This is a genomic window from Chthonobacter rhizosphaerae (assembly GCF_013839525.1).
Classification (GTDB): Bacteria; Pseudomonadota; Alphaproteobacteria; order Rhizobiales; family Pleomorphomonadaceae; genus Chthonobacter; species Chthonobacter rhizosphaerae.
Window position 1 is genome coordinate 1 of the sequence record NZ_JACDIS010000004.1, and the last position, 56553, is coordinate 56553.

Consider the following 56553-nt stretch of genomic DNA (forward strand, 5'->3'; position numbering starts at 1 on the left):
CAGCCGCATCAGGCTCGTCTTGCCCGACAGCGTCGGTCCGAGGAGGACGTTGATCGACCCCTTCGACAGCGTCATCGAGACGCTGTCGATATGGGTCTCCGCGCCCACCACCTTGGTGACGTCACTCAACTGAAGCATCGAATGCTCCTCAGTTTTGGGCAAAGCTCCGCCGACCCCGTCGAAGGACGCGTGGCACCAGAGCTCCGCTCCGACAAGTTCAGGCGGTGAATCGATTTAGACGCTTAGTTGTGGACGAATTTCCCCAGGCGTCTGCGAGCGCATGCGTCGTCGCGGTGTACCGGGCGAACTTCTCCGCATGGTATTCGCGCGTAGCTTCCCGAGGCTCGAAGTGGCTGCCGACGTGCGACATGGCTTTCACAGCGTCGATCAGGCTCGGATACGCGCCAACTCCGGTCGCTGCCAGCATAGCGACCCCGAGCGCGCCCAGCTCGCCGCCGGCCGGGACTTCGACGGGCAGACCGATCGCGTCGGCGAAGAATTGTGCCCAGATCGGGCTTCGCGAGGCGCCACCGGCAAGGCGAATGACGGTTGGACGGGCGGCGTCCGGTCCGGACAGCAGCCGATCCACATCCTCCCGGTGCGCGTAAACAATGCCTTCGTAGATCGCACGCAGCACATCGCCGAGTTCGTGCGTCGCCCGCAGCCCGAGCAGGCCCGCGGGTGCAGACCTTGGCCCGCCGAACAGGAAGGGGAAGAAAAGTATCCCATTCTCTCGGTCGACCCCACGCCCGACGAGTTCGTTGCAGACGTCATAGATGGTGCGGCCGTCCAGGGCAGCGCGCGCACCCTCTCCGTCGAGGACTTTCCGCAGGAACCACTCGAGGTTGCTGGCGGACGTAGCGGCGCCTTCCGTGGCAATGAATCCGCCAAGTGGATAAGGGCTCTGTATGAAGGGGAGTGTGCTAAGTCGCGGCGAGACGTGGAGCGTCGAATTGATACTGAAGGTCCCGGCCACGATGCTGAGCTGGCTCTGGTCAACGACGCCGGACGCCATAGCAGCCGCGCTCACGTCCACACAGCCACGGACGACAGGCGTGCCCTCCAGGAGCCCAGTGGCTGCCGCCGCCCCGGCGGTGACCCCGCCCACGACCGCCTCGGACGGCCCGATCGACGGCATCTTGTCGAGCCAGGGTAGGATGCCCGCCAAGTCGAAGAACGGGCGCGACCAGTCCTGCTTTTCCACGTCGATGAGCCCGGCAATTCCAGCATCTGACGGGTCGGTCGAATAATCACCGGTCAGGCGGCCTCGCAGAAAGTCCTTGCAGAACGTCACCGACGCACTCTTGCCGAGGAGACCCGGCTCGAAGCGGTGAAGCCAGCCGAGGAGGACGCCCGAATGACCGTTGAAAAGCCGTTGCTGGATTTCGGCGGCCGCGCGGTCGTGAATGCCCGACCGCCGCCACTCGTCCACGAGTTGGGCCGCGCGGCTGTCGGTGGAGACGATGCCATTGCGGACCGGGCGGCCATCACGGTCGACGACGTATAGGCCGCTACCATATCCGGCGACGCTGATCGCGGCGATGCGAGACGGTAGAATCCCGGAAATTTCCAGGACCTCACGGACCGCCTCCGCTGCGGACCGCCACATGCGGTCCGGATCCCGTTCCGTGAACCCCGGCCCCGGGAAAAGCATCTCATTCGGCCGCCTGGCGCAGGCGAGCTCGTTGCCTGCCAGATCAAAAAGAGCAGCCTTGGTCATCGTGCCACCGGCATCGATGCCGATCACGCAGTCCCTCATGGATGTATCCTCCCGGACCCCGCCCGCTCCGCCCCGGAGCTCTTCGGCTCCTTTGTGTGCCGCCTTCGCATCATCGACTCGGATGGCGGGCCGCGTTGGGTGCAGGTCCAACTTATAATAACAAGTTTAGGCTACGCGATCTTCGGCGCCTGTCAATCAGGGAAACGACGTTTCTGCACAAATCGACATTGCAACGCAGCAAGCGGTCATACTCACATTTAATGAGAAGGAGCCTCACAGGATCACTTGTCATTACATGTTGCCGAGCGTTACTGTAGATTGGCAGCCCGCGCTTCGGCGAAGAAGAGCTGCCAAGGAGGAGCGACCATGCGGGATCGTAGGCAACTTCTGGATCGGCTTAGGACTGGAATCGAGCCGATGGTGCTGATTGTCGGCGGAGGCATCAATGGTGCTGGTGTCTATCGAGATCTAGCCGCCCAGTCCGTTCCGGCACTTCTTGTCGAGCGGGGAGACTTTGCGTCGGGCACAAGCGCTGCCCCGTCCCGGCTCATCCACGGCGGATTGCGTTACCTGGAAACGGGCGAGGTCGCGCTCGTCCGCGAGTCGGTCGAGGAGCGCAACCTTTTGCTACTCAACGCTCCTCATGTGGTTCGCCCGATCCCGTGCTGGATCCCGCTTCAGAGTTGGTTCGGAGGTGCGGGTGGCGCAATCCTGCGCTTCCTGAAGCTCACCAAGGACCCCGGTCGCAAGGGCGCCATTCCGGTCAAGCTCGGGCTGGCTCTCTATGATCTGTTCGGCAATCAGAACCGCACCATGCCGCGACATCGGTTGTTCTCCAGGCAGGCCGCCCGTGCGACAATTCCCGGGCTGTCACCGGCGACCCGCGCTGTAGCGGAATACTTCGATGCGCGGATTACCCACCCGGAGCGGTTGACCATGGAGGTGATCGCGGACGCGGAGGCGGACTGCGCGGCATCCATGGCCCTGCCGTACGTTTCCGTTGCCGGCAGGGATGGTGCCGTCGTGGTACTCGAAGACCAGATCTCTGGGGAGCGGTTCACGATACGGCCCAAGCTCCTCGTCAATACCTCCGGGGCTTGGCTGGATCAGGTGCAGGATCGGCTCGGGGTGGGCGAACGCCTTGTGGGGGGTACCAAAGGCTCGCATCTCGTCCTGCGCAATTCCGCGCTCGCCGGTGAGCTCGGCGACCGCATGCTGTACTTTGAAACCGCGGACCACCGAGCCTGCCTAGCCTATGCACTCGGCGACGACCGGGTCTTGCTCGGAACGACGGACCTGAGGACCGACGATCCGGACGAGAAGACCTGCTCTGACGCCGAAATTGACTATCTCTTCACCGTGCTCACCGCCGTGATGCCGACGACCGAGCTCGACCGCAACCAAATCCTGTTCGCATTTGCCGGGGTCCGGCCGCTGCCAAGGACGCAGGCCGGTGCGGCAGGGGCAATCAGTCGAGACCATACGGTCAAGAGCTACGGACCGACCCTTGACCGTCCGTTCCCCATCCTCGCCCTGGTCGGCGGTAAGTGGACGACCTATCGGGCCTGCGCTGAGCAAATTACGGACGCTGCTCTGGGCCGGCTCGGACTGCCTCGGACGCGGTCCACGAAATCTTTAAAAATTGGCGGCGGCGTAGGTTTTCCGGCCAATCCGGACGATCAGACTGCCTGGATTGAGGCAGCTGCGCGCGACACCAAATGCGCCGTGGCCCGGATGCAGGTCCTGGCGTATCGCTATGGGGTCCGGGCCAGGGCCATCGCGGAGATCGAAGTACGACCGGGCCAGCAAACGTCATGGCTCGCTCCGAACTATTCGGAGGCGGAGGTACGCTGGGTAGCACGCGAGGAGCGCGTCAGTCGCCTTGAGGACGTGGTGCTCCGCCGAACCTTGATGGCCTTTGAGGGGGCGACCGACCGCCACACCCTTGAGCGAGTCGCGTCGGCTGTTGGAGCGGAATTGGGCTGGGCTACTGAACGGCAGCAGGCCGAGGTCGAGGCCCTAGCGACCTTGCTTCGGGACCGTCACCGCGTAAAGGTGGGTCCGACTCCGTCCGGCCACGCGCGGCCCGGCATCGAGCCCGCCAATGCCGTGGGAAATGGTTAAGCCAGAATGACTGACGCAGCTGAGGCAAGGCACGTGGACGCGACGAACACCCTAATACGAGGGTCCCAGGACAACGCCGTGCCGTTGTGGTCTCAGTTGAAGGCCGCCCTGGTGGACCAGATTATTGGGCAGAACCTTCCAGAACATACCCGTTTGCCATCGGAGTCCGAATTGTGCGGGCGATATGGCGTTTCCCGGACGGTTGTGCGGGAAGCGCTCAACCAGCTCGTCCATGAAAGGCTGATCTATAAGCTCCAGGGCAAGGGTGCCTTTGTGGCCGGGCGGCGGGACGACCAGGACTTTGTGGGCACGCGTGTGGGCTTCAGCGGCGAACTAGCCGACAAGCACAGGATCATTGGCCGCGAAATTCTTCGCCAGGACGTCGAGCCGGCGACCGACCGGGTGCAGAAAATGCTGCGCCTTGAACCGGGTACACCCATCGTCGCCATCGACAGGGTTCTGTCCGTGGACGGAATACCGCGGCTCTTGGTCCGATGGCGGATGCCGGAGCATCTTGTCCCGGGACTCGACCAAGTGCCCCTCCATTCTCGCTCACTCTACGACACGCTGAGCCGCCGATACGGGATCGCCTTCGAGCGAGCCGAACGATGGATTGAAGCCGTCTGTCCTGATTCCGACGAGGCGAAACGGCTCGACGTCACGACGGCGACGCCCCTGCTCGGCCTGGAATCGGTGGCTTACTCGAGCCAAGGACTGCCGATTGAGTATTATGCGGCTCTCTACCGGACTGATCGGGCACGCCTCCACCTCCAAATCGGCAATACCCGGTAGAACCGGATGAGCACCGGGTTGCATTCCATGGGGGGCTAACCCGGGAGCACGCGAAGTTTCCAGTGAGATTTGCCCCAGAGACCCAGCCCCGATCGCGGCGAGCGAGGGTTAACCAAGTGTTCCACATGGGACTTTCAAACGTCGCGGAACACGATCAGGAAATATTCTGAGGGCTGATATCATTGAGCCGAAGTTCGCGGTCCCGGAGCGACCGAGCAAGCTCGACCCGTTTGAAGACAAGCTCGCGGCGTGGCTGCGTTTTGAGACGGCGAAGTCGCGCAAGCAGCGGCGGTCGGTAAAGCAGTTGCACGCCGACCTGGATGCGCTGGACAGAAAGCGGCGGCCCATCTGTCTTAAAGACGGAGCGCCGTAATTTTTGGTCCGCGTCTCTAACTCCGAAAGCTCCAGTTTTGTGGGTCCAGGCCAATCTGCTACCGGTGCTTGACCTCCTCCTTGCGACACTCCCGCGAAATGCTACACTGAGGCTACATCGCCGTCCGGAAAAGCCGAATTAAAACAACGCCTGTAGGGTTCTGTCGCCGTTTCCTTTCGGGCGCGCCATTTCTCCGAGCGAAATTAGGTGCTTAGCGATTCACTACGGCCGGGGCCGGCGTGGTCAGGCCCGACGCGCTCGGGCCACAGGCTCCACCCCTGCTGTTGCCGGACGGCCGCCGCCCTCTCTCCGCAGGCGAGATCGGAGGCGCGAGACCGACACTTTCGTCCTGCCTGCCTATGGCGGCCAGCAGAACGCGCGCCTCCCGAGCTAGCGGAGAGCCGTTCGCTCGCTTCGGCTCGTCACTGGGCTTCCTCGTGCTCCAGCGCGTATTGCTGCAGCGACTTCCGACGATCTTCCCTTGCAGTCAACAAAGCCAGTTCGAGTTTTCCCGCGGTATTGCGGCCTGTGCGCCAAGCTCGTCTGGTCCAGTAGGTTCCCGCGGCATGGCGATAGTCGTCCGCCATCAATTCCAAATCAGCGGCACCGAAATGGACCTCCTCATCCGTTATCGCAAAGTTTGGCGTCACTGCCGGTAAACGTAGGAGAGGTGTATACGCCCGTTGTGCTGCTCCCTCCAAGGCTTCGCTGCGATCGAAAAGGATTCACCGGTAGTGGAGCTCAGACTCGCCTGAACTCGTAGTTTGAACAGCGAGTTGGTGAACCTCACGGCTATTGCGTCTCGCTGTTCGGGAAGGTCATAGAGCTCCTGCTCCGTGGTCCCTCCATTGGATTTCGCCGCTTCGGCGAGCTTCTTGATGGTGGGCCTGCCGCTGGGCGTCCTACTGGTTCTTGGGTGCCTTCTTCGGGCCGACAGGGTACTGGGCCCCCTGGCACGCCCTTTGGCGTTGGATCCCGTATCTGAACAACTGGTTCCCAGATCTGAACGGCGCGTGGGTCGGATCCACGAACTCCAACTGGGGTCTCCAGGGGGAAGGGCCAGGATGCAGCCTTCGCCGCGTCTTTATGTTTTCTTCTGATAGAGCCGCAGCGCCTTGGCGGCCGCGTCGGCTCGGATCGTCGTGGCAATGTCGAGCGCGGTTCGGCCGTCCGGCGTCGCGATCGAAAGATCGGCACCCGCTTCGGCGAGAAAGCCGACCATGGCCGCGTTGTTGTGCCCCGCGGCGATCATCGCCGCCGTCACCCCGTGCGCCGATCGGACGTCGAGGCCGGCTCCCGCCGCCCGCAGCGCCTCGGCCAGTTCGATGATCGAGGGCCCCTGCGCGATCTGCACGTCCCGGTTGTTCGCCTCGTACTGGGTCGCCGCGACCATGAGGGCCGTCAGCCGTTCGGCGCCGAAGGTTTCGTCGACGGGAGCGCCCGCCTGGATCAACGCTTCGGCCGCCCAGTACTTGCCTTCGCTGATCGCGAGCGCCAGCGGCGTCACGTCGCCGGGTGTGCGGGCCGAGAGATCGGCCCCTCGGGCGGCGAGCAGCCGGACGGTCGGTTGGTGGTTCCGCAGGATCGCATGGTGCAGGAGAGTCCATCCGGCGAGGTCGGTGGCCTCCAGGTCGGCACCCCGATCCAGCAGGAAGCCCACCAGGTCGGTGTCGCGGCTCTGCGCCGCGGTGATCACGGGCGGCGTGCCCTGTTTGGACCGGCGGCCGATCGAGCCGCCTCTGGCGAGCAGGGCCTCGATCCGCGCCTCGTCGGAGGCGATCACCGCGCGCTGCAGCAGGTCGTCCACGTCCGCGCCTCCGGCGAGGTCCGCCTCCACCTCCTCAAGGGTGACGACCTGGCCCGGATCGGCCAGCGCGACGTCGATCCGCCGTCCCTCCTCCGCCGCGACCGTCGTGAAACGCTTGTCGGCCTCGTCGACGATGCGGTCGAAATAGGTGCCGTGCGCCGGCAGGTCCCCGTCCACCACGCAGGTCGAGCACTGGACGAGCGGGACGCCGAACTCGACGAGGATCGCCCTGATCTCCTCCCGGCTCGCCTCCAGGGCGAAGTCCAGGGCGTATTTGAGGATGGGATCGTTGGTCCGGACGCCGAAGGCGAGATCGAACTCCAGCACCACCTGGTCCTCGAGGAGGTTGACCGGCTGGAGCGTCAGCGGCGCGCCGTTCTTCTTCACCCAGCCCGCGAAGGGGCCCCAGACGCCGGCGGCGTCGATCTCGCCGTCCACCACCTTCTGCACCTGTCGCCATGGCTGGCGCCAGGGTTCGAGATCGGCGTTCTGGCTGATGACGTGGATGTCGAGGCCTTCTAATCGAGCTCGGGCAGTAGAACTGCCCGAGCCTTTACTTTCACTTTGGTGGTGTCGTTACTCGTAGACGCGGAAGGTGTAGAGCTCGCCGCCCTGCGGGATCTTGTCGAGACCGGTGGCCTTGGCCATGGCGGTCGCGCCGATCGCGCCGAACTTGTCTTCGAGATCCAGGCCCGCGGTGATCGGCAGGCCGATCCAGCCACCGATGCCGGCGAAGACCGAGATGTACTGCTTGCCGTCGATCTTGTAGACGATCGGATTGCCGATGATGCCGGAGCCCAGCTTCTTCGACCAGACGACCTTGCCGGTGGCACGGTCGACCGCGCGGAAGTCGCCGCCGAGCGAGCCGTAGAAGACCAGGCCGCCGGCCGTCGTCAGGGTGCCCGACCAGTTCGGGAACGGATCGGGGATCTCCCACACCGTTTCGCCGGTCAGCACGTTGAACTTCTTCAGCTTGCCGGTCACGCCCGGCACTTCCGGGTACATGTAGACGTTGGCGAAGACGTAGACGGTGCCCTGCTGGGTGTGCGTGCGCTGCTGGGGCTCGTCTTCCATGCACCAGTTTTTGGTGGGCACGTAGAACATCCACGGCTCGTTCGGATCGACCGACGCCGGCTGCTGGTCCTTGCCGCCCATGGCCGAGGGGCAGGCCTGCACGTTCTTGCCGACCTCGAAGGGCGAGTGCTCCTTGACCTTGACCGGACGGCCGGTCTTCAGGTCCACGCTCTCGGCCCAGTTCACGGTGACGAACTTGTGGGCGCGCAGCAGCGTCCCGTCGGTCCGATCGAGCACGTAGGCGAAGCCGTTGCGGTCGAAGTTGACGAGCGCCTTGCGCATCGTCCCGTCGATTTCCATGTCGACCAGGATTTTCTCGTTGACGCCGTCATAGTCCCACTGGTCGAACGGCGTCTTCTGGTAGGCCCAGACGACTTCGCCGGTGTCCACCTTGCGGGCGAAGATGGTCATCGACCACTTGTTGTCCCACTCGCCGGTGTTGCACTCCTCGTGGGTGTCGGCGCCGCAACGGTAGGACGGCGACCAGTGGCCGGGGTTGCCGGTTCCCGCATAGACCAGCTTGAGCTCCGGATCGTAGGTGAACCAGGCCCAGGGGGCGCCGCCGCCGATCAGGTGCTCGCCCTCGGGATAGGTGGTGAGGCCGAGATCCTTGCCGGAGATGCCGTAGTGCGGGTTGGCCTTGTTGGTCTCCGGTGTCAGGCAGACGTCGGCGTCCGAGCCTGTGGAGTGGCACTTCCACACTTCCTTGCCGGTCTCCAGGTCGTAGGCGACCATGCGGCCGCGGGCGGCGAACTCGTCGCCGCCGAAGCCGGCGATCACCAGGTTCTCGGCGACCAGCGCCGGTCCGGTGTGGGTCTCGCCATTCTCCGGATAGGCGTGCTTGACGACCCAGATCTCCTTGCCGGTGCGGGCGTCGAGCGCGATGATGAAGCCGTCGAGCGTGTGGATGACCACCTTGCCGGCGGCGTAGTTGACGCCGCGGTGCACGACGTCGCAGCAGGCGCGCGGCACGGCGGATTCATCGCGATCGGTCTTCTTGACGTAGTTCCAGACCTGCTTCGGATTGTCCGGGTCGGACAGGTCGAGGGCCTGGATGATGTTCGGCCAGGCCGACGAGAAGAACATCATCGGCTTGCCGTCGATCTCCACGACCACCGGCTGACCTTCGTGACCACGCAGGGCGCCGGTCGACTGGGACCAGGCCAACTGCAGCTTGGCCACGTTGTCCGTGTTGATGTCGCCCAGCTCGGAATAGCGGGTCATCGCCATGTCCTTGCCAGGCGCTGCCCAGAGGTTGGGGTTCTTCGACCTTGAGATGATCTCGTCGTTGGCATAGGCGGTACCGCTCAAACCGGACAGTCCGAGTGCGATGCACAGGGTGCCGGCCAGTCATTGGGCTCGACGTGCCATATTGGTTTCTCTCCCGTCTCGTGTTGCTTCCCGACTCTGGCACCCCCCGTCCGGATCCCTCGGGCCCTGTTGGTTCCGGAGAACCCGGCTCGCGGTCGCGCCGCTCAAAGGACAGGGGGACGGCCATCCGAGGGAAGATGGCCGCCGGTTTAGTCCTGTCAGGCAGAGCTCTCTGTAGTTCGCCTCGCAGATTCCCGACATCGGATACGCTAGGGACGTTCCGAACCCAGATCGACTTGGCTTCTCATGTATAGGCTGTCGGGTAATACATATGAATGGGATCGTTTCCCGATTTTTCCCGGGACAGGTCCCAGTCAGCGAACGTGGACAGAAATTAGTACTGCGCCAGACGGCCTCATCTAGCGCGCTTTCCGACCTGACGGAATCGTCAGGTCGCCGCTCCAGATTCAATGAGCTGGAGCATTCTCCCGGCGATCACGTCGTGCAACTTGGTCGGAGAATGCTCCAGCGCGCCCTACGAGTTGACGGAATCGCCAGGTCTCCAAGACATCGCTCCAGACCGGAAAGCGGGTTCACGGACGCGTCGCGAAGCCGGCATTCGGCGGGTGAGGACCGTCGGGCTTCGTGTGGCCATCGGTGACTTGCCATTCGCGCCATGTGACGGCAAGGTCGGCGCGGCGAGGACGCTCGGCGTGTTCGCGCCGGAGCCGTTCCGGGTGGATCTCGATGAAGAGGACTGTTGCAGATCATGGTCATGGACGGTGCGGGCGGCAACGCCGACGAGAGGGGCCACGCGGGTCTGCCGGGGCTTCAGGCTGAACGTCTCACCCGCCGATCCTTTCTGATCGGATCCGCCGCCAGTGTGGGCGCGCTGGGGCTTTCCGGCTGCATGTCGACCGACGCCAGGCTGCGCCGGGAGGCGGCGGCGTTCTACGGGCCGGTGCCGGACGACAAGTTCCCGATCCCGGCGATGGACATCAGCAAGGTCAATCCGAAATACTTCCGTCAGACCGTGCGCTACGACAGCGACGAGCCGCCCGGCACGATCATCATCGATCCCTCGAATTATTACGTCTATCGCATCGAAGGCGGCGGAAAGGCCACCCGCTACGGCGCCAACGTGGGCCGTCAGGGCTTCCTGTGGAGCGGGAACGCCTATGTGGGCCGCAAGGCGGAATGGCCGACCTGGACCCCGCCGAAGGAGATGATCCAGCGCGAGCCGCGGGCGGCCAAATATGCCGGCGGCATGCCGGGAGGTCCGGACAACCCGCTCGGCGCCCGCACGCTCTATCTCTATCAGGACGGCGTCTACACCCTCTATACGATCTACGCTTCCCGCTACCCCGAAACGATCGGCACCAACCTGACGAGCGGCTGCACCGGCCTCCTCACGCAGGACATGATCCACCTCTACGACCGGACGACGGTCGACACCAAGGTGATCGTCCTGCCGGCCTAAGGCGGCGTTCCGTGCCGGCCTCATGGCCGGGGTGGCCATCAGAAAAGGTGGTCAGGGTTGCCCGCGCCGGCGCGGGAAAGAGGAAGACCGCGACCATGCCGTCCATCGACATCCTGCTGACCTTCCTCCTGACCGCCGCGCTGTTCGCCCTCGTCCCCGGGCCCGCCATGCTCTACGCGGCGGCCCGCACGATGGCCGGCGGCCGCCGCTCCGGTCTGATGGCGGTCCTCGGCATCCACCTGGGATGCTACGTGCACATCGCGGCCGCCGCGGCGGGCCTGTCGGTGCTCTTCCACGCCGTTCCGACGCTCTATCTGGCGGTGAAGCTCGCGGGGGCCGCCTACCTGGTCTGGCTCGGCGTCTCCCTCATCCGGACGCGGTCCTTCACGGAGACGGACCTGCCCGCGGCGCGACCGAAGTCGGGGGGCCGCGCCTTTGCGGAGAGCGTCACGGTCGAGGTGCTGAACCCGAAGACGGCGATCTTCTTCCTGGCCTTCCTGCCCCAGTTCGTCGACGCGTCGGCCGCCTTTCCCCTGTGGCTGCAGCTGACCATCCTGGGCGTCGTCGTCAACCTGATGTTCTCCCTGGCCGACATCGTCTCCGTCGCGCTCGCCAGCCTCGTGCTCGACCGGTTCAAGCGGTCGAGCCGGGCGCAGCGGTGGATCCAGAGGGCGGGCGGCACCATCCTCGTCGGGCTGGGCGGCCATCTGGCGCTCCAGAGGGGCTGAAGGCCGCCATGGCCCCGCCGCGCCGTTCCCGCCGGCGGCGGCGCAGGCACCACGCCGGGCGAGGCGGCGACCCACCGAACGCGGCGCGACGCCGCTACGGGCGCGGCGTCGCGGCGATCGTCACTGCATGCGGGGCGTGATCGTGCCGGACGCCTGGCGGCAGGCCTCCTCGCAGCGGCGGCACGCCTCGGCGCAGATGCGGCAGTGCTCGTGCATCTGGGCGTGACGGGCGCATTCCTCGCCGCAGAGACGGCAGGCCTCGGCGCAGGCCTCGATCATCATCTTGATGACGGACTCGTTCGAACCGGTCCGGCGGGAAGCCACCGCGCCCGTCGCCGCGCACACGTCGGCGCAGTCGAGGTTCAGGCGGATGCACTGGGTGAGGTCCTTCACCATGTCCTCGCCGAGGCAGGCGTCGGCGCAGGAGGTGCAGGTCTGGGCGCAGTCGTAGCATTCCTCGATGCAGCGGATGAGCGCGTCGTTGGTGTTGCCCTTCACGTGCGGGTGGGTGCTGATCATGGATTGGACGTGCATCGGATCGGCTCCTTCGTGCTGGAAACTCCTCCACCGGGTCGCGGCGGTCCCGGATGTGCGATCCGCCCGTCTCTTCGGGCGAACCGGGCAGGCGGTACGCCCCTCGGGGCGCCGGCGCCGGCATGCTCGGGCCGCGGACGTGCGCGGGTCCGGCGAGACCGGGCCGGAACGGGCCGCGGCGGATCGCGCCGGCCTTCCGGCCGGGGCGCTGCAGGTCGAACCGGAGCGGCCCGCGATGGTTCCGCTTCGCGACGCCGCAATCCAGAGCGGGATGCCGGAGCCGTGTGTCCGGGCCGGCCACCTCAGCCGGATGGCGCGTCCGCCGCGGGTGTGGACGGGACGCCGACAGCGGACGGAGGCGGTTCTTAAGTTTTATGTGGCATGCATTCCGGGTGGAGTGACACCCGATGCCGACCAGCCCAGCCGACCTCAATCCCAAGCTTCAGCGCCGTATCCTGCTGCCCGTCCTCGGCGTGCTGGCGGTCTCCTTCTGCCTCGCGGTGGCGCTCCTCCTGCGGATCGCCAGCGAGCAGGACCGGCGCGAACTGTCGCGCGGCACCGATCTCGCGCGCGCTGCGCTGGCCGAACGCGACGAGCAGCTGCAGAAGACGCTCGCCGACTATTCCGCCTGGGGCGCGGCCTACCAGCACCTTCACCTGACGTTCGACTTCGACTGGGCCTACATCCAGGAGAACGTGGGGCCGACCCTGTTCCCGAGCTACGGGGTCGACTACGTGATCCTCTACGGCCCGCACGGCCGCGAGATCTACGGCGTGAAAGAGGGTGAACTCTCCGACCGACTCCTTTCCGGCGAGATCGGCGGCGGGCTCGCCGCCGTGGTGGCGGAGGCCCGCGCCGCACCGGAGAACGAGAGCCCGGTGGCGACCGGCCTCGGCGTGGTGGACGGCGATCCGGTTCTGGTGGTCGCGACGGCGATCTCGACCGGCGGCGACCAGTCGGTGACCTATGTGCCCGGCCCGCCGACGGTGCTGGTGTTCGCGGACCGGCTGACGCCGGGGGACCTCGCCGACATGGGCCGGCAGCTCCATGTGGCGGGGCTCGGCGTGCGCCCGGCCGGCGTGGAGGCCGGCGGCGGACCGACCGAGACCCTGGTGACCAAGGACGGCGCGACGCGCCTCGCCCTCACCTGGCGGCCGGAGCAGCCAGGCCGGGAGATGGTCGGCGCCGTGCTGCCAGGCCTCGCGGTCGCGGCGATCGCCCTCACGGTGGCGCTGCTCGGCCTCCTGCGGCACGGGCTCGCAGCGGCCGCGGCCGTGACGCGGGCGAGCGCGGACCTGCACCAGGCGCACAGGATGGCCGAGCACCAGGCGCTGCACGACGCCACGACCGGCCTGCCGAACCGGCTGAAGCTGATGGCGCACCTGGAGACGCGGCTCGCCGCCGGCGAGCCGACGGCCGTGTTCTTCCTGGACCTCGACCGGTTCAAGCCCATCAACGACACGCTCGGCCACGCGGCCGGCGACGAGGTGCTGCGGACGGTGGCGCTGCGGCTGGAACAGGCGGCGCGCGGGGGGCTGGTCGCCCGTGTGGGCGGCGACGAGTTCGTGCTCGTGCTGCCCTCCCGCGGCCAGCCGGGGTTGGAGACCACCTGCGCGGAGCTGATCGCCGCCGTCGCCGCCCCGATCCGCCTGGAGGCGGGCGAGGTGGACGTGGGCGTGTCGGTGGGCGTCGCGCTCGCGCCGGACGACGCGGGCGGCGCCTCCGAACTGCTGCGCATGGCCGACATTGCCCTCTACGAGGCCAAGAACGGCGGACGCGGCACCTTCCGCTTCTTCTCCGCCGAGATGAACGACCGGATCCTGGAGCGGCGCACCCTGGAGGCGGAGCTGCGGCAGGCGCTGCGCAACGGGGAGTTCGTGCTCCACTACCAGCCCCGGCTCGACACGCAGACCCTGGAGGTCCGGTCCGTCGAGGCGCTGATCCGGTGGAACCACCCGCGGGACGGCCTGGTGCCGCCGAGCCGCTTCGTCGGTCTCGCCGAGGAGACCGGCCTGATCGTGCCGATCGGCGCGTGGGTGCTGACGACCGCCTGCCGGACCGCGGCGCGGCTGTCGGTGGCCGTGTCGGTGAACGTGTCGCCGGTCCAGTTCCGGGCGGAAGGCCTGATCGACATGGTCAAGGAGGCGCTGCGGTCCGCCGGGCTGCCGCCCGGCATGCTGGAGCTGGAGATCACCGAGGGCGTGCTCCTGGAGGACGCCGATCGGGCCACGGCCACGCTGAACGCCCTGAAGGACCTCGGCGTGCGGCTTTCCATGGACGACTTCGGCACGGGCTATTCGTCGCTCGGCTACCTGCGCACCTTCCCGTTCGACGCCATCAAGATCGACCGGCAGTTCGTCTCCGACCTGAAGGGCAGCGGCGACGCCCGGGCGATCGTGCAGGCGGTGGTCGGACTCGGCCGGGCGCTGGGCATGAGCGTGACGGCGGAAGGCGTGGAGACGCCGGAGCAGCTGATGCTGCTCCGGGCCGATCGGTGCGAGGAGGTGCAGGGCTTCCACACGGGCCGCCCCTGCCCGGTGGAAGACCTGGCCGCGATGCTGTCGCGACCGGCCGACGGCGCGGCGAACGCGGCCGCTTCCCGCGTGTCGGCGGCAAGCTGACCGGGCGCCGGAGGCGAGGCCGCGCCGGACCGGCCCGCGCGGTCACGCTGCCACGGGCGTCCGCGGCCGGGTGAGGAGGTAGAGGAGCGGGCCGAACGAGCCGACCGCCAGGGTGACGACCACGAAGGGCCAGACGGTGCGGCCGGTCGCGCGCGCGTCGTGGACCATCCAGACGATCGCGAGCCCGAGGGCGATGACGATGTCGGCGAGCACTTGGGCTCCGGCGGACGAGCGGAACAGGGGCTCGAAGATGCCCCAGTAGCCGTGCTGCCAGAGCGCCACCGCGCTGAGCGCGGAAAAGACGGCGAGGACGGAGAGGAGAAGAGCGCGTTCCATGGCTTGGACCTTTCTGAGGGCTTGCGTCCCCTGGCGGGACGTCCGGCAGGGTTCCGCCGCCGCGCCGTCGCGGCAACTACCTCGGAGGTAATTGCGGGGCCGCGCCGGCTGCGGCAGGCTCGCCTCATGGACGACGCCACCCACACGCTCCCGATCACCCTGCAGCGGGCCCGCAAGGCGCGCCGGATCAGCCAGTTGGAGCTGGCGCTCCGGCTCGGCGTGTCGCAACGACACGTGAGCTTCGTGGAAAGCGGGCGATCCCGGCCGAGCCGGGCGCTGTTGATGGCGTGGCTCGACGAGGTGGAGACGCCGCTCGCCTTACGGAACGCCGCCATGCTGCAGGCGGGATACGCGCCCGCCTACGGGGACGGCGGCGCCGACGATCCGGCGCTCGGCCATGCCCGGGCGGCGCTGACGCAGCTTCTGGAGGCGCACGACCCCATGCCGGCGCTGGTGCTCGACGCGGACTGGACGGTGGTGCACGCCAACCGCGGCGGCCTGTGGCTCGCCGCCACGCTGATGCCCTGGCTGGCGGACATGCCGGCGGGGGCGCGGCTGAACATGGTCGACGCGCTCGTCCGGCCCGACGGACCGATCCGGTTCATGACCAACCTCGCCGAGGTCGGGCCGGCGCTCCTCTCGCACTTGAGGCACGAGGCCGCCACCCACCCGGCGCTCACCCCGAGGGTGGAAGCCTTCGCGGGCGCCCTGAAAGCCCGGCTCGGCCGGCAGCGCCGCCCGGACCCGCCCGGCGGCTGCCGACCGCTCTCCCCCGTGCTGACGACCCGGTTCGCCACGGCCCATGGCGACCTCGCCTTCTTCAGCATGTTCACCACCTTCGGGACGCCCCAGGACATCGGGCTCGCGTCGCTGAGGGTGGAGCACATCTTTCCGGCGGACGAGGCCACCGCCCGGATCGTGCGGGCGGCTGTGGCCGGCGTCACGGCCGGTGCGCAAAGGGAGTGACCGGAAAGGGCCTGGCCGGCTTCGGGCGGCGTGAGGGCAACCGGTGGTCGCCCGACGGTTCACCGCCGGAGGGAGCCGCTCGTCGGATCCATCGTGCGGCAAGGTTGAAACCGGCGATGAACCTTCACTTCAGATCGAATTTCCTTTATCCTTCCTGATGTTTTCAAGCTCTGGAGGGCGAAATGCTTTCCGAGGAGAAGTTGCTTGCGCTCGTAGACGATTTCTACACTGTCTCCCTCGACCCGCGGCACTGGATCCAGGCGCTGCACAATTTCAGCCGGTATTTCGACGGCGCGGGCGCCGTCATGCACGTGTACGGAAACGGGCGACCCGACGTCTTCGTGTCGCCGGATCTTCAGGACGCCGCGACCGCCTACACGCAGTATTGGTGGCAGGAGGACCCGCTGGTCTCCTATGCGCAGCGCGTGAATCTTCAGGAACGGGTGTGGGTGGACCGGCAGATCCTGTCCGAAGACACGATCCGGACCAGCGCCTTCTACAACGACTTCCTCGCCAAACAGGGTCTCGGGTCGATCGCGGGCGTGCTGACGAAGCCGTTCAGCGATACGTTCGTGAACATCTCCCTGCAAAGCGCGCCCGGTTTCGAGCTGGAGCCGGACATGCAGCGGATCTTCGGCCTTCTCATCACCCACGTGCGCCGGGCTGCCGCCTTGAGCGCGCAGATCCGGGCTCTCAGGGCGGAACGCGACACGCTGGTGGCGGCCTTCGACCGATACCGGTGCGCGGTGGCGCTGGTGCGGCCGGACGGCAGCGTGCTGTCGTCGAACGATCAGGCGCGCGCCCTGGCGGGGCGCGGCCTTTCGCTGGCGCGCGGGCGGCTCGTGGTGGAGGGGCCGGCCCAGCAGCGCGCCCTGGAGGCGATGATCGCCGGAATCGCCAATCCGGCGGTCCGGGCCGGCACCGGCGACGTGCTGTTCCTGAAGCGGCAGGCGAGCCCGCTGCCCCTGATGGTGCGGGGCGTGCCGGTGGGGCCGCGGCAGGTGGAGCGCCACCTCGCCGGCGTGGAGGCGACCCACGCGGTCCTGCTGCTGATCGTGGACGGGGAGCTTGCGGGCGACGGCCGGCAGCACCAGGCGCTGCGCGGCCTTGGGCTGACGCCGGCCCAGGCCCGGATGGCGAGCCTGATCGGCCAGGGCCTCTCGCCGGCGGAGATCGCCGCCAGCCTGGGGGTGTCGGAGAACACCGTGCGGACGACCCTCAAGGCCATCTACGCGAAGCTCGGCGTCAAGCGGCAGGCCGAACTGGTGCGGCTGGTTGACGCCTACCTGCCGCTCGGCTGATACCCTTCCGCCGGAGCGGCGGGCCGGAAGGCCGCCCCGACCGGGGCGGCCTCCGGAGCGCGCCGGCGGCCGGTGCGGCCGCCCGGGATCCGGTCAGGGCCGGCAGACGGTGGACGGGGACGACAGCCCGCGCATGGGCGCCGTGGCCATGTCGAGGCCGAGCTCCGTGCAGTCGCGCATGGTCTCCTGGACGAGGCGCTGCTGCAGCGCGACCATGTCCATGGGGGTGCGGCAGCGCGCGGCCTCGGCGAAGCCTTCCATGGTGCGGGTCATTTGGCGCCGGGCGAAGTCGCCCCAGAGGCGCGACACCTCGCCGAAGACGCGCGGCGCGCCGGCCATGGTGTCCAGCCCGAACGAGAACGCGTCCGAGGACGCCGCGTCGCCGGCGGCCTGATCGGCTGCCCGACCTGCCGCGTCCCGGGCGGCCGACGCGGCCGCGCCCATGGCGTCGGACGCGGCGTGGGCGGCTTCGCCGAGGCCCGCGGCCATTGGGTTCGGGCCGGCGGACGCCTGGTTGAGGAGGGTCACCACGGAGCCGGCGGCGTCGCCGGCCGCGCCCTCGGCATCGCCGGCGGACGGCGGCGCGCCGGCTTCGGATCCGAACAGAATCTTGGGAGGCTTGGACGTCGGCATGATCGATCTCCGGTTGGGTCGCCGTCCAGGACGGGCGGCGGGATCGGCGTGCTGCTCTGCAGCATGACGGAAACCGCGCCGGGCCGCGACCGGTTCCGGCGGGGACCCTGGGGCCGCCTCCCCTGCCCCCACCCGACGTCGGAACCGGAACGCCGCCCCGGCGATTCGCCCGGTGCGGCACGGTGGACCGACCGGCCGCGATGCCCCATCTGTAAGGCTTCCGCTCGAGCCTTGCCGGAGACCTCGACCCGCCATGTGCGCCTGCAACCGTCCCCATTCCGCCCTGACCCCGTGCCTCGCTTCGCGCGGCCCCTCGCGCCGGGCCGTGCTCGGCTTTCTCGCGGCCGGCGCGGCCTCGCCCATGCTGGCGGGCTGCGAACAGGTCGCCTCGCTGGTGGTGTCGGACGAGGCGGTGGCCGAACTCGGCGCCGAGACCTGGGCGCGGCTGAAGGCCGCCAAGCCGCCGACCCGCAGCGCCGCCGCCCAGCGGACCGCCGAGGAGGTGGCGCTCCGCCTCCTGAGGGCCACCGGCGAGGATCCGCGCGGCTGGGAGGTGCAGGTGTTCGCCGAGCCGACGGTGAACGCCTTCGCGCTGCCGGGCCGCAAGATCGGAATCTTCGAGGGCATGTTGGAGGTGTCCGGCGGCGGCGGCGGCCTCGCGGCCGTGGTGGGGCACGAGATCGGGCACGTGGTGGCGGCCCATCCGGCGGAGCGGATCACCGCCGAGATGGCCCGCCAGTGGGGGCTGCAGCTGATCGCCTTCCTGCTGGAGATCAACGACGTGGCCTTCGCCCGGGAGATCGCCGGCCTGCTCGGCGTGGGGGCGGAGTTCGGGTTCGTGCGGCCCTACGGGCGCCGGCAGGAGCGGGAGGCGGACCGGCTTGGCGTGTTCATGATGGCGCGGGCCGGCTATGACCCGCGCGAGGCCGTGGCCCTGTGGCGCCGGATGGACGCCATGGGCGGAGCCGGCCTGCCTGCCTTCCTGTCCACCCACCCGGCGCCCGCGGCCCGGGCCGAGGAGATCGAGGGCCTGATCCCGGAGGCGATCGAGGCCGCGCGCGGCTGATCGTCGTCGCGTCGGACTTGAGCGGCCCGTGCGACCTCGGCCCGCTTGCGGCGGAACCTGGAGCCCGGCAGGGTCATTTCCCCGCGAGCGGCGAGTCGGCCGCACGGGACGACAGCCCGCATGCCGAAGGATTGACTATGGACGGATGGATGGAACTCGCCTCGGACCCGACGGTCTGGGCGGCTCTCGCGACGCTGATCGCCATGGAGGTGGTGCTCGGCATCGACAACCTCGTCTTCATCTCCATCCTGACCAACAAGCTGCCGGCGGAGAACAGGACCAAGGCGCGGCGGATCGGCATCAGCCTCGCCCTCATCATGCGCCTGGGGCTTCTCAGCACGATCGCATTCATCGTGCAGTTGACGGAGCCGATCTTCACCGCCTTCGACCACGATTTCTCGTGGAAGGACATGATCCTGATCGCCGGCGGCCTGTTCCTGGTCTGGAAGGCGACACGGGAGATCCACCACAACGTGGACCCGGAGACGGGCGAGGACGAAGCGCCGGTGGGGGGCGTCGCCAGCATCAGCTATGGCGCCGCCATCTTCCAGATCCTGCTCCTCGACCTCGTCTTCTCGGTGGACAGCATCATCACGGCCGTCGGCATGACCGAACACCTGCCCGTGATGGTGATCGCCGTGGTCGTGGCGGTGACGGTGATGCTGGTGGCGGCCGATCCGCTGGCCCGTTTCATCGAGAAGAATCCGACGATCGTGATGCTCGCCCTCGGTTTCCTGCTGATGATCGGCATGACGCTGATCGCCGACGGCTTCGGCTTCCATGTGCCGAAGGGCTACATCTACAGCGCCATGGCGTTCTCGGCCCTGGTGGAATTCCTCAACATGCTGTCGCGCCGGCGGAAGGCGCGGCTGAAGGCGAAGGCGCACTGACGGCGCATTCCCGAAGGGCCGGTCGCCGATCGGCCCTTCGGGGGCTCACGAGCGCTTACGATTGCGCGCCGGGATCCTCCATGCCGGCCACGTCCGGCAGGGTGGCGTCAAAGCCCCTGGCGGCGCGGAGCCGGTCGTCGGTGAAGATGTTGCGCGCCGCGTCCACGGCGTCCGGGTCGTCCAGGGTGCCGAGGGAGACGGCGCTCTCGCCGGCATCCTCGTAGGTCATCGCGAGGGTGGAGCCGCAGGCGGGGCAGAAGGCGCGGGTGACGGTCTCGCTCGACCGGTGGACGGCCGGTTCGGCCGTGAAGGCGAGATCCTCCGTCCTCAGGCAGACCCACGTGAGGAAGAGCGCGCCGGAGACCCGCCGGCACATGCCGCAGTGGCAATGGACCGCGTGGGTCCAGGACGCGGCCCGATAGCGGATCCGGCCGCAGAGGCAGCCGCCGGTGAGCGCGGGCTTCGCCATGGTCCGCTCCGGCTCAGACGCGGGCCTGGAGGACGGCGAGGCCGGCGGGCGTCGCCCGCCACTCCCCATCCACCTGCTCGACGAGGCCGCTCCGGACGAGACTGTCGAGGACCGCGCCGTCGTGGACGAGCTCGGCCTCGGACGCAATGGCGGTCAGGGTGGTCCATTCCGCGTCGGTCAAGGTGTCGTCGGACATGGGGTGCGGTCTCCGGTTCGAACCGGAAAGACCGCACGCCCGTCCGTTGTTCCCGGCGCGGGCGGCCGTCAGCCGGCCGGATCGTCCAGGAAGGGCCGCAGCAGCGCCAGATCCGCCGGGCCCAGCCGGTCGGCGGCGGTGTTGCGCTGGTGCCAGTAGGGATAGAGGAGCGGTGGCCGGCTGACGTCGTCGAGCCGCTTGCGCTCCTCTTCGGTGAGCTTCAGGTCGGCGGCGGCCAGATTGTCGGCGAACTGCTGCTCGGTGCGCCCGCCGATGACGAGGGACGTCACTCCTGGCCGCCCGAGCAGCCAGGCGAGCGCCACCTGGGCGGCGGAGACGCCGCGCCCGTCGGCGATGGACACCAGCACGTCGACGATGTCCCAGAGCCGCGCCTCGTCGCGGATCGGCGGCTCGGTCCAGCCGGCGAGCTGGCGGGTGCCGGCCGGCCCTTCCTGGTCGCGGCGGTGCTTGCCGGACAGGAGGCCGCCGGCGAGCGGGCTCCAGACCAGGATGCCGAGTCCCTGGTCGAGGCTGATGGGGACGAGCTCGTACTCCGCCTCGCGGGCCTGGAGCGTGTAGTGGATCTGCTGGGACACGAACGGCACGCGGCCGTCCCGCCGGGCGATCTCCATCGCCTTCATGACGTGCCAGCCGGAATAGTTGGAACAGCCGACGTAGCGGATCTTGCCCTGGCGGACGAGGGTGTCGAGCGCCTCCATGGTCTCGTCGAGCGGCGTCTGGCCGTCCCACTCGTGGACCTGGTAGAGATCGATCACGTCGGTGCGCAGGCGTTTCAGGCTGGCCTCGCAGGCGCGGACGAGGTGATGGCGCGACAGGCCGCGGTCGTTCGGCCCCTCCCCCATCGGGAAGCGGGCCTTGGAGGCGATCAGCACGCCCTTCGGGCGCTTGCCGCCGAGCACCTCGCCGATGATCTCCTCCGACGCGCCGGTGGAGTAGATGTCGGCGGTGTCGAGGAGGTTGACGCCGGCGTCGAGCACCTGGTCGATCTGGCGGCGCGCCTCGTCCACGCCCACGTTGCCGACCTTGGCGAACGGGCCCTTCCCGCCCATGGTCATGGTGCCCATGGTGAGCACCGACACCTTCAGGCCGGACCGGCCGAGCAAGCGATACTCCATCTGACGAACCTCCATCTTCCAATGCGCGCCGCGCCCGTCGCCCGGCCCGGGAGACTCTAGGCCGCGCGGCGACGGAGGTCAGCGATGGCAGTTCTGTCAGACAACCCGGCAGATCCGAGGGGCTCCCGTGCGGTGCGCATCTTTTGTGCCGGCGCGACCTCAAGCGCCGCGTTGACTCGAGGCACGGATCGATGGACGTTGTCTGACGTCATATGTTGTGAGGACGCCATGCCGAGCCAAACCCACCCGATCGACCCCGTCCGCTACGGGACCGAGCCCGCCGCTCCCGCCCGTCCGATCGCCGCCGCGCCGTCCGCCGTCCTCTCGGCGGTGGACGCCCACGCGGAGGCGGCGATCGCGCTCCTGTCCGACCTCGTCGCCATCAACAGCATCAACCCGCTCTTTCCGGGCATCGACCGGGCGGCGGTGATCGGCGGCGAGACCCGGTGCACGGACCTGCTCGGCGAGCGGCTGGCGGCGCTCGGGGCGGAGATCCACCGGGTGGCGCCGGACCCGGAGCGCACCAACGTGGTGGCGGTCCTCAAGGGCGCGGGCGGCGGCCGGTCGCTCATCCTCAACGGGCATCTGGACACGGTGGCGCCGTTCACCCCGGAGCGCTGGATCTCCGGCGATCCGTGGAAGCCGACCCTGAAGGACGGCAGGCTCTACGGCCTCGGCTCCACGGACATGAAGGGCGGGCTGGTCTCCGTCGTTCTCGCCCTCCAGGCGATCCGGGCCGCCGGCGTCCGCCTGAAGGGCGACGTGCAGGTGCACGCGGTGGTCGGCGAGGAGACCATGAGCCACGAACTCGGCACCTCCGCGGTGCTGGAGGCGGGCTTTACGGCGGACGCCGCGATCGTGGTGGAGCCGTCCTCGCAGCCCTTCCCGCTGTCGGTGGCGCCGGTGTCGGCGGGCAACTTCAACCTGGAGATCACCGTGAGGGGCCGAGCGACCCACGCGGGCAACCGCGGCGCGGCGATCCGGCCGGGCGGCGAAGGGGCGAGCGCCGGCGTCAACGCGGTCGAGAAGGCCATCCTGGTGGTGCAGGCGCTGCAGACGCTGGAAGAGGAATGGGGCCAGACCAAGAGCCACCCGGCCTTCCCGACCGGCTTCTTCTCCCTGGTGCCGGGCGTCTTCCACGGCGACGCGGGCGTGCCGAGCGTCGGCTACATGGCCGACAAGGCGACCGTCGGCTACCTGGTCTGGTACCCGCCGGGCGACACGGCGGACGCCGTGAAGGCGGAGATCGAGCGGCACGTGGGACATGCGGCGGCGCTCGATCCGTGGCTGCGCGAAAACCCGCCGATGTTCGACTGGAAGAGCAACTGGCCCGTCGCCGACACGGCCGAGGACCACCCGCTGGTGCGCACGCTGGTGGACGCCCGCGCCGCGGTGCTCGGGCCGATCCCGCGCGGCCGACGGGAGACCTGGTCGCTGAACGCGGTGACCGACGCCTCCTTCCTGGAAGCCAAGGGCATCCCGACCACCGTGTTCGGGCCCGGCAACCTGCGCTTCGCCCACGCGGTGGACGAGCACATCGAGATCCAGGACCTCGTCAACGGCGCCAAGGTGCTGGCCCTCGCCATCCTGGGCTGGTGCGGCGTGGCGGACTGACCGCGACGGCCGTCCGGCGGGTCCGGACGGCTATCCTCAAGCGCCCGCCGAAGCGGGCTTGACAGGGATCCGAGCTTCTTGTCAGATGTCTGACAACGGCTGGTTCAACGGCCGACGGACGGCCGCAAAGGCCGTCCCGGGAACCCACAGACCGCGAGAGGGAGACGAACCTTGATCGCATCGACCACCGTCCCGCAGGCCGAGGCCGGCAACGGCCGGCCGTCCGGTCCGCGGCGGACCGCACGCCGCGCCGGCGCCTCGGGAGCGCGCCCATGACGGCGCCCATCCTGGAGGCCCGCGGCATCACCAAGAGCTACGGCCACGTGCGCTCCCTGCAGGGCGCGGACATCAGCGTGGACAGGGGCGAGGTGGTGGCCCTCATCGGCGACAACGGCGCCGGCAAGTCCACGCTGACGAAGATCCTCTCCGGCGCGCTGAAGCCGGACGGCGGCGAGATCCGGGTCGATGGCGTGCCGGTGACGTTCGACAGCCCGGTGGCGGCGCGCCGGCACGGCATCGAGACGGTCTACCAGGATCTCTCCCTGGCGCTCGACCTCAACCCGATCCAGAACCTCTTCCTCGGCCGCGAACTGCCGGCGAAGGGCCTTCTCGGCCGGCTCGGCTTCCTGGACCGGGCGGCCATGCGGCAGGCGGGCGAGGAGGCGTTCCGGTCCCTGAGCGTCCGCATCCCGGACATGCGCGGGGCCGTCGCCAACTTCTCCGGCGGCCAGCGCCAGGGCGTCGCCGTCGCCCGCGCGCTGATGTGGGCCAAGCGCCTCGTCTTCATGGACGAGCCGACCGCCGCCCTCGGCGTCGCCCAGACCCGCAACGTGCTCGACCTCATCCGCCGGGTCCGCGACAGCGGCGTCTCCGTCGTGCTGATCAGCCATTCCATGCCGGACGTCCTCGCCGTTTCCGACCGCATCGTGGTGCTCCGCCACGGCCGCCGGGTCGCGACCTTCGACGCCAAGCGCGTCACGTCCGACGAACTCGTCGGCGCCATGACCGGCACGCTCGAACTGTCCGGAGCCGCCTGATGACCGAAGCCACTTCAGCCGCCAAGGCGCCCATCGCCCCCGAGACCAGCGCCCCCGGGACCGCCGGCCCGTCCGGCCCGCCGCCGGGGCTCGGCGCCCGCATCCTGGCGCGGCCGGAACTGATGATCTTCGGCTCGCTGGTGATCATCGTGGCGATCTTCATCGCCATGAACCCCACCGCCTTCCTCAGCCCGATCAACCTGCGCAACATCGCGGTGGAAGCCTCGATGATGATCATCCTGGCGGTCGGCATGACCTACGTGATCATCACCGGCGGCATCGACCTCTCGGTCGGCGCCATCCTGGTCTTCTCCAGCGTCTGCTCGCTCCTCGCCATGCGCTGGGTGGGATCGGACACGGCGATCGCGCCGGTCGTGGGCCTCGCGGTGTCGCTCGGCAGCGCGGCGGTCTGGGGCGTCGTCAACGGCCTCTTCATCGCCCGCACCAAGCTCAACCCGCTGATCGTGACCCTCGCCACCATGGGCATCGCCATGGGGGCCGCCCGCCTCCTCTCCGGCGGCGTGGACCTCACGGGTGTGCCCAAGGTGCTGATCGACGAGGTGGGCATCGGCCGCGTCCACGGCGTGCCCGTGCTGGTGATCATCGCGGCCGTGTTCGCGATCGTCGCCGGCGTCGTGCTCCACCGCACCCGGTTCGGCCTCTACACCTATGCGATCGGCTCCAACGAGCAGGGCGCGCGCCGGGCGGGCCTTTCGGTCGACCGGCACCTGGTGATGGTCTACGTGATCTCGGCGGTCTGCGCCGGCCTTGCGGGCTATTTCTCCCTGTCGCGCTTCGCCTCCACCACCATCGCCGGCCACGGCACGGACAACCTGAAGGCCATCACGGCCGTGGTGCTGGGCGGAACCAGCCTGTTCGGCGGCTCCGGCACCCTCTTCGGCACCACCGCCGGGGTGTTCATCCCGGTCGTCCTCGCCGCCGGCCTCGTCATCATCGGCCTGCCCTCCTTCTGGCAGGAGGTCGCCGTCGGAATCGTGCTCCTGATCGCCATTCTGCTCGACCAGATGCGCCGGAAATCAGGGTCGCGGTGACTGGAAGAAGACTGATCCCAAGAAGACGTCAAACCAGAGGTGATTTCATGAAGACGACGACCCTCCTCCTCGGCACGGCCCTTCTCGGCGCCGCCTTCGCGGCCCCGGCCACGGCCGAGGAGCCGACCATCGCGCTCGTGCTCGGCCAGCGCAACAGCGGCTTCCACGAGGCCATCGCCTGCGGCGCCCGCGCCGCCGCCGAGGAACTTAAGGTGACGGTGAACATCCAGGCCGCGCCCCAGTACAACCCGGCCGACCAGATCCCGCTCCTCAACTCGGTGATGGCGAGCGCCCCGGCGGCGGTGGTGCTCGACCCGACCAATACCACCTCCCTGGTGGCGCCCATCCGCGAGGCCGCCTCCACGGGCGCGAAGATCGTCGCGGTGGACACCACCATCGACGATCCGTCGCTCCTCTCCGCCGTGGTCGGCACCGACAACGAGGCGGTCGGCCGCGAGACCGCCCGGGCGCTCGCCAAGCTCCTGGAGGGCAAGTCCGGCAAGGTGGCCCAGATCAACAGCATCCCGGGCATCTCCACCGTGGACGCGCGGATCGCCGGCTTCGAGGACGAGATCAAGAAGTTCCCGAACCTCACCTACATCGGCAACCAGTTCGCCAGCGAGGACATCCCGGCCGCCCAGTCGGCCTTCGCGTCGCTGATGAGCGCCAACCCGGACCTGATCGGCGTGGTGGCCCAGTCGAACAACCCGGCCATCGGCATCGCCGGCGGGATCCGGGCGACCGGCGTGGCGGACGACGTGGTGGCCGTTGCGGTGGACGCGGACGACGCCGAGATCCAGGCGCTGAAGGACAACCTCCTCGACGCCCTCGTCATCCAGCAGCCCTACGAGATGGGCTACCTCGGCCTGAAGCAGGCGGTGGCGGCCATCAAGGGCGAGCCGGTGGAGACCCCGATCGGCACCGGCACCGTGACGGCGACCCGCGAGACGCTCGAGACCCCGGAGATCCAGAAGTACCTCTACGTCGGCAACTGCATCTGACCGACGCCCCCTCCCCTGCCGCGCGCGCCCGATACGAACCGGCGCGCGGCGGGCTCCCTTCCGAACTCCCCGCGGCGGCGCCGATGGAAGCCTCGCCGCGGGACGGACATCGGGCCGCCGAGGCGCGGCCGACCCGCAAGGCACGAAGAGACACGATCATGTTCAATTTCGACGAAGACCGCTTCCTCCGCATCCAGTCCGGCGCGGTCGGCCTCTCGGACCGCATCGACCAGGCGATCGGCGCCTGCATCGAGAAGGGCGCCGAGAACCTGTTCCTGCTCGGCACTGGCGGCGCCGCCATCCTGATGCAGCCGGCCGCCCAGCACCTGCGGCTGAACTCCACCTTCCCGGTCTTCACCGACCTCTCGGCCGAACTGATCGTGGCCGGCTCGCCGAGCCTCGGGCCGAAGTCGATCGTCGTCATCCCGTCGCTCTCCGGCACCACCAAGGAGAGCGTGGAGACGCTCGCCTTCGTGAAGGCGAAGGGCGCGACCGTGATCTCGCTCACCGGCCATGCCGGCACGCCGCTCGCCCAAGGGGCGGACTACGGCTTCGTGAACTTCGCCGAGGACGACACGTCCTGCGAGTCGTTCTACCTCCAGTCCATGCTGATCGTGCTGTCGATCCTGAAGCACCGGGGCGAGTTCGCCGGCTTCGAGCGGGTCGCGGGCGAGTTCGCGCTGCTGCCGAAGCTGCTGATCGAGGTGAAGCGCAGCTTCGAGGAGCGCGCCGAGCGCTTCGCCGAACAGATCAAGGCGGAGCCCTATCACATCATCACCGGCGCCGGCTCCACCTGGCCGGAGGCCTTCTACTACGGCATGTGCATCCTGGAAGAGATGCAGTGGATCCGCACCCGCCCGGTGCACGCCTCGGACTTCTTCCACGGCACCCTGGAACTGGTGCAGAAGGACGTCAGCGTCATCCTGTTCAAGGGCGAGGACGCGTTCCGGCCGCTGGTCGACCGGGTGCAGAATTTCGCGCAGAACTACACCGACAAGCTCTCGGTGTTCGACACCGCCGAGTTCGCCCTGCCGGGCATCTCCAAGGACGTGCGCGCGATGGTCTCGCCGGTCCTCCTCGCCACCATCCTCGAGCGCGTCAGCGCTCACCTGGAGGCCAAGCGCAACCATCCGCTGACCACGCGCCGCTACTACAAGCGCGTCGCCTACTGATCGGCGGCAGACGGAAAACCGGACGGCCGGGGCCGAACGCCCCGGCCGTCTCATGCATTTCGGCCTTCTGGATGCGGTTCGTGCCGTGCGGGCGCACGGGCCCGGCGGCCGCAAGGGATCACCACACGCGATGGCACACGAGACGTCCGGCTTCGATTTCGCCACCGTCGGCGACAACTGCGTCGACCGCTATCTCGCCACCGGCCTGTCGGCGATCGGCGGCAATGCGCTCAACGTGGCGGTTCAGCTCGCCCGCCTGGGGCGGCGGGTCGCCTATTTCGGCGCGGTCGGCGACGACGCGGCGGGCCGGCGCACCGTTCGGGTGCTCGCCGAGAACGGCGTCATCGTGGACCACGTGCGCGTGCTCGACGGCGTGACCGCCTATACGGAGATCGGCCAGACGCCGGACGGCGACCGCATCATCGGCTTCGAGGAGTTCGGCGTCTGCCGCGGCTACCGGCCGACGAACGCGCAGGTGGCCCTCCTCGAGGCGGCGCGGCACGTGCACATCGGCTGGTTCGACGACGGCGGCGCGCTCCGGCGGACGCTCGCGGCGGCCGGCACGTCGGTCTCCCAGGACCTCGCGGTCAACAAGGGCGCGGACGGGCTCGCGGTCGCGTTCGACAGCGCCGGCGAGGATGCGGACCGGGCCGAGGCGCTGATCCGTGCGGCGCTCGGCGAGGGCGCGCGCATCGCCGTGGTGACGCGCGGGGCCGACGGCAGCCTAGCGAGCGACGGCCGGACGCGGGCCGCGACCGGCATCAAGCCCGTCGAGGTGGTGGACACCACCGGGGCGGGCGACACGTTCGTGGCCGGCTTCCTGGCGGCGCACGTGGACGGGCTGCCGCTGCAGGCCTGCCTGGAGGCCGGACGGGACGCGGCGGCCGGCACCTGCACCCACTTCGGCGGCTTCCCGCAGGTGCAGGAGCCGTTCTGACGGACCATCCGGCCGGGAGCGACGCCGTTTCCCTTGACCGGATGGCCGAAACCACGTTTCGTCCGGTGAGGACACCTGTCTGACAACCTCGAAGCTTGGTGGGGCTGATGGCGCGGGCGCAGAGAGACACGCGGACGCTGGTCGAGCAGCTGCGGGATGACATCATCGCGCTCATCAGCGACGAGCAGCTGAAACCGGGCGACCAGCTGCCGACCGAGCAGACGCTGACCGAGACCTTCGGCGTGTCGCGGCCGGCGCTCCGCGAGGCGCTGAAGCTCCTGGAGCAGGACGCCGTCATCCGGGTGGAGCGCGGCAAGGGCCGCTTCATCACGGCCGGCGCCACCGTGCGGGTGGAGCGGCCGATCACCGTGTTCGAGAGCGTCACCCAGATGGTGCGGCGCTACGGCTACGAGCCGAGCACGCGCGTGCTCTCCACCGCCGAGGTGCCGGCGGACGAGGAGGTGGCCGAAGCCCTGCGCTGCCCCGTGGGCGAGCCGCTGGTTCGGCTGGAGCGCCTGCGGCTGAACCGCGACGTCGCCATCCTCTACTGCGTGGACTTCGTGCGCCGGTCCCTGGTGCCGGGCCGGCTCTACGACACGGACTGGAGCGGGTCGCTCGTGGAGCTGATGGGAAGCCGGGGCGCCCGGCCGGTGATGTCCACCGCCCACGCCTCCGCCGTGCTGCTGCCGGAGGACGTGGCGGCGCGCAACGACCTGCGCGACTTCGGCCCCGCGCTCCTCATCACAGAGACCTGCTTCTCGGCGGACGGCGAGCCGGTGATCTACGCCCTCGACTACCACCGCGGCGACGCCTTCTCGTTCTCCTTCGTCCGGAAGTGACCGGCCGCCGAACGGATGAAGACCCGGCGTCTCTTCGCGAGGCGCCGGGCCATTCGTCGTGCGCAGACCGACCGTTCAGCGCTTCAGCGAGCGGGAGAAGTGCTTCTCGATCCGCGCCTGCACGTATTCCAGGCCCATGGACAGGATCCAGTAGATCATCGAGGCGGTGATCAGCATCTCCACATGGCGGAATTCGGTCTGGCCCTGGGTGCGGGCCAGGTACATGAGTTCCCAGACGCCGACCACGGACACCAGCGAGGAGTCCTTCAGCATGGCGATGAACTGGTTGCCGGTGGGCGGGATCACCAGCCGCATGGCCTGCGGGATGATGACGAGCCGGAAGGTGCGCGCCCGGCTGAGGCCGAGGGCGGTGGCGGCCTCCCACTGGCCCTTCGGGATGCTCTCGATGCCGGCGCGGAAGATTTCCGTCATGTAGGCGCCGTAGCAGAGCGACAGGGCCGCGATGCCGGCCGGCACCGGCCCGACGATGTAGCCGAGCTGCGGCAGGCCGAGATAGATGATGTAGATCTGCATCAGGAGCGGCAGGCCGCGGAAGAGCGAAGTGTAGAAGCTCGCGAGCCCGTAGGCGATGCCGCTCTCCGACAGCTTGGCCACCGCTCCCGCCATGGCGAGCACCGAGGCGATCAGGATGGAGACCGCCGAGATGTAGAGCGTCATCGCCACGCCCTGGGTGATCAGGAAGCCGATCTTGCGGGCGATGAAGGGCAGGCTGAGGTCGAACGACCAGAAGAACAGGAGTAGCAGGACGGCGAGCTCGACCCAGATCACCTGGATCTGAACGGAGCGGGTCAGCTTCGTGATGACGATGCCGTTGGCGACCAGCAGCAGGGCGTAGAAGGCCGAGACCGCCAGGCTGGAAAGCTTGGGCGCGGCCTCCTGGAGGCCGGCGAGGGACGGGACCATGGCCTCCACCCAGTCGCTGCCGGCGCCGGCGGCGTAGAAGAGGGCCGCCAAGGCGAGGAAGCTCGCCGCCGCGATGGCGGGGGCACCGCGAAGGTGCGGGTTGGCGCGCAGTGCTGCGATCATGGGTTCGCCCTCCTCAAGCGGCCGCGCCGCGTTCGCGCCACCAGTCCTGGGCCTGGAGGCGCCAGTAGGTGAGCTGCACGGCCGCCATGCCGAACGGCCCGCCGGTCCAGTCGAGCGCGAACGGCGCGAACAGGCGCACCCGGTCGCTGGTGCCGGCGATCGCCTCGGCCACCGTGATGCCGCCGATGGTGGTGGTGTTCATGCCGTGGCCGCCGAAGGCGGTGGCGTACCAGACGCCCGGCTTCAGCCGGCCGATCTGGGGCATCAGGTGGCGGGCGTAGGACATGAGGCCCGACCAGGCGACCTCCACCTTCAGCGGGGCCAGCTGCGGGTAGGTGGACACCATGGTGCGGCGGAGCCGTTCGGCGAGATCGCGCGGCTCGGCGGTGCGGGTGGTGATCTTGCCGCCCCACAGGATGCGCTCGCCGCCGTCGACGAGGCGGTAGTAGTCGCCCGCCCGGCGGTTGTCCCCGATGGCGTCGGTGGTGGCGATGGCGGTGCGGATCAGGTCCGGCGCACGCTCCGTGACGAGCACGTAGGTGGCGATCGGCAGCATGGCCTTGCGCAGCGACGGCACCAGCCGGTCGGTGTAGCCGCCGCCGGCGAAGAGCACGTCGCGCGCGCTCACCGAGCCGGCCGCGGTGACGATCCGCCTGGCCGGCCCGTCGAGCTCGGCCGAGACCGCCTCGCTCGCCTCGAAGATGCGGCCGCCGAGGCGCTCGATCTCCGCCGCCAGGGCGCGGGCGTAGTTGAGGGGGTGGAAGTGGAAGCCGGTGGGGTCGCGCAGCGCCTGGAAGTAGCGCGGCGACTTCAGGACCGCCTGGACGGCGTCCCGGTCCATGTAGGTGAGCGCATAGCCGAACTGCCGCTCCATCCGGTCCCGGTGGGCCTTCAGCTCGTCGGCGCCGTCGTAGCGCAGCGTGCTCATGATGCCGTGCACAGGCCGGGCATCGGCGACGCCGAGCTCGTCGATGGTGCGCCGGACGAAGCGCATGCCTTCGACGGAAAGGCGGTGGAGGTCCGCCGCGTGGTCCGGGCCGACGCGCCGGGCGATGGCGTCGAGGCCGGTGGAGTAGCCGGGGCTGACGAAGCCGCCGTTGCGCCCGGAGGCGCCCCAGCCGACGCGCCGCGCCTCGAGAACGACCACGGACCGGCCGGCCCGGGCGAGCGTGAGCGCGGCGGTGAGGCCGGCGAGGCCGCCGCCGACGATGCAGACGTCAGCGGTCTCGGCGCCGGACAGGGGCGCGCGGCGGCGCTCGTCGGCGACAGTGCGCGCGTAATAGGTGTCGATATAGGTCATGACGGTCCCGGTCGGACTGGAAGCCCCCGGCGGGGGCGCGGCGAGCCGGCCGGCGCCGGACCCGTCGGGCCCCGCGCCGGCGGCGTCTCTCGGTCCCCGTGCCGTCAGCTCGGGCTGTAGTCCTTGCCGTACCACTTGGTGGTGAGCGCGGAGAGCGTGCCGTCGGCCTTCATGGCCTCCACGATCTCCTTGATCTTGGCGTTCCACTCCGCGTCGCCCTTGTCGGTGACGACCACCAGCGGCTCGCGGAAAGCGTAGTCGCCCTCGATCACCTTCAGCGGATAGCCGTTCTTGATGGCGCCGAGCGCGGTCTGCTCGGGGGCGATCACCGCGTCCACGCGCACGCCGTCGCCGAGGCGCAGGTCGTCGAACGGCAGCATGCTGTCCGCGTAGGTGCGGATGTCGCCCGGCTCCAGGGTGTATTCCACCGGCGGCACGTCCGGCGCGTCGATGGCGAGCTGGCGGCGGATGTAGTCCTCCGACGTGGTGCCGGTCTCGACGCCGATCACCTTGCCGTTGAGGTCCTCGCGGCTCGTCGCCTTGCTGTCCTTGTGGACCACGAAGACGTAGGGGCTGGAATAGTAGACGGCCGGGAAGTCGATCACCTGGGCGCGCGCCTTGGTGGGCGTGACCGAGCCGACCGCGAGGTCGAAGCGGCCGTGCCAGCGGCCGCCGGTCAGCACCGCCCACTCGGGCGTCTCGAACGTCACCGACACGCCGAGCCGCTTGGCGATCTCCTTGGCGACGTCGATGTCGAAGCCGACCATCTCGTTGTTCTCGTCGAGATAGCTCTGGGGAGGCCACCCGCTGTTGGTGGCGACCGTCATCGACCCCGCCTTGGTGACGCGGTCGAGCGTCTCTCCAGCCTCGGCCGACACGAGGCCGGCGGCCAGCGCCAGGGCAGCGATGGCGGAACTCCTGAACCCGATCATTGTAGTCTCCCTCCGGTTGTCCCGGACGTCGCTCTTTCGGGAACGGACATTGCCGTTCCCCGTGGCGGTGGGCCTCGCCGCGCCCTTCAGGGCGGAACGGGCCACGTTGTAAGACGTCCGACAGGCGGACCGTCGCACCTTCCGCAGCCTCCGTCAACGGGCTGACATATGCAAGCGGTTCGCATTCCACTCGGGTGTCGGCCGAGGACGGCGAGGCCGGGGACGGCGGAAGGGAACCGAGGAGCGGACGCGCCGGGCGCGCTCAGGCCGGCGCTTCGTCCTTCAGGGCGTCGAGCGGGCCGCGGAGCGCCGTGCGCGGCGGCACCAGTTCGGGCGTCACCAGATGGATCCGGGCCGCCGGCCGCCCCTCGTCCAGGAGCGCGAAGGCCCGGGCGATCATGGTCTCCACGTCCTGGCGGATCATGATGACCGGGAAGGGCAGGAAGGATCCGAACGGGTCGTAGTCGTAGCAGCCGACCACCAGGTCGGTGAACGTGTCGTTCGGGTGGTGGGCCATGAAACGGATCAGGCCCTCCAGGTTGATGGACGAGTTCACGAACAGGCCGCGCGGCAGCCGCCCGTTCCGCTCGAAATAGTCCTCGAAGGCGAGGCGGCTGGTGGTCGGCGAATAGCCGGTGGGGGTGATGCAGCCGTCCGGGTCGGCGCCGAGGACGTCCCGCTTGGCGTCGCGGAAGCCGCGGATGCGCTCACGGCTCGCGTGGTCGTCGCGCCCGCCGAACAGGTGGAGGTCGGTCGCGTCGAGCGGCCGGTCGGCGCCGCAGCGGCGGACGATCGCCTCGGTCAGGAGGCGCGCGCCGGCGTAGTTGTCGCTTATCACCGAGGCGGCTTTGGTGCCCGGCAGGTCGATGTTGACATGCCTGAGGCCCGCCGCCTCGCAGACCGCGTGGACCCCGTCCGGATCGGTGGCGCCGGCGACGATCAGCGCCTCGATCGAATAGGAGATCAGGGTCTCGACGATCTGCCGCTCCTCCTGCGGGTCGCGGCAGGCGCTGACCACGACCGGGCACTGGCCACGGCTGCGCACGCAGGCTTCGAAGGTCTGCGCCATGGACGAGAAGTAGCGGGTGTCGTGGACCGGCAGCAGCAGGCCGACGAGGCCGGAGCGGGAGCGCCGGAGGCCGCGGGCCTGCAGGTTGGCGGTGTACTGGTGCTTGGCGGCGAGCCCCTGGATCAGCTCGGCCGTGCTCTCCTTGATACGCCGCTGGCGCCAGGAGCCGTTGAGGACGGCGCTGACGGTGGACGGCGAGCAGCCGGACAGCACCGACAGATCGTAGATCGTCGCTTTCTTCTTGGCGGTTCGGTCCATGGCCCCTCCTGCCGCTTCCATACCGCCGCGATACCCTTGACGACAGCGGCGGCCTGCAGGATAGTAGCTGCACCATCGATTGTGCAATGCGAACTGCGATGGTTCGCTGCACCCGTCGACGGAGCCGCTCGAGGAAGCGGCGGGAGAGGACGATTCGCATCGATGCCCTGTCGCACAGGGCGCGCCGACGGATCCCGAACGGGACCATCTGGGAGGATCAACACATGAGGAAGCTGCTTGTCGCGGCGCTGGCCGCATCGTTGTCGCTTGGCGCCTCGTTCGCCGCCTTCGCGCAGGACGCCGCGAAGGTGGGCGTCGTCGTGAAGATCGGCGGCATTCCGTGGTTCAACGCCATGGAGGCCGGCATCAAGGAGCGCGGCCAGGAGCTCGGGCTCGACGCCTTCATGGTCGGCCCGACCAGCGCCGACCCGGCCCTCCAGGTGCGCGCCATCGAGGACCTTATCGCCCAGGGCGTGAAGGTGATCGGCGTGGTGCCGAACGACGCGAAGGTGCTGGAGCCGGTGCTCACCAAGGCCCGCGACGCCGGCATCATCGTGATCACCCACGAGAGCCCCGGCCAGAAGGGCGCCGACTGGAACTTCGAGCTCGCCTCCGCCACCGGCTTCGGCGAGGCCCACGGCAAGCTGCTCGCCGAGAAGATGGGCGGCAAGGGCGAATACGCCGTGTTCGTCGGCTCGCTGACGGTGCCGCTGCACAACGCCTGGGCCGACGCGGCGATCGAATACATCAAGGCCAACCATCCGGACATGAAGCTCGTCGGCGACCGCTACGGCGTGGCCGAGGACGTGGACAAGAGCCGCTCCACCGCGCTCGACCTGATGTCCGCCAACCCGAACCTCAAGGGCTTCCTCGCCTTCGGCAGCCAGGGCCCGATCGGCGCCGGCCGCGCCGTGGAAGAGCGCCGCAAGGTGGGCGAGGTGTTCGTGCTCGGCCCCTTCTCGCCCGGCCAGGGCCAGAAGCTGGTGACCTCCGACGCCATCTCGGGCGGCTTCATGTGGAACCCCAAGCAGGCCGGCGAGGTGTTCGTCACCATGGCGGACCGTCTCCTCAAGGGCGGCGAGCTGAAGGCCGGCGAGGAGATCGAAGGCCTCGGCAAGATCGAGCCGGACTTCGAGGCCCGCAACATCATCGTCGACCAGATCGTCCCGATCAACAAGGACACGGTGGCCGACCTCGCCGCCATGGGCCTCTGAGGACGTGACACGACACACGCACCGGGCCGGAGACGGCCGGCCCGGTGCCCCTTGTTCCCGCGCACCATCGACGAGCCTTTCGCCATGACCGAAGCCCTCGACCGGGGCGCGGCCCAACGGCCGCTCTTGTCCCTTCGCGACATCAACGTGACCTTCGGCGGCGTCCGCGCCCTGAAGAACGTCAGCTTCGAGGTGCTGCCCGGAGAGGTCCACTGCCTCGCCGGCGAGAACGGCTCCGGCAAGAGCACGCTGATCAAGGTCATCACCGGCGTCTACAGGCCGGAGCCCGGCGCCGTGATCGAGTATGGCGGCGAGACCTACACGCACATGTCGCCGGTGACCGCGCAGGCGGCCGGCATCCAGGTGATCTGGCAGGATCTCGCGCTCTTCCCCGAAATGTCCGTGGCGGAGAACATCGCCTTCCAGACGGTGGTCGGTCGTCGGCCGCGCCTCGTCGACTACGGCCGCATGCGGGAGGCCGCCACGGCCGCCCTGAAGCGCCTCGGCGTAACCCTCGACGTGGACCGGCCGTTGAAGGACTTCCCGATCGCCCAGCGGCAGATCGTGGCGATCGCCCGCGCCCTGGTGGGCGAGGCCAGGATCGTCTTCATGGACGAGCCGACCGCCTCGCTGACCCAGTCGGAGACGGACTGCCTCCTCGACATCGTCCGCACTCTCTCCGCTTCCGGCGTCGCCGTGGTGTTCGTCAGCCACCGGCTCGCCGAGGTGCTGGAGATCTCCAGCCGCCTGACGGTGCTGCGCGACGGCGCGCTCGTCGGCGTCTACCCGACCGAGGGCATGACCCAGTCGCGCATCACCGAGCTGATGACCGGCAAGATGTTCGACCAGACCGTCCGGGCCCGCCCCATGGAAGGCCGGCCGGTGGTGCTGGAGGTGGACCGGCTCACCCGCGCGGGCCTCTTCGAGGACATTTCCTTCACGGTCCGCCAGGGCGAGACGCTCGCCATCACGGGCCTCCTCGGCGCGGGCCGCACCGAGCTCGCCCTCGCGCTCTTCGGCATGCTCCGGCCGACGTCCGGGTCGATCCGCCTGGAGGGCCGGCCGGTGCGCTTCTCCTCCAACCGCGACGCGATCCGGGCCGGCATCGCCTACCTGTCGGAGGACCGGCTGTCGCTCGGGCTGATCCAGCCCCAGTCGATCGCCGACAACCTGGTGATGGCCTCCTACGACCGGCTCCTCACCGGCGGCCTCCTGTCGGAGCGGCGCAAGCGCGACCTGGTGGCCGACTGGATCCGCCGGCTCGCTGTGAAGATCGGCCGCCAGGAGGACGCCATCTCGACGCTCTCCGGCGGCAACCAGCAGCGCGTCGCCATCGCCAAGTGGCTCGCCACCAACCCCAAGCTCCTCATCCTGGACAGCCCCACGGTGGGCGTCGACGTGGGGGCGCGGGCCGGCATCTTCGACATCGTCGCCAAGCTGGCGGCGGAGGGCCTCGCCATCATCCTCATCACCGACGAGGTGCCGGAGGCCTATTTCAACGCGGACAGGGTGCTCCACATGGCGAACGGCCGCATGGCGAACTGGTTCGACCCGCGAGCAACCGCGCTCGCCGACATCGAGGCCGCCGTCTATGCCTAAAGCGCTTCATTCCCACGGGACGGAGATCGTCCTCCTCGCGGTGATCGTGGTGCTGTCGCTGGGGCTCGGGCTCTCCACCGAGCGCTTCCTCACCCTCGGCAACGCCTTCGACCTCCTCAACATCAGCGCCGTGAACATCATCTTCGCGGTGGGCCTGCTGGTCGTGCTGATCGCCGGCGGCATCGACATCTCCTTCGCGGTCGCCGCCTCGGTGGTCCAGTACGTGACCGCCGTCATCCTCGGGTCGATCGGCGGCGGCGAGTGGATCTCCGGCTTCCTGATCGCCGCCTCGATCGGGATCCTGCTCGGCGTCTTCAACGCCTTCCTGATCCACACCTTCAAGATCATCTCGATCGTCGCCACCATCGCGACCTTCAACATCTACTTCGGCCTCCTGATGTTCTTCACCAGGGGCGTGTCGATCTACAACCTGCCCGACTGGCTGACGACCCGCGTGATCCTCTTCGAGCACCAGACCGCCGACGGCTCCTGGATCGAGATCACCTTGCCGGTGCTCGTGATGGTGGTCTGCGTGATCGCCACCTCCTTCCTGATCGGCCGCACCACCATCGGCCGCCAGCTCTACGCCTTCGGCGACAACCCGGAGGGCGCCCGCCGCTTCGGCATCGACATCGGCGCCATGCAGTACATCGCCTTCGGCTGGCTCGGCCTGATGGCCGGCATCGGCGGCCTCGTGCAGGCGCACTATGCCCAGGAGGTGGTGCCGAACGCCCTCTACGGCCGGGAGCTCGACGTGCTCGCCGCCGTGGTGCTCGGCGGCGCCCGCCTCGGCGGCGGCAAGGGCACGGTGATCGGCTGCGTGCTCGGCGTGCTCCTGATCTCGATCACCCAGAACGGCCTCAACCTCCTCGGCGTGTCGCCCTACGCCTTCAAGATGATCGTCGGCGCCATCATCCTCGTCGCCATCGCCCTTTCCAACAGCCGGCTCGAGCGCCTGTTCGGCACGGCCCGCAGCCAGGGAGCGCGGTCATGAACGCCGCCGTCACCCCCGCGCGCGCCACCCTCGGGGCGCGCCTGAAAGCCCTCGTCGGCCCGGAGATGGCCGGCCCGGTCCTCGCCTTCGTGGCCGTCGTGGTGGTGTTCAGCCTCGTCTCGCCGCAGTTCCTCAGCCGCGCCACCTTCGGGGCGGTCGGCTTCCAGCTGCCGGAACTCGGGCTCCTCACCCTCGCCATGCTGCTGCCGGTGCTGACCGGCGGGCTCAATCTCGCCATCACGTTCACGGCCAACATCTCCGGCCTCACGGTCGCCTGGATCCTCCACGCCAACGGCGGCCTGGAGGCGCCGATGCCGGTGTTCGCCCTCGCGTGCCTCGCGGCGATCGCGGTCGGCGCGTCCACCGGCGTCGTCATGGGGCTCGTCATCGCCTACACGCGGGCGCACCCGATCCTCGTCTCCCTGTCGATGATGATCTTCCTGCGCGGCCTCGGCGAATTCCTCACCCGCGGCGGCGACGTGTCGGGCTTTCCGTCCTACGTGCAGCCGATCGGCCACGGCACCCTCGTCGGCCTGCCGGTGCCGCTCCTCATCTTCATCGGCTGCGTCCTCGCCTGGCACGTGCTGCTGACGCGCACCAAGCTCGGCTTCAACACCTTCATGATCGGCTCCAACATCGAGGCGGCGCGCTATTCGGGCGTGAACACCCGCAAGGTGCTGGTGCTCGTCTACACGCTCTCCGGCGCCATGTGCGCGATCGCGGGCATCATCATGCTGGCGCGGTTCAACTCGGTGCGCGTCGGCCACGGCGAATCCTACCTGCTCATCACCGTGCTCGCCTGCTTTCTCGGCGGCGTGAACCCGTTCGGCGGCTTCGGCCGGGTGATCCCGGTGTTCGTCGCGCTCGTCGTGCTGCAGCTCCTTTCGTCCGGCCTCAACCTCGTCGGCGCCAACCAGCATCTGGCGACGGCGGTGTGGGGCATCCTCCTCATCACCGTGATGGTGCTGCGCTGGGTCGCCGGGCGGATCGGACCCTTCAAGCCTGGAAAAGGATAGGACAATGCAAGGCTTCGGCGTTCATACGAGCATGTGGACCATGAACTGGGACCGGGCGGGCGCCGAGAAGGCGATCGCGGCGGCCGTCCACTACAAGATGGATTTCATCGAGATCGCGCTCCTCAACGCGCCGGCGGTGGACGCCGCGCACACCCGCGCGCTCCTGGAGAAGAACAACCTCCGGGCCATCTGCTCCCTCGGCCTGCCGGAGCGCGCCTGGGCGTCGGTGCGGCCCGACGCGGCGGTGGAGTATCTGAAGGTCGCCATCGACAAGACCGCCGAGATGGGCTGCGAGGCCCTGTCGGGCGTCATCTTCGGCGGCATCGGCGAGCGCACCGGCGTGCCGCCGACGGAAGGCGAATACGACAACATCGCCCGCGCCCTGACGGCCGCCGCCAGGCACGCCAAGGACAAGGGCATCCTCCTCGGCGTGGAGGCGGTGAACCGCTACGAGAACCACCTGATCAACACCGGCAAGCAGGCTGTGGCGATGGTGGAGCGCGTGGGCATGGACAACGTGTTCGTGCACCTCGACACCTACCACATGAACATCGAGGAGAAGGGCGCCGCCAACGGCATCCTCGATGCACGCGAGCATCTGCGCTACATCCACCTTTCCGAGAGCGACCGGGGCGCGCCGGGCGCCGGCAACGTGCCGTGGGACGAGATCTACGCCACGCTCGCCGCCATCGGCTTCAAGGGGGGCCTCGCCATGGAGAGCTTCATCAACATGCCGCCGGAGGTGGCCTACGGCCTCGCCGTGTGGCGCCCGGTCGCCAAGGACGAGGCCGAGGTGATGGGCAACGGCCTGCCGTTCCTGCGCAACAAGGCCCGCCAGTACGGCCTGATCTGACCGCTCGATCCGGCCGCCGTCCGTCGGCCGGACGACGCACCTGCCGTTCCGCCGGGTGGACCCGGGCGGAACGGCCCTCGGCCGCGACGATGCCGTCCGGCTTCCCGATCATGACGTGACCCCGATGCCCACCCTCGACGAGACCGCCGCCCACCTCGCCGACCTTCTCCGCGCCCGCCACGACGGCCGGCGGCTGATGGTCGGCATCGCCGGCCCGCCCGGCTCCGGCAAGTCCACCCTGGCGGACGCCCTCGTGGAGCGGCTGAACCGGGACCGGCCCGGCCTTGCGGCCGTTCTCCCCATGGACGGCTTCCACTATGACGACGCGGTGCTGTCCGAGCTCGGCCTCCTGCCGCGCAAGGGCGCCATCGAGACCTTCGACGTCCTCGGCCTCATCCATCTCCTGAAGCGCCTGAAGGCCAACGAGGACCCGACCGTGGCGGTGCCGGTGTTCGACCGCTCCATCGAGATCGCCCGCGCCGGCGGCCGGCTGATCCCGCGCGAGACCGGCATCATCGTGGCCGAGGGCAACTATCTCCTGATGCGGCAGCCGCCCTGGGACCGGATCAAGCCCATCTTCGACGTCACCGTCCTGGTGGCGACCGGCGAGGACACGCTGCGCCGCCGCCTGACCGAGCGCTGGGAGGGCTTCAACCTTCCGGCGGAGGAGATCCGCCGCAAGGTGGAGACCAACGACCTGCCGAACGGCCTCGCGGTGCTCGCCGGCAGCGCCGAGCCCGACCACCGGATCGAGACCTGACACCGCCCTCGGAGGTTGCCATGGCCGCGCATGAAAGCCGGGACGCGCCGGCCACCGTCGCCGTCCTCGACGTGGGGAAGACCAACGTCAAGCTGAACGCCGCCACCGACGCCGGCCGGGTGGTGGAGGCCTTCTCGGTGCCGAACGCCGTCCGGCCCGGCCCGCCCTGGCGCCACCACGACCTCGCCGGCCTCGGCGACTGGGCGTTCGAGAGCCTCGCCACCCTCTGCCGCCGCCATCCGATCACGACGGTCGTCGCCGCCGGCCACGGCTCCGGCGGCATGCTGACCGGCGACGACCCGGACGCGGGCGACGGCCTCGTGCTGCCGATGATAGACTACGAGCAGGCCCCGCCGGAGGCGGTCGACGCCGCCTACGGGCCGCTCGCCGGCTCCTTCTTCGACCGGGGCAGCGCCATCATGATGGCGGCGACCCACCAGGCCCGCCAGATGCTCTGGATGGAGATGGCCGAGCCGGAGGCGTTCGCCAGGGCCCGCTGGTCGCTCGGCATCCCGCAATACTGGGCCTGGCGGCTGACCGGCGAGGCCGTGTCGGAGGCCACCTGCCTCGGCGCGCAGTCGCATCTCTGGAACGTGCCGGAGCGGCGCTTCGCCCCGATCGTGCGCGCCCGCGGCTGGGAGCGCCTGCTGCCGCCGGTCGCGCCCGCCTGGGCGGAGGTTGGACGGATCCGCCCGGCGCTCGCCGCGCGGCACGGCCTGCCGAAAGGCCTGCGGGTGCTCGCCGGCATCCACGATTCCAGCGCCAACTTCTACCGCTACCAGTCCGCCGGCCTATCCGGCTTCACGGTGCTCTCCACCGGCACCTGGATCGTCGGCCTCAGCGGCGAGACGCCGCTGGAGAGGCTCGCCGAGACGCCTGGCATGACCCTGAACAGCGACGTCCACGGCCGGCCCGTCGGCGGCGCGCTCACCATGGGCGGGCGGGAATTCTCCCACGTGGCCGGACCGGACCCTTCCCCCCGCCCGGCCGAGGCGGCGACGATCGCGCGCCTCGTCGACCAGGGCACGATGGCGCTGCCGTCCTTCCACACGGACGACGGCCTTTTCCCGGGCAGCGCCGGCCGGGGCCGGATCGCCGGCCCGCCTCCGCTCGACGCCGAGGAGCGGCGGGCGCTCGCCGTGCTCTACACCGCCCTCCTGGCGGACGAGTGCCTGACGGCCCTCGCCAGCCGGGGACAGGTGGTGCTCGACGGCAGCTCCCTGCGCGACCCGGCCTTCGCGGCGCTCCTCGCCGGCCTGCGCCCGGACCAGGAGGTGGTCTACACCCTGGAGACCGACGGCGTGGCGGCCGGCGCCGCCCTCCTCGCCACTCACGAGAGCCGGACCGAACCGGCGCCGCTCTCCCTCGCCGCGCCGCAGTCCCTGGCGCTTCCAAGAACCGCCCTCGCCGCCTACGCGGCCCGCTGGCGCGCCGCGGCGCGCGCGTCCGCGGCCGCTCCGGCGCCCGAACCGATGTGAAGAAGGATGTCCCCGTGACCGAGACCAGCACCGACATGGCGGCGCTCCGCCGCGAGATGGTGGAAACCTGCCGCCGGATGAATTCCAGCGGCATCAACCAGGGCACCGCCGGCAACCTGTCCGTCCGCACGGCGACCGGCTTCCTGATCACGCCGTCGTCCCTGCCCTACGACGTCATGACGCCGGACGACCTGGTCGAGATGGACTTCGACGGCACCTACGTGGGCCGGCGGCCGTCGTCCGAATGGCGCTTCCACCGCGACATCCTGAAGAACCGCCAGGACATCGACGTGGTGCTCCACTGCCATTCGATGTACGCGACCACGCTCGCCTGCCACCACAGGACGATCCCGAGCTTCCACTACATGACCGGCATCGCCGGCGGCACCACCATCCGCTGCGCCGAATACGCCACCTTCGGCACCCAGGCGCTGTCCGACAACGCCATCAAAGCCCTGGAGGGCCGGATGGCGTGCCTCCTCGGCCAGCACGGCCAGATCTCGCTCGGCAAGACGCTGGAGAGCGCCCTCTGGCTCGCCATCGAGGTGGAGACGCTGTCGCGCATGTACGTCCAGGCGCTCACCCTCGGCGAGCCGCCGGTGCTGCCGGACGACGAGATGGAGCGGGTCATCGCCCAGATGAAGCGCATGAGCTACGGCCTCGCGCCCGACCCCGACGGCACCAACGACGTGGCCCGGCCGCGCGCGGCGGACTGACCGGGGCGGGCGGCGGCGCCCGCCGGCGCCGCGCCTACTTCGGCAGCGCGTAGGCGATCACGCTGTCGCCGGCCTTGGTGCCGAGGGAGCCGTGGCCGCCGGCGACCACCAGCAGCACCTGCCGGCCGTCGGACGCGGTGTAGGTCATGGGCGTCGCCTGGCCCCCCGCCGGCAGCCGGCTCTTCCAGAGCTCCTCGCCGGTGCGCACGTCATAGCCGCGCACATAATAGTCGATCGTGCCGGACAGGAAGGCGACGCCGCCGGCGGTGACGATCGGGCCGCCGAGGTTGGGCACGCCCATCGGAAGCGGCAGCGGGATGGGCGAGGCGTCCCGGGTGGTGCCGTTCTTGTGCATCCACAGGATCTCGCCGGTGGTGAGGTCCGCCGCCGCCACGTAGCCCCACGGCGGCGCCTGGCACGGCAGGCCGAGCGGCGACAGGAGCGGTCCCATCTTCACCGCGTAGGGAGCGCCGAAGTTCTCGTTCAGCGCCGGCAGCGCGCCCTGCGGCTGCTCGCCCTGGACGACGAGGCTCTCGTCGTCCGGCCGGGGCACCAGCTGCGACGTGAAGGCGAGGTAGGTGGGCGTGATGAAGGCGATCTGCCGCTCCGGGTCGACCGCGATGGAGCCCCAGTTGAAGACGCCGAAGTTGCCCGGATAGACGATCGAGCCTTCCAGCGACGGCGGCGTGTAGCGGCCCTCGTAGCGGTGGCGGTGGAACTGGATGCGGCAGGCCAGCTGGTCGAACAGGGTCGCGCCCCACATGCTGGCGCCGGAGAGCGGCTCCGGGTCGAGGGAGAGGGCCGAGACCGGCTGGGTCGGGGCCGTGAAGTCGCCCTCCACGGCGCCTTGCGGCGCGGGCGTCTCGGTGACCGGCAGGACCGGTTCGCCGGTCCGCCGGTCGAGCACGTAGATCTCGCCCTGCTTGGTCGGCTGCACGAGGGCGGGCACGGTCTCGCCGTTCACCGTCAGGTCCACCAGCGTCGGCTGGGACGGCACGTCATAGTCCCAGAGGTCGTGGTGGACCGTCTGGAACACCCAGCGCACCTGGCCGCTGGCAAGGTCGAGCGCGACCACCGAGGAGGAGAAGCGCTCCACCTCCGGGCTGCGGTTGCCGCCCCACTGGTCCGGCGGCTGGTTGCCGAGCGGCACGTAGACCATGCCGAGCGCCTCGTCGACGCTCATGATGGACCAGCTGTTCGGCGAATTCGGCGTGTAGGTCTCGCCCGGCTGCAGCGGTCGGGTCACGTCCGGGCGGCCGCTGTCGAAGTTCCAGAGGAGCGCGCCGGTCTCAAGGTCGAAGGCCCGGATGACGCCGGAGGGCTCCGACGTGGACACGTTGTCGAGCACGGTGCCGCCCACGATGATGCGGTCGCGCGTCACCACCACCGGCGAGGTGGAATAGTAGCCGCCGGGCTTCTTGAACGGCATGTTCATCCAGAGATTGATCTGGCCGCCGTCGCCGAAGTCGGTGCAGACGGCGCCCGTCTGCGGATCGAGCGCGATCAGCCGTCCGTCCGCGGTCGGCATGAACAGCTTGGCCGGGCACCGGGCGGTCGTGTTCGGCGCCGCCGAGGCCTGCGGCAGGCCGAGTTCGGCGGTCAGCGGCGCGGCCGCGGAGGCCGGCACCGGGCCGCCCGGGGGCGCGACGGCTCCGGTGGGCGGCGGCGTTGCGGGCGTGGCGGGAGCGGGCGCCGACGGGGCGGCGGCCGTCTCGGGCGGCGCGCCCTCGGGCCGGCCCGGGTAATAGGAGAGCCCCCGGCAGGTGAGATGCTGGAGCGCGAGCTCGCCGCGGATCTCCGGATCGAAGCGCCAGATCTCCTCGCCGGTGTCGGCGTCGAGCGCGATCACCGACTGGTGCGGCGTGCAGAGGTAGAGCCGGTTCCCGATCTTCAGCGGCGTGACCTGGAAGGTGGTTTCCTGCGGATCGTCGGGCCCGCGCACGTCGCCGGTGTGGTAGTGCCAGATCTCCTGGAGCGACGAGACGGTCTCGGGCGTGATCTGGTCGAGGGGCGACCAGCGCTGGCCGTGCGCGGTGCGCCCGTAGGCGTGCCATTCGCCGGGCGGCACGCCGAGCGCGTCCGCCGGCACGTCGGCCCGGGCGTCCGGGACGGTCCCGTCGATCCGGTGCGGGTCCGTGAAGAGGGCGGCGCCGGCGACGAGGACGGAGACGGCGAGCGACGCGGTGAGCACGAGGCCCGAGCCCCTGAAGGCGGACGGCGGGCGAATCTCGCCGATGCGGTGTTCCGACGTGCGGGCGCGCACGAGCCCGCGCGTGACGTAGGGCGTCAAGAGGAGGAGGCCGAGGATGACCGGCACGTCGCCCCGCGCGGCGAGCGGCCACCAGTCGAGCCCCACCTCCCAGAGCGCCCAGACGAGCGTGCAGAGGACGACGCCGGCGTAGACCGGCAGGGCCGCCGCCCGCCGGGTGAGAAGCAGGCCGGCCGTGACCAGAAGGCCGAGCCCGGCGGCGGCGTAGTACCAGGATCCCCCGAGGGCGATCAGCCAGCCGCCTCCGCCGAGAAGCGCGAGGCCCGTGAGGGCGACGACGACGCCGAGAACCACCGGTCCCTTGCTCAGCCGTGTGCCGGCCATGGGCTGCCTCCCTGAAGGGTTTGGAAACGCTCGTCGGGGCGGCGCGCCGCGTCGCATCATGCTTTGCGATGGGAACGGCCCCTGCGGCCGGAACGGGGTATGACCGGTTATGTTCCGGACGAAATCGCGCGCACCGGGCGGCCGCTCACCGCTCCGGCCGGAGCGCCAGCCCGAGCCGTGCCATGACGTGGCCGATGACGCGCGCCGGATCCGGCGCGGCCGGGTCGAGGCCGCAAAGGGCGTCGGACTGCAGGATGCCGGCGAGGCCGTGGAGGCAAGACCAGATGAACAGGGCGTCGTCGAACGGGGGCGCGGTTCCGTCGTGGACCGGCCGCAGATCCATGCTGGCGAGCCGGTCGCGGAGAAGATCGAAGGCGTGGCGCGCCTTCTCCATCATGGCCGGATGGCGTGACGGGTCCGGCAGCGGCGTGCCGAACATGAGCCGGTAGTGGAGCGGGTGGCGGACCGCATAGTCCATGTAGGCCCGGCCCATGGCCTCCAGGTCGGCGAACGGCTCCGTCGCCGGCGGGCGGGCCTCCAGGTGCCGGGCGAAGTCGTCGTAGGCGCGGGCGATCACCTCGGCGAGGATGTGGTCGCGGCTCTCGAAATGCTTGTAGGGCGCCTGGTGGGAGACGCCGAGCCGCCGGGAGACCTCCCTGAGGCTGAGCTTCTCCACCCCCTCCTCGGCGATGATGGCGAGGGCCTCGGCGACGCAGGCCTCCCGGAGGTCAGGCGGCCTCTCGGGTCGCGTCTCGGTCTGTCTGCTCGCCATCGGCTTCGGCCGTCATGCCTTTCATGATTCGCCCCATGATGGTGGACCGGAGCGGGCGGGGCAACGTGGCGAGACCCCAGCCGAGGACTTTGGACAGCCGGCCCGGGCGCACGGTGCGACGCCGGCCGAGGGCCGCCAGGATCGCGCGCGCCACCGCGTCCGGGCTGTCGGCGGCCGCCATCGTCATGCCGGCGCGGGCGCCGAAGCCGGTGCGGACCGGGCCGGGCGCCGCCGCGAGGACGCTGACGCCGCGCCCGGCGAGTTCGGGCGCGATGCCTTCCGCGAACGCCTGGACCCAGGCTTTGCTCGCCGCGTAGGTGGCCGCGTGGGGCACGCCCTGGAAGGCGACCAGGGAGCTGAGGAGCACGATGCCGCCCCGCCCCCGGGCGGCCATCCGGCCGGCGAACACGTGGGTGCACTCCAGCACCGCGCGGCAGTTCACCGCCAGCATGTCGGTCTCGCCGTCGCGATCCGCCGACAGGAACGGGCCGGACCGGCCGTAGCCCGCCGCCGTCACCAGGAGGCCGATGTCGAGGGTCTCCGTGGCGGCTGCCAGCGTCCAGATCGCGTCCGGCGCCGCGAGGTCGAGGGCCAGCACCCGGACGTCGATCCCCCGCGTTCCGCGAAGGTCCGCCGCCAGGGCGTCCAGCACCGGGCCGCGCCGGGCCACCAGCACCAGGTTCTGCCCGCGCCCGGCAAGGTCGACGGCGAGCGCGCGGCCGATGCCGTCGCTGGCGCCGGTGACGAGCGCATAGGCGCCGAAGCGGGCGGCCCACGACGAATCTCTCGGTTCGGACCCTGCCATCGGAACTCTCTCCGGATTGTCGCATCTGAAGCACGGCGAGGCTTCACGAGCGAGTTGACAGCGTCAACCAGATCATGGATGGTTGACGCTGTCAACCTTCCGGCGGACCCGTGCGAGGGCTACCGACCAGCCAGGCAGGCTGTGGTTTCAATGAGGCCCGGGGAGAAGGATATGCTCTACGTGTCTATTACCGGCATGCGAGTGCGCTCCGCCTTCGCCATGCCGCGGTTCGTGTGGCATGCGGTCCGCTCGATGGCCCAGGCGCGGTCGGCCGACGGCATCCTGTTCGCCGAGGCGCGCCGGATCGGCGGCGTTCACCACACGCTTACCGTCTGGCGCTCCCGAGAGCACATGCTGGCTTATCTGTCGTCGGGCGCCCACCGGCAGGCCATGCGGGCCTTCGCCGACCTCGGCACAGGGACGACGTTTGGCTACACGGCGCCGGCATTCCCCTCTTGGGACGACGCGCTCGCCGAATGGGCCGCGAACGGCCGGCCGGCGGGACGTCCGCACCGCCCGGACGCGGAGCGTTCCGCCGTGGCGGAGTGACGGCCGCCGGCCCTCGTTGCGCCCGGCCGGGTGGCTCGCCCGTCAGGCGATGAAATCCTCGTCGTCGCCGAGGGCGCGGTCCTCCGCCTGCTGGCGGATGGTCTCCTCCAGGTCGCTGAGGCCGTCCTCGGTCTCCTCGTAGCCGGAGGTTTCGCTGATGGCGGTCGTTTCGCTCGCCGGGTGGGCGCTCACGTCCATGTAGAGCGCGTCGTCGTCGGTCAGGCTGCCCTCCTCCCGGTCCTCCGGGTCGCGGCCGCTGTCCTCGGCGATCTCCTCCACGAGCGCGATGTCGGACGCGTCGAGCTCGGTCTCGTTGGCGTAGATGCTCTGTTCGTCGGGGCTGAGAGTCTGGCGTCCGGCCATGTCGAAGGTCCTCGTGCTGGCGCGCCGGAGGCCGGTCACCCGGCCGGCGCGGCGCGCGTCTTCGCAAGGGACAACGACCGGGAGGGACGGAGGTTTCGCCGGCGGGCGCTCAGTCCTCGCCGGTCTCAAGCCGCCAGCGGCCGACCACCTCCAGGAAGGTCTCGCCATAGCGGCGCAGCTTCTCGGCGCCGACACCGCTCACCGCCGCCATCTCGTCGAGGTCGCGGGGCTTGGCGGCCACCATGGCCCAGAGGGCCGCGTCGCCGAACACGATGTAGGACGGCACCTGCTGCTCGCGGGCGAGCGCCGTCCGGCAGGCGCGCAGCCGGTCGAACAGGTCCTGGTCCGGCGTCGCCACCGCCTCCGGTCGCGCCGGCGCGCCCTTGCCGGCCCTGCGGCGCGGCCCCGGCGCGGCGGCTTTCCTCAACGTGACGGCGGCCTCCCCCTTCAGGATGGCGCGGGCGGGCTCCAACAGGACGAGCGCCCCGAAGGCGTCGTGATCGACGCCGACGACGCCGGACGACACGAGCTGCCGCAGCACCGACTGCCAGGCCTTGGCGTCGAGGTCCGCCCCGACCCCGAACGTCCTGATCTCGTCATGGCGCAGCTGCGTCACCTTGTCGGTCCGCTTGCCCCTGAGCACGTCGATCACGTGGCCCGCGCCGAACCGCTGGCCGGTGCGCACGATGGCGGACAGGAGCTTCTGGGCCGCCTCGGTGCCGTCCCACTGGGCGACCGGCTGCAGGCAGGTGTCGCAGTTCATGCACGGGGCCGGATAGGTCTCGCCGAAATGGCGCAGGATGGCCTGCCGGCGGCAGTCGCAGGTCTCGCAAACGGCGATCAGGGCGTCGAGCTTGCCGCGCTCGATCCGCTTCACCGCGTCCGGGGCGTTCCCCTCGTCGATCATGCGGCGGCGGGTGACCACGTCGCCCATGCCGAACACCATGAAGGCGTCGGACGGCAGGCCGTCTCGGCCGGCGCGGCCGGTCTCCTGGTAGTAGGCCTCGATGCTCGACGGCAGGTCCAGATGGGCGACGTAGCGCACGTCCGGCTTGTCGATGCCCATGCCGAAGGCGACGGTCGCCACGAGGCAGAGCCCCTCCTCCTTCAGGAAGGCGTCCTGGTTGGCCGCCCGTACGGTCCGGTCGAGGCCCGCGTGGTAGGGCAGTGCCCGGATCCCCTTGCCGTTCAGCCAGTCGGCGGTCTCCTCCACGGACTTCCGGGACAGGCGGTAGACGATGCCGCTCGCGCCCCGGTGGCGGGCGAGGAAGTCGAAGAGCTGACGGCGCGGCTCGTCCCGCTCCGCGATGGTGTAGCGGATGTTCGGCCGGTCGAAGGACGACAGGAAGATGCGCGCGCCTTCCAGCCGCAGCGAGCGGACGATGTCCTCCTGGGTGCGCGGGTCGGCGGTGGCCGTGAGGGCGATGCGCGGCACTCCCGGGAACCGGTCGGCGAGGAGGCCGAGGCCGGCGTATTCCGGGCGGAAGTCGTGGCCCCACTGGCTCACGCAGTGGGCCTCGTCGATGGCGAAGAGGGCGATCGGCCCCCCGTCCAGGAAATCGAGGAAGTTGGGATTGAGAAGCCGCTCCGGCGTCACGTAGAGGAGATCCAGCCGGCCGGCGCGCGCCTCGTCGCGCACCGCCCGTGCCTCCTCCGGGTCGAGGGCGGAGTGGAGCGCGGCGGCCTTGACGCCCGCCTGCCGAAGCGCCGCCACCTGGTCGTGCATGAGCGCCACGAGCGGCGACACCACGATGCCGACGCCGGTGCGGGCGATGGCCGGGATCTGGAAGCAGAGCGACTTGCCCTTGCCGGTCGGGAAGAGCACGAGCGCGTCGCCGCCGGCCGTCACATGGTCGACCACGTCCTCCTGCTGGGGCCGGAAAGACGAGAAGCCGAACACCTCCTTCAGCACCGCTCTCGGGTCCCGCGCGCCGCCCCGGTCCACGGCGGCGGCAGGCGGGCGGGCGGCGTCGACAGCGGTCATCGGGAAGCCTTCGGGTTCCGGGGAAGCGGGCGATTGGTAGGGCGGGACGGGGGATCGATGCAAGCGGAAGCGCGGGCGGGGTGGCGCGCCGACCGCGAGGGCGCGGCGACCGCCGCCAAGGCGCGGGTGGTCCCCCTGCCCGTCCATGACGGCCGATGGAAGCATGCAGCGGGGCCGAGCCGTCTTCCCCGTCAGATCCCCGGGTCGTCCTCGCCGCCGTCGTCGCTGTAGCGCTGCTCGGCCCACGGGTCGCCGCGGTTGTGGTAGCCGCGCACCTCCCAGAAGCCCGGGTGGTCGTCGCCGACGAATTCGATGCGGCTGATCCACTTGGCGCTCTTCCAGAAGTAGAGGTGCGGGATCACCAGCCGCACCGGTCCGCCGTGCGCCTTCGTCAGCGGCTGGCCGTCGAAGCTGTGGGCGAGGAGGGCGTCCGGGGCGGCGAAGTCCTGGAGCGTCACGTTGGTGGTGTAGCCGTCGTAGGCGTGCAGGATCACGTGCCGCGCCTCCGCGGTCGGCCGCACCGCCTCCAGGAGGTCGGCGGTGAGCACGCCCTCGAACCGGTTGTCGTAGCGCGACCAGGTGGTGACGCAGTGGATGTCCGTCGTCACGGTGGACTGGGGGAGCGCGGTGAAGCCGTCGAAGGTCCAGTGGGCGCGGCTCTCCACGGCGCCGTCCACGTCCAGCATCCAGCGATGGAGCGGAATGTCAGGCTGCAGGCCGAGGTCGAGCACGGGCCAGTCGCGGACGAGGTGCTGGCCGGGCGGCAGCCGGTCCGCGCCAGGCCGGGCGGGGCGGCCGGTGATGAACTTCCGGGTCTCCGCCCACTGGCGCTTGGTGGTGGTGAGCTTGCTGTCGGGCGGCAAGCCGCGATCGGGGTCATCCGGAGCGGACATGAAGGCATCCCTCGTATGCGGGGGCGAGAGGAAACGGCCGAGCCTCAGCATCGGCCCGCGCGCGGCCGGCGGTCAAGCGGCTCCCGAGGATCGCGAGGCGCCGGCCGGCGCGGGCGGACCATGCCGCGCAGACCGGAGACCGGCGCTCAGGCGGCGGACCGGGCCGGACGGAGATCCGCCGCCACCTCGGCGAGGATGCCGTAGGAGGCGACCCGCGCGCCGTGATCGTGGATCGCGGAGGCGACCATCACCTCGTCCACGCCGGTCTCGTCCAGGAAGGCCTGCAGGCCGCGCCGGACCGTCTCGCGCGAGCCGACGACGCTGTAGCGGAGCATGCCTTCGGCGTGGGCCTTCTCGCGCGGCGTCCAGTAGGCCTCGATGTCGTCGATGGGCGGCTGCAGGCGGCCCCTCGTGCCGCGCACGAGATTGGCGAAGCTCTGCTGCACGGAGGTGAACAGCCGGCGCGCCTCCTCGTCGGTCTCCGCCGCCACCACGTTCACGCCCGCCATGGCGTAGGGCCGGTCGGCCTGGTCGGACGGCTGGAAGCGGGCCCGGTAGACGGCGAGCGCCTGCAGCAGCGCCTCCGGGGCGAAGTGCGACGCGAACGCGTAGGGCAGGCCGAGAAGCGCCGCGAGCTGCGCGCCGAAGAGGCTCGACCCCAGGATCCAGAGCGGCACGCGGGTGCCGGCGCCCGGCACGGCGATCAGCGCCTGGTCCGGCTCCGGGTCGGCGAGGAGGGCCTTCAGCTCCAGCACGTCCTGCGGGAAGGTGTCGGCGGCGGACGGGTCGCGCCGAAGCGCCCGCACGGTGCGCTGGTCCGTGCCGGGCGCGCGGCCGAGGCCGAGGTCGATCCGGCCAGGAAAGAGTTCGGCGAGGGTCCCGAACTGCTCGGCGATGACGAGCGGGGAGTGGTTCGGCAGCATGATGCCGCCGGCGCCCACCCGGATGGTGGACGTGCCGGCCGCCACGTGGCCGATCACCACCGACGTGGCGGCGCTGGCGATCCCCACCATGCCGTGGTGCTCGGCGAGCCAGAACCGGCGGTAGCCCCAGGCTTCCGCGTGGCGGGCGAGATCCAGGCTGTTGGCGAGGGCGACGCCCGGCGTCGCGCCCTCCGGCACGGGCGCGAGATCGAGAACGGAGAGGACGGCCATGACGGGGCTCCGGTCGTGAACAATCGGTTCCGAGAGGTCGTCCCTTCCGGCCGCCGACGCAAGCCCCAACACGCGCTTGTGACCCTTCGCCGTCCGGAGCCGACCGGGCTTGCGCTCGGCCCCCGACTGGTGAAACAAACGGCCGTTCGTCCGGATACGGACGCGGGGCAACGGGAGCGGCGGACGTGGCGCGGACGAGCGGGTCCAACGGGGAGCGGACGGCGGCCCACATCCGGGACGCGGGTGTGCGGCTGATCCATCGCCACGGCTTCGAGGCCATGAGCCTGCGCCAGCTGGCGACGGAGGTCGGCCTGCAGCCGGGCTCGCTCTACAATCATTTCGAGAACAAGCAGGCGCTGCTGTTCGAGATCGTCCGCACCCACATGGAGGAGCTTCTGGCCGAGCTCGGCGCGGCCCTCGAGGGCCGGACCGACCCGGTGGACCGGCTGACCGCCTTCTCGGCCTTCCACCTTCGCTACCACATGACCCGGCGCATGCTGGTCTACATCGCCAACAGCGAGCTCCGCAGCCTGGAGCCGGGCAACCGCGAGGCGATCGTGGCGCTCCGGGGCCGGTACGAGGCGACGGTGGTGGCGATCCTGGCGGACGGCGTCGCGAGCGGCGCGTTCAAGGTGGCGGACGTGCGGGTGGCGGCCTATGCGGTGATCGCCATGCTGACCGGCGTCTGCGACTGGTACCGGCCCGACGGCCGCCTCGGCCAGGAGGAGATCGCCCGCCTCTACACGGACCTGGTGCTGAAGGGCGTGACCGGCTGATCCGCGGCCGAGGATCGTGCCCCCGCGTCCCATGCCCCGGCTGACCCGGCCGCCGGGCTCGGCTAGAGCATTCGTCTATCAGTTGCACGACCTGATCGCCGGGAGAATGCTCCAGCTTGTTGAATCTGGAGCGGTTTCTTGTCGACCTGACGATTCCGTCAGGTCGGAAAGCGCTCAAGAGCATTCTCCGATCAAGTTGCACGACCTGATCGCCGGGAGAGTGCTCCAGCTTGTTGAATCTGGAGCGGTTTCTTGTCGACCTGACGATTCCGTCAGGTCGGAAAGCGCTCTAGGATCGGCCGACGCGCCACGGCAGGACCCGAGCCGACGGGCGGACGTCCGGTTTCAGGAGACCCAGCATGATCGACTTCACCGGCAAGGTGGCCCTCGTCACCGGCACCACCGGCATCGGCCGCGCCGTGGCGCTGCGGCTCGCCGGGCTCGGCGCGAAGGTGCTGGCGGCCGGCATCGACCAGGCCGGCAACGCCGCCCTCGCGGCGGACGGCGCTCCGACCGGCCTCGTCGTCCGGCGCGCCGACGTCGCCGTGCCGGACGACGTGGAGGCGGCGGTCGTGGAGGCCGTGGGCACGTTCGGCGGCCTGGACGTCATCGTCAACGCCGCGGCGGTTCACCCCTATGGCGACGCGGTGACCACGTCGCCCGAAACCTTCGCCCGCTGCCTCGCCGTGAACGTGGGCTCGATCCACCTCACCGCCCATTTCGGCGTGCCGCACATGCGCACCCGTGGCGGCGGCGCGATCGTGAACCTTTCCAGCGTCCAGGGCCACGCCTGCCAGGCCGGCGTCGCCGCCTACGTGGCCTCCAAGGGCGCCATCCACGCGCTGACCCGCGCCATGGCGCTCGACTTCGCGGCCGACCGGATCCGCGTGGTGTCGGTCAGCCCCGGCTCGGTGCGCACGCCCATCCTGGCGCTCGCAGCCCGCACCTTCGACGGCGACGACGCGGACGTGGACGCCGTCTTCGCCCGCTTCGGCGCCGCCCACCCGATCGGCCGCATCGGCGAACCGGAGGAGATCGCCGACCTCGTCGCCTACCTCGCCTCCGACCGCGCAGGCTTCATCACCGGCTCCGACCACGTGATCGACGGCGGCCTGACGGCGGGCATCGGGGTCCGGTGAGCGCGCAAGGGACGGCGGCCCCGTAAGCGCCGTCGTCCCGGGACGCGCCGTCATGGTCCGCGAAGCGGACGACCCACGCCTTTTCGGCGCCCCGCGACCGGTCCGCCGGGCCGATCCGGTTTTCCGGCTTGCCCCGCTTTTCCCTTGCGCTTCCCGGCCTCGAGCGCGACCATCGTCCGGCACCCCGCCCGGCGGGCGACCATCCCGCCGTCCGTCCGGACGAGACGCAGAGAACAAAATGCGTACGGGAGAAACGCCATGGGAGACGACAGCGGCAGAGGTCCGAGGCCCCGCGCCGGGGCCCGTTCGATCGCGTTGGTGGGGCCGTTCGGCAGCGGCAAGACCACCCTTCTGGAAGCCATCCTGGCCCGCACCGGCGCGGTGACCCGCCAGGGCGGCGTCGCCGCCGGCACCACGGTGGGCGACGCCTCGCCGGAGGCCCGGGCCCACGCCATGAGCGTGGAGATCAACGTCGCCGAGACCCGCTTCATGGGCGACGACTACGTGTTCCTCGACTGTCCGGGCTCGGCGGAGTTCCAGGCCGAGATGGAGCCGGTGCTGCCGGCGGTGGACTGCGCCGTGGTGGTCTGCGAGGCGGATCCGCGCCGCATCCCGTCGGTCCAGCTGATCCTGAAGCGCCTCACCGACGCGCACGTGCCGCATGTGCTCTTCCTCAACAAGGTCGACCGCGCCGACGTGGGCGTGCACGACCTCCTGGGCCTCCTCCAGCAGGCCTCCCCCGTGCCCCTGGTGCTCCGCCAGATCCCGCTCCTGAAGGACGGCCGGCCCACGGGCTTCATCGACCTCGCGCTGGAGCGGGCGTTCGTGTGGCGCGAGCATGCCCGCAGCGAGGTGATCCCGCTCGACCCGGACGCGCGCGCCGCCGAGGTGGAGGCCCGCTTCACCATGCTGGAGCGGCTCGCCGACCATGACGACGTCCTGATGGAGAGCCTGATCGCCGACATGGAGCCGCCGCGCGACCAGGTGTTCGAGGACCTCGCGCGCGAGATGCGCGACGGCCTGATCTGCCCGGTCTTCCTCGGCTCCGCCGAGAAGGGCAACGGCATCCTGCGCCTCCTGAAGGCGCTCCGCCACGAGGCGCCCGGCCTCGACGCCCTTTCGGCCCGCACCGGCCTTTCGCCCGGCGCGGAGCCGGTGGTGCGCGTGATCAAGACGCTCCACGGCGGCCACGGCGGCAAGCTGTCGCTCGTCCGGGTGCTCGCCGGCACCGTGCAGGACGGCACGGTTCTGATCGGGCCGGACGGCGCGTCGGACCGGGTGTCCGGCGTGTTCCGCCTGACCGGCCGGGACGCCGCCAAGCGGGAGGCCGCCCGCGCGGGCGACACGGTCGCCCTCGGCAAGCTCGACCATGCCCGCATGGGCGACGTGCTCTCTGCCGGCAGGACGCCCATCGCCGCCGCGCCGCTGCCCCGGCCGGAGCCCGTGATGGCGCTCGCCGTCCGGGCCGCGGAGCGGCGGGACGAGGTGAAGCTCTCCGCCGCCCTCGCCAAGGCGGCCGAGGAGGATCCGGGCCTCCAGGTGGAGACCGACGCCGAGATGGGCGAGACCATCCTGCGCGGCCAGGGCGAGATGCACCTCAGGGTGACGCTGGAGCGGCTGCAGAACCGCTACGGCCTCGCCGTGACGGCGCAGCCGCCGAGCGTCGCCTACCGGGAGACGATCCGCGGCCGCGTCACCCAGGCCGGTCGGCACAAGAAGCAGTCCGGCGGCCACGGCCAGTTCGGCGACGTGGTGCTGGAGATCGCGCCGCTGCCGCGCGGAACCGGCAACCGCTTCTCCGAGCGGATCACCGGGGGCGCCGTGCCGCGCCAATATATCCCGGGCGTGGAGACCGGCGTCATGGACAGCCTGAAGCGCGGGCCGCTGGGCTTTCCGGTGGTGGACGTGGCGGTGGTGCTGACCGACGGCTCCTACCACACGGTCGACTCCTCCGACCAGGCCTTCCAGGCCGCCGCCCGCATCGCCATGCGGGAAGGCCTCGCGGCCTGCCGGCCGGTGCTCCTGGAGCCGATCGAGCGGGTGGAGATCCACTGCCCGTCCGACGCCACCGCCCGCGTCAACGCCATCGTGTCGGCCCGGCGCGGCCAGATCCTCGGCTTCGATTCCCGCGAGAGCTGGCCCGGATGGGACGTGGTGGAGGCGTTGATGCCGGCCTCGGAGACCGGCGACCTGATCGTGGAGCTTCGCTCCGCCACTCAAGGGGTCGCCGGCTTCAGCCGCCGCTTCGACCACCTGCAGGAACTGGACGGCCGCGTCGCCGACGACATCGTCAGCCGGCGGGCCGCCACGGCGTCGCGGGCGGCCTGAGCCGCTCGGCGTCATGCGCCCGACGACCGGGGCCGCGGCGAGGACCGCCGCGGCCTCCCTTCCGCCGGGCATGCCCCGTTCAGACGTCGGCCGTCTCGGTGCGGCGCAGGCGCGAGGCGATCAGCCAGCAGGCCATCGCCCAGAGCGCCCCGGCGCACCAGCCGGCGGCCACGTCGGTCGGATAGTGGACGCCGAGATAGACCCGGCTGACGCCGATGAGGAGCGTCAGCGCCACCGCGACGGAGAGGATGTAGCCGCGAAGCGCCAGCACCGTCTCCGTGCGGGCGAGAAGCGCCCCGAGAGTCAGGTAGGTGGCGGCGGACAGCATGGCGTGGCCGCTCGGAAAGCTGAGCGAGTGGACCTGGACGATGTGGTCGACGAGGTCGGGCCGCGGCCGCTGGAACATGTTCTTCAGGAGGCTGCTCAGCACCTGCCCGCCCGCCACGGACGCGAGCACCAGGATCGCCGAGGCCGTGTGCCGGGAGATCAGGAGGTAGCCCACCACGGCGAGCGTCATGATCGCGAGGGCCGTGGTGCTGCCAAGGCTCGTGATGTCGGCGAACATCACCTCCATCCACCACGGGCCGATCGGCTGCGACGGATCGCCCGGCACCCGCAGCGCCAGCATGATGGCCTCGTCGAAGCTGCGCGTCTCCCCCTCGGCCACCTCCTCGGCGAGCGCGAAGAAGGCGTAGAGACCGCCGGAGAGGACGATGAGGGCCAGAAGGAGCTTGAACTCGGGCAGTCTGCGG

50 protein-coding genes and 2 pseudogenes (1 of these 52 only partly in view) are annotated in these 56553 nt (G+C 70.0%); 29 read left to right on the forward strand and 23 right to left on the reverse strand.

Features of this window, described 5'->3' with window-relative positions; genetic code table 11:
- Window positions 1-138: pseudogene (locus tag HND91_RS22645) on the reverse strand (ABC transporter ATP-binding protein); the annotation flags it as partial.
- A gap of 79 nt (window positions 139-217) precedes the next feature.
- Window positions 218-1759 carry an FGGY-family carbohydrate kinase gene (locus HND91_RS08250; protein ID WP_181706090.1) on the reverse strand — a complete coding sequence of 514 codons (1542 nt, stop codon included), beginning with the start codon at window positions 1757-1759 and terminating at the stop codon, window positions 218-220.
- A 378-nt stretch (window positions 1760-2137) separates the two neighbouring features.
- On the opposite strand from HND91_RS08250, the gene HND91_RS08255 reads away from it, so the two are divergent.
- The 3 genes and pseudogenes from HND91_RS08255 to HND91_RS08265 all read left to right on the forward strand — a co-directional run.
- Window positions 2138-3844, forward strand: a complete 1707-nt coding sequence (locus HND91_RS08255) for a glycerol-3-phosphate dehydrogenase/oxidase (protein WP_210272631.1) — start codon at window positions 2138-2140, stop codon at window positions 3842-3844.
- A 33-nt stretch (window positions 3845-3877) separates the two neighbouring features.
- The gene (locus HND91_RS08260; protein WP_210272632.1) at window positions 3878-4636 is read left to right on the forward strand and encodes a GntR family transcriptional regulator; all 759 of its coding nucleotides are present in this window, start codon (window positions 3878-3880) and stop codon (window positions 4634-4636) included.
- A 141-nt stretch (window positions 4637-4777) separates the two neighbouring features.
- Window positions 4778-4964, forward strand: a pseudogene (locus tag HND91_RS08265) (IS21 family transposase); the annotation flags it as partial.
- A 467-nt stretch (window positions 4965-5431) separates the two neighbouring features.
- Here the strand turns inward: HND91_RS08265 and HND91_RS08270 are convergent.
- From HND91_RS08270 to HND91_RS08280, 3 genes are all read right to left on the reverse strand, one after another.
- Window positions 5432-5596 (reverse strand): hypothetical protein, encoded by a 165-nt coding sequence (locus tag HND91_RS08270; protein WP_181706093.1) that lies wholly within the window; start codon window positions 5594-5596, stop codon window positions 5432-5434.
- A gap of 497 nt (window positions 5597-6093) precedes the next feature.
- Window positions 6094-7266, reverse strand: a complete 1173-nt coding sequence (locus HND91_RS23210; protein ID WP_181706094.1) for an ankyrin repeat domain-containing protein — start codon at window positions 7264-7266, stop codon at window positions 6094-6096.
- A gap of 126 nt (window positions 7267-7392) precedes the next feature.
- Window positions 7393-9201: a PQQ-dependent dehydrogenase, methanol/ethanol family gene (locus HND91_RS08280; RefSeq protein ID WP_246329371.1), complete on the reverse strand. Its 1809-nt coding sequence runs from the start codon at window positions 9199-9201 to the stop codon at window positions 7393-7395.
- A 769-nt stretch (window positions 9202-9970) separates the two neighbouring features.
- On the opposite strand from HND91_RS08280, the gene HND91_RS08285 reads away from it, so the two are divergent.
- Window positions 9971-10681, forward strand: a complete 711-nt coding sequence (locus HND91_RS08285) for a L,D-transpeptidase (RefSeq protein ID WP_181706427.1) — start codon at window positions 9971-9973, stop codon at window positions 10679-10681.
- Between the two features lie 95 nt (window positions 10682-10776).
- A complete protein-coding gene (locus HND91_RS08290; RefSeq protein ID WP_181706095.1) occupies window positions 10777-11409 on the forward strand; it encodes a LysE family translocator in 633 nt (210 codons plus the stop codon).
- A 120-nt stretch (window positions 11410-11529) separates the two neighbouring features.
- Here HND91_RS08290 and HND91_RS08295 read toward each other — a convergent pair whose 3' ends face one another.
- On the reverse strand, window positions 11530-11943 hold the full coding sequence (locus HND91_RS08295; protein WP_181706096.1) for a four-helix bundle copper-binding protein: 414 nt from the start codon (window positions 11941-11943) through the stop codon (window positions 11530-11532).
- Between the two features lie 407 nt (window positions 11944-12350).
- On the opposite strand from HND91_RS08295, the gene HND91_RS08300 reads away from it, so the two are divergent.
- The gene (locus tag HND91_RS08300; protein WP_181706097.1) at window positions 12351-14564 is read left to right on the forward strand and encodes a bifunctional diguanylate cyclase/phosphodiesterase; all 2214 of its coding nucleotides are present in this window, start codon (window positions 12351-12353) and stop codon (window positions 14562-14564) included.
- A 42-nt stretch (window positions 14565-14606) separates the two neighbouring features.
- Here HND91_RS08300 and HND91_RS08305 read toward each other — a convergent pair whose 3' ends face one another.
- On the reverse strand, window positions 14607-14900 hold the full coding sequence (locus HND91_RS08305; RefSeq protein ID WP_181706098.1) for a DUF2834 domain-containing protein: 294 nt from the start codon (window positions 14898-14900) through the stop codon (window positions 14607-14609).
- A gap of 126 nt (window positions 14901-15026) precedes the next feature.
- On the opposite strand from HND91_RS08305, the gene HND91_RS08310 reads away from it, so the two are divergent.
- Window positions 15027-15866 carry a helix-turn-helix domain-containing protein gene (locus HND91_RS08310; protein WP_181706099.1) on the forward strand — a complete coding sequence of 280 codons (840 nt, stop codon included), beginning with the start codon at window positions 15027-15029 and terminating at the stop codon, window positions 15864-15866.
- A gap of 182 nt (window positions 15867-16048) precedes the next feature.
- A complete protein-coding gene (locus tag HND91_RS08315) occupies window positions 16049-17167 on the forward strand; it encodes a helix-turn-helix transcriptional regulator (protein WP_181706100.1) in 1119 nt (372 codons plus the stop codon).
- A gap of 93 nt (window positions 17168-17260) precedes the next feature.
- Here HND91_RS08315 and HND91_RS08320 read toward each other — a convergent pair whose 3' ends face one another.
- Window positions 17261-17800 carry a phasin family protein gene (locus tag HND91_RS08320; protein ID WP_181706101.1) on the reverse strand — a complete coding sequence of 180 codons (540 nt, stop codon included), beginning with the start codon at window positions 17798-17800 and terminating at the stop codon, window positions 17261-17263.
- A gap of 253 nt (window positions 17801-18053) precedes the next feature.
- Between HND91_RS08320 and HND91_RS08325 the strand changes: the two genes are divergently transcribed.
- Window positions 18054-18866, forward strand: coding sequence for a M48 family metallopeptidase (locus tag HND91_RS08325; protein ID WP_181706102.1), 813 nt, complete (start codon window positions 18054-18056; stop codon window positions 18864-18866).
- 137 nt (window positions 18867-19003) lie between these two features.
- Window positions 19004-19756 carry a TerC family protein gene (locus HND91_RS08330; protein WP_181706103.1) on the forward strand — a complete coding sequence of 251 codons (753 nt, stop codon included), beginning with the start codon at window positions 19004-19006 and terminating at the stop codon, window positions 19754-19756.
- A 55-nt stretch (window positions 19757-19811) separates the two neighbouring features.
- Here HND91_RS08330 and HND91_RS08335 read toward each other — a convergent pair whose 3' ends face one another.
- The 3 genes from HND91_RS08335 to HND91_RS08345 form a co-directional block, all read right to left on the reverse strand.
- Window positions 19812-20225 (reverse strand): GFA family protein, encoded by a 414-nt coding sequence (locus HND91_RS08335; protein ID WP_181706104.1) that lies wholly within the window; start codon window positions 20223-20225, stop codon window positions 19812-19814.
- A gap of 13 nt (window positions 20226-20238) precedes the next feature.
- Window positions 20239-20421 (reverse strand): hypothetical protein, encoded by a 183-nt coding sequence (locus HND91_RS08340; RefSeq protein ID WP_181706105.1) that lies wholly within the window; start codon window positions 20419-20421, stop codon window positions 20239-20241.
- Between the two features lie 68 nt (window positions 20422-20489).
- Window positions 20490-21557, reverse strand: a complete 1068-nt coding sequence (locus HND91_RS08345; RefSeq protein WP_181706106.1) for an aldo/keto reductase — start codon at window positions 21555-21557, stop codon at window positions 20490-20492.
- A 228-nt stretch (window positions 21558-21785) separates the two neighbouring features.
- Here HND91_RS08345 and HND91_RS08350 point away from each other — a divergent pair, with 228 nt between their 5' ends.
- The 7 genes from HND91_RS08350 to HND91_RS08380 all read left to right on the forward strand — a co-directional run bounded on the left by HND91_RS08350 (window position 21786) and on the right by HND91_RS08380 (window position 29209).
- Window positions 21786-23171 carry a M20 family metallopeptidase gene (locus HND91_RS08350; protein WP_181706107.1) on the forward strand — a complete coding sequence of 462 codons (1386 nt, stop codon included), beginning with the start codon at window positions 21786-21788 and terminating at the stop codon, window positions 23169-23171.
- A 272-nt stretch (window positions 23172-23443) separates the two neighbouring features.
- Window positions 23444-24208 carry an ATP-binding cassette domain-containing protein gene (locus HND91_RS08355; RefSeq protein ID WP_181706108.1) on the forward strand — a complete coding sequence of 255 codons (765 nt, stop codon included), beginning with the start codon at window positions 23444-23446 and terminating at the stop codon, window positions 24206-24208.
- Window positions 24208-25260, forward strand: coding sequence for an ABC transporter permease (locus HND91_RS08360; protein WP_181706109.1), 1053 nt, complete (start codon window positions 24208-24210; stop codon window positions 25258-25260). The genes HND91_RS08355 and HND91_RS08360 overlap by 1 nt, the downstream gene beginning before the upstream one ends.
- 47 nt (window positions 25261-25307) lie before the next feature.
- Window positions 25308-26261 carry a substrate-binding domain-containing protein gene (locus tag HND91_RS08365; protein WP_181706110.1) on the forward strand — a complete coding sequence of 318 codons (954 nt, stop codon included), beginning with the start codon at window positions 25308-25310 and terminating at the stop codon, window positions 26259-26261.
- A gap of 158 nt (window positions 26262-26419) precedes the next feature.
- On the forward strand, window positions 26420-27433 hold the full coding sequence (locus HND91_RS08370; protein WP_181706111.1) for an SIS domain-containing protein: 1014 nt from the start codon (window positions 26420-26422) through the stop codon (window positions 27431-27433).
- 130 nt (window positions 27434-27563) lie between these two features.
- The gene (locus HND91_RS08375) at window positions 27564-28370 is read left to right on the forward strand and encodes a PfkB family carbohydrate kinase (protein ID WP_181706112.1); all 807 of its coding nucleotides are present in this window, start codon (window positions 27564-27566) and stop codon (window positions 28368-28370) included.
- A 107-nt stretch (window positions 28371-28477) separates the two neighbouring features.
- Window positions 28478-29209: a GntR family transcriptional regulator gene (locus HND91_RS08380; protein ID WP_181706113.1), complete on the forward strand. Its 732-nt coding sequence runs from the start codon at window positions 28478-28480 to the stop codon at window positions 29207-29209.
- A 75-nt stretch (window positions 29210-29284) separates the two neighbouring features.
- Here HND91_RS08380 and HND91_RS08385 read toward each other — a convergent pair whose 3' ends face one another.
- From HND91_RS08385 to HND91_RS08400, 4 genes are all read right to left on the reverse strand, one after another.
- A complete protein-coding gene (locus tag HND91_RS08385; RefSeq protein WP_181706114.1) occupies window positions 29285-30256 on the reverse strand; it encodes an amino acid ABC transporter permease in 972 nt (323 codons plus the stop codon).
- Between the two features lie 13 nt (window positions 30257-30269).
- Complete coding sequence (locus HND91_RS08390; protein ID WP_181706115.1) at window positions 30270-31556, reverse strand: NAD(P)/FAD-dependent oxidoreductase; 1287 nt, start codon at window positions 31554-31556, stop codon at window positions 30270-30272.
- A gap of 104 nt (window positions 31557-31660) precedes the next feature.
- Complete coding sequence (locus HND91_RS08395) at window positions 31661-32488, reverse strand: transporter substrate-binding domain-containing protein (RefSeq protein ID WP_181706116.1); 828 nt, start codon at window positions 32486-32488, stop codon at window positions 31661-31663.
- Between the two features lie 262 nt (window positions 32489-32750).
- A complete protein-coding gene (locus tag HND91_RS08400; protein ID WP_181706117.1) occupies window positions 32751-33815 on the reverse strand; it encodes a LacI family DNA-binding transcriptional regulator in 1065 nt (354 codons plus the stop codon).
- 224 nt (window positions 33816-34039) lie between these two features.
- On the opposite strand from HND91_RS08400, the gene HND91_RS08405 reads away from it, so the two are divergent.
- The 8 genes from HND91_RS08405 (at window position 34040) to HND91_RS08440 (ending at window position 42445) form a co-directional block, all read left to right on the forward strand.
- Entirely contained in the window at window positions 34040-35029 is a 990-nt protein-coding gene (locus HND91_RS08405) for an autoinducer 2 ABC transporter substrate-binding protein (RefSeq protein WP_181706118.1), read from the forward strand.
- A gap of 84 nt (window positions 35030-35113) precedes the next feature.
- Complete coding sequence (locus HND91_RS08410; RefSeq protein ID WP_181706119.1) at window positions 35114-36628, forward strand: sugar ABC transporter ATP-binding protein; 1515 nt, start codon at window positions 35114-35116, stop codon at window positions 36626-36628.
- On the forward strand, window positions 36621-37622 hold the full coding sequence (locus HND91_RS08415; RefSeq protein ID WP_181706120.1) for an ABC transporter permease: 1002 nt from the start codon (window positions 36621-36623) through the stop codon (window positions 37620-37622). The genes HND91_RS08410 and HND91_RS08415 overlap by 8 nt, the downstream gene beginning before the upstream one ends.
- Window positions 37619-38638 carry an ABC transporter permease gene (locus tag HND91_RS08420; protein WP_181706121.1) on the forward strand — a complete coding sequence of 340 codons (1020 nt, stop codon included), beginning with the start codon at window positions 37619-37621 and terminating at the stop codon, window positions 38636-38638. The genes HND91_RS08415 and HND91_RS08420 overlap by 4 nt, the downstream gene beginning before the upstream one ends.
- A 4-nt stretch (window positions 38639-38642) precedes the next feature.
- Complete coding sequence (locus tag HND91_RS08425; RefSeq protein ID WP_181706122.1) at window positions 38643-39491, forward strand: sugar phosphate isomerase/epimerase family protein; 849 nt, start codon at window positions 38643-38645, stop codon at window positions 39489-39491.
- Window positions 39492-39615: 124 nt separating this feature from the next.
- Complete coding sequence (locus HND91_RS08430; protein ID WP_181706123.1) at window positions 39616-40251, forward strand: nucleoside triphosphate hydrolase; 636 nt, start codon at window positions 39616-39618, stop codon at window positions 40249-40251.
- A gap of 20 nt (window positions 40252-40271) precedes the next feature.
- Complete coding sequence (locus tag HND91_RS08435; RefSeq protein ID WP_181706124.1) at window positions 40272-41729, forward strand: FGGY-family carbohydrate kinase; 1458 nt, start codon at window positions 40272-40274, stop codon at window positions 41727-41729.
- A 14-nt stretch (window positions 41730-41743) separates the two neighbouring features.
- Window positions 41744-42445, forward strand: coding sequence for a class II aldolase/adducin family protein (locus tag HND91_RS08440; RefSeq protein WP_343057222.1), 702 nt, complete (start codon window positions 41744-41746; stop codon window positions 42443-42445).
- A gap of 34 nt (window positions 42446-42479) precedes the next feature.
- Here HND91_RS08440 and HND91_RS08445 read toward each other — a convergent pair whose 3' ends face one another.
- From HND91_RS08445 to HND91_RS08455, 3 genes are all read right to left on the reverse strand, one after another.
- Window positions 42480-45038: a glucose/quinate/shikimate family membrane-bound PQQ-dependent dehydrogenase gene (locus HND91_RS08445; protein ID WP_181706125.1), complete on the reverse strand. Its 2559-nt coding sequence runs from the start codon at window positions 45036-45038 to the stop codon at window positions 42480-42482.
- A 145-nt stretch (window positions 45039-45183) separates the two neighbouring features.
- Window positions 45184-45810, reverse strand: a complete 627-nt coding sequence (locus HND91_RS08450; protein ID WP_181706126.1) for a TetR/AcrR family transcriptional regulator — start codon at window positions 45808-45810, stop codon at window positions 45184-45186.
- Window positions 45767-46615: an SDR family NAD(P)-dependent oxidoreductase gene (locus HND91_RS08455; RefSeq protein ID WP_181706127.1), complete on the reverse strand. Its 849-nt coding sequence runs from the start codon at window positions 46613-46615 to the stop codon at window positions 45767-45769. Before HND91_RS08455 ends, HND91_RS08450 begins: the two co-directional genes overlap by 44 nt.
- A gap of 171 nt (window positions 46616-46786) precedes the next feature.
- Here HND91_RS08455 and HND91_RS08460 point away from each other — a divergent pair, with 171 nt between their 5' ends.
- Complete coding sequence (locus HND91_RS08460; RefSeq protein WP_181706128.1) at window positions 46787-47164, forward strand: hypothetical protein; 378 nt, start codon at window positions 46787-46789, stop codon at window positions 47162-47164.
- Between the two features lie 42 nt (window positions 47165-47206).
- On the opposite strand, the gene HND91_RS08465 is transcribed toward HND91_RS08460, so the two are convergent.
- The 4 genes from HND91_RS08465 to HND91_RS08480 all read right to left on the reverse strand — a co-directional run bounded on the left by HND91_RS08465 (window position 47207) and on the right by HND91_RS08480 (window position 51558).
- Entirely contained in the window at window positions 47207-47527 is a 321-nt protein-coding gene (locus tag HND91_RS08465; protein WP_181706129.1) for a hypothetical protein, read from the reverse strand.
- A 109-nt stretch (window positions 47528-47636) separates the two neighbouring features.
- Entirely contained in the window at window positions 47637-49511 is a 1875-nt protein-coding gene (recQ, locus tag HND91_RS08470) for a DNA helicase RecQ (RefSeq protein ID WP_181706130.1), read from the reverse strand.
- Window positions 49512-49702: 191 nt separating this feature from the next.
- Window positions 49703-50404: a sulfite oxidase-like oxidoreductase gene (locus HND91_RS08475; RefSeq protein ID WP_181706131.1), complete on the reverse strand. Its 702-nt coding sequence runs from the start codon at window positions 50402-50404 to the stop codon at window positions 49703-49705.
- Window positions 50405-50550: 146 nt separating this feature from the next.
- A complete protein-coding gene (locus HND91_RS08480; RefSeq protein WP_181706132.1) occupies window positions 50551-51558 on the reverse strand; it encodes an LLM class flavin-dependent oxidoreductase in 1008 nt (335 codons plus the stop codon).
- 185 nt (window positions 51559-51743) lie between these two features.
- Between HND91_RS08480 and HND91_RS08485 the strand changes: the two genes are divergently transcribed.
- From HND91_RS08485 to HND91_RS08495, 3 genes are all read left to right on the forward strand, one after another.
- A complete protein-coding gene (locus tag HND91_RS08485; RefSeq protein WP_181706133.1) occupies window positions 51744-52334 on the forward strand; it encodes a TetR-type transcription factor C-terminal domain-containing protein in 591 nt (196 codons plus the stop codon).
- A 359-nt stretch (window positions 52335-52693) separates the two neighbouring features.
- Window positions 52694-53473 carry an SDR family NAD(P)-dependent oxidoreductase gene (locus tag HND91_RS08490; protein WP_181706134.1) on the forward strand — a complete coding sequence of 260 codons (780 nt, stop codon included), beginning with the start codon at window positions 52694-52696 and terminating at the stop codon, window positions 53471-53473.
- Between the two features lie 258 nt (window positions 53474-53731).
- A complete protein-coding gene (locus HND91_RS08495) occupies window positions 53732-55801 on the forward strand; it encodes an elongation factor G (protein ID WP_181706135.1) in 2070 nt (689 codons plus the stop codon).
- A 79-nt stretch (window positions 55802-55880) separates the two neighbouring features.
- On the opposite strand, the gene HND91_RS08500 is transcribed toward HND91_RS08495, so the two are convergent.
- On the reverse strand, window positions 55881-56553 hold the 3' portion of the coding sequence (locus tag HND91_RS08500) for a phosphatase PAP2 family protein (RefSeq protein WP_181706136.1). It continues 44 nt past the right edge of the window; 673 of the gene's 717 nt are visible here — the last part of the coding sequence; its start codon lies beyond the right edge, outside the window; the stop codon is at window positions 55881-55883.

Bases quoted from the DNA above. Each gene is read 5' to 3' on its own strand.
- HND91_RS08415 (WP_181706120.1), top strand. From the start codon at position 36,621: ATGCCTAAAGCGCTTCATTCCCACGGGACGGAGATCGTCCTCCTCGCG.
- HND91_RS08490 (WP_181706134.1), top strand. From the start codon at position 52,694: ATGATCGACTTCACCGGCAAGGTGGCCCTCGTCACCGGCACCACCGGC.
- HND91_RS08350 (WP_181706107.1), top strand. From the start codon at position 21,786: ATGCCGAGCCAAACCCACCCGATCGACCCCGTCCGCTACGGGACCGAG.
- HND91_RS08410 (WP_181706119.1), top strand. From the start codon at position 35,114: ATGACCGAAGCCCTCGACCGGGGCGCGGCCCAACGGCCGCTCTTGTCC.
- HND91_RS08480 (WP_181706132.1), bottom strand. From the start codon at position 51,558: ATGGCCGTCCTCTCCGTTCTCGATCTCGCGCCCGTGCCGGAGGGCGCG.
- HND91_RS08475 (WP_181706131.1), bottom strand. From the start codon at position 50,404: ATGTCCGCTCCGGATGACCCCGATCGCGGCTTGCCGCCCGACAGCAAG.
- recQ (WP_181706130.1), bottom strand. From the start codon at position 49,511: ATGACCGCTGTCGACGCCGCCCGCCCGCCTGCCGCCGCCGTGGACCGG.
- HND91_RS08405 (WP_181706118.1), top strand. From the start codon at position 34,040: ATGAGGAAGCTGCTTGTCGCGGCGCTGGCCGCATCGTTGTCGCTTGGC.
- HND91_RS08400 (WP_181706117.1), bottom strand. From the start codon at position 33,815: ATGGACCGAACCGCCAAGAAGAAAGCGACGATCTACGATCTGTCGGTG.
- HND91_RS08300 (WP_181706097.1), top strand. From the start codon at position 12,351: ATGCCGACCAGCCCAGCCGACCTCAATCCCAAGCTTCAGCGCCGTATC.
- HND91_RS08365 (WP_181706110.1), top strand. From the start codon at position 25,308: ATGAAGACGACGACCCTCCTCCTCGGCACGGCCCTTCTCGGCGCCGCC.
- HND91_RS08390 (WP_181706115.1), bottom strand. From the start codon at position 31,556: ATGACCTATATCGACACCTATTACGCGCGCACTGTCGCCGACGAGCGC.
- HND91_RS08320 (WP_181706101.1), bottom strand. From the start codon at position 17,800: ATGCCGACGTCCAAGCCTCCCAAGATTCTGTTCGGATCCGAAGCCGGC.
- HND91_RS08430 (WP_181706123.1), top strand. From the start codon at position 39,616: ATGCCCACCCTCGACGAGACCGCCGCCCACCTCGCCGACCTTCTCCGC.
- HND91_RS08335 (WP_181706104.1), bottom strand. From the start codon at position 20,225: ATGGCGAAGCCCGCGCTCACCGGCGGCTGCCTCTGCGGCCGGATCCGC.
- HND91_RS08295 (WP_181706096.1), bottom strand. From the start codon at position 11,943: ATGCACGTCCAATCCATGATCAGCACCCACCCGCACGTGAAGGGCAAC.
- HND91_RS08420 (WP_181706121.1), top strand. From the start codon at position 37,619: ATGAACGCCGCCGTCACCCCCGCGCGCGCCACCCTCGGGGCGCGCCTG.
- HND91_RS08370 (WP_181706111.1), top strand. From the start codon at position 26,420: ATGTTCAATTTCGACGAAGACCGCTTCCTCCGCATCCAGTCCGGCGCG.
- HND91_RS08385 (WP_181706114.1), bottom strand. From the start codon at position 30,256: ATGATCGCAGCACTGCGCGCCAACCCGCACCTTCGCGGTGCCCCCGCC.
- HND91_RS08305 (WP_181706098.1), bottom strand. From the start codon at position 14,900: ATGGAACGCGCTCTTCTCCTCTCCGTCCTCGCCGTCTTTTCCGCGCTC.
- HND91_RS08395 (WP_181706116.1), bottom strand. From the start codon at position 32,488: ATGATCGGGTTCAGGAGTTCCGCCATCGCTGCCCTGGCGCTGGCCGCC.
- HND91_RS08255 (WP_210272631.1), top strand. From the start codon at position 2,138: ATGGTGCTGATTGTCGGCGGAGGCATCAATGGTGCTGGTGTCTATCGA.
- HND91_RS08360 (WP_181706109.1), top strand. From the start codon at position 24,208: ATGACCGAAGCCACTTCAGCCGCCAAGGCGCCCATCGCCCCCGAGACC.
- HND91_RS08450 (WP_181706126.1), bottom strand. From the start codon at position 45,810: ATGGCGAGCAGACAGACCGAGACGCGACCCGAGAGGCCGCCTGACCTC.
- HND91_RS08445 (WP_181706125.1), bottom strand. From the start codon at position 45,038: ATGGCCGGCACACGGCTGAGCAAGGGACCGGTGGTTCTCGGCGTCGTC.
- HND91_RS08375 (WP_181706112.1), top strand. From the start codon at position 27,564: ATGGCACACGAGACGTCCGGCTTCGATTTCGCCACCGTCGGCGACAAC.
- HND91_RS08330 (WP_181706103.1), top strand. From the start codon at position 19,004: ATGGACGGATGGATGGAACTCGCCTCGGACCCGACGGTCTGGGCGGCT.
- HND91_RS08250 (WP_181706090.1), bottom strand. From the start codon at position 1,759: ATGAGGGACTGCGTGATCGGCATCGATGCCGGTGGCACGATGACCAAG.
- HND91_RS08285 (WP_181706427.1), top strand. From the start codon at position 9,971: ATGGTCATGGACGGTGCGGGCGGCAACGCCGACGAGAGGGGCCACGCG.
- HND91_RS08270 (WP_181706093.1), bottom strand. From the start codon at position 5,596: ATGGCGGACGACTATCGCCATGCCGCGGGAACCTACTGGACCAGACGA.
- HND91_RS08460 (WP_181706128.1), top strand. From the start codon at position 46,787: ATGCTCTACGTGTCTATTACCGGCATGCGAGTGCGCTCCGCCTTCGCC.
- HND91_RS08495 (WP_181706135.1), top strand. From the start codon at position 53,732: ATGGGAGACGACAGCGGCAGAGGTCCGAGGCCCCGCGCCGGGGCCCGT.
- HND91_RS08315 (WP_181706100.1), top strand. From the start codon at position 16,049: ATGCTTTCCGAGGAGAAGTTGCTTGCGCTCGTAGACGATTTCTACACT.
- HND91_RS08425 (WP_181706122.1), top strand. From the start codon at position 38,643: ATGCAAGGCTTCGGCGTTCATACGAGCATGTGGACCATGAACTGGGAC.
- HND91_RS08355 (WP_181706108.1), top strand. From the start codon at position 23,444: ATGACGGCGCCCATCCTGGAGGCCCGCGGCATCACCAAGAGCTACGGC.
- HND91_RS08340 (WP_181706105.1), bottom strand. From the start codon at position 20,421: ATGTCCGACGACACCTTGACCGACGCGGAATGGACCACCCTGACCGCC.
- HND91_RS08345 (WP_181706106.1), bottom strand. From the start codon at position 21,557: ATGGAGTATCGCTTGCTCGGCCGGTCCGGCCTGAAGGTGTCGGTGCTC.
- HND91_RS08310 (WP_181706099.1), top strand. From the start codon at position 15,027: ATGGACGACGCCACCCACACGCTCCCGATCACCCTGCAGCGGGCCCGC.
- HND91_RS08325 (WP_181706102.1), top strand. From the start codon at position 18,054: ATGTGCGCCTGCAACCGTCCCCATTCCGCCCTGACCCCGTGCCTCGCT.
- HND91_RS08380 (WP_181706113.1), top strand. From the start codon at position 28,478: ATGGCGCGGGCGCAGAGAGACACGCGGACGCTGGTCGAGCAGCTGCGG.
- HND91_RS08455 (WP_181706127.1), bottom strand. From the start codon at position 46,615: ATGGCAGGGTCCGAACCGAGAGATTCGTCGTGGGCCGCCCGCTTCGGC.
- HND91_RS08435 (WP_181706124.1), top strand. From the start codon at position 40,272: ATGGCCGCGCATGAAAGCCGGGACGCGCCGGCCACCGTCGCCGTCCTC.
- HND91_RS08290 (WP_181706095.1), top strand. From the start codon at position 10,777: ATGCCGTCCATCGACATCCTGCTGACCTTCCTCCTGACCGCCGCGCTG.
- HND91_RS08465 (WP_181706129.1), bottom strand. From the start codon at position 47,527: ATGGCCGGACGCCAGACTCTCAGCCCCGACGAACAGAGCATCTACGCC.